Annotated in this window: 38 protein-coding genes and 2 pseudogenes; 23 read left to right on the top strand and 17 right to left on the bottom strand. The window is 33.4% G+C overall.

Features of this window, described 5'->3' with window-relative positions; genetic code table 11:
* Window positions 1-378: 378 nt before the first annotated feature.
* Entirely contained in the window at window positions 379-1,296 is a 918-nt protein-coding gene (locus LQ686_RS09445) for a nucleoside hydrolase (protein ID WP_107590989.1), read from the bottom strand.
* 265 nt (window positions 1,297-1,561) lie between these two features.
* Between LQ686_RS09445 and LQ686_RS09440 the strand changes: the two genes are divergently transcribed.
* Both LQ686_RS09440 and LQ686_RS09435 read left to right on the top strand, forming a co-directional pair.
* Complete coding sequence (locus tag LQ686_RS09440; RefSeq protein WP_119475279.1) at window positions 1,562-1,924, top strand: helix-turn-helix domain-containing protein; 363 nt, start codon at window positions 1,562-1,564, stop codon at window positions 1,922-1,924.
* An 18-nt stretch (window positions 1,925-1,942) separates the two neighbouring features.
* Window positions 1,943-2,503: an RBBP9/YdeN family alpha/beta hydrolase gene (locus LQ686_RS09435; protein WP_158258742.1), complete on the top strand. Its 561-nt coding sequence runs from the start codon at window positions 1,943-1,945 to the stop codon at window positions 2,501-2,503.
* An 82-nt stretch (window positions 2,504-2,585) separates the two neighbouring features.
* Here the strand turns inward: LQ686_RS09435 and LQ686_RS09430 are convergent, their stop codons facing one another.
* Complete coding sequence (locus tag LQ686_RS09430; protein ID WP_119494881.1) at window positions 2,586-3,332, bottom strand: transglycosylase family protein; 747 nt, start codon at window positions 3,330-3,332, stop codon at window positions 2,586-2,588.
* Between the two features lie 616 nt (window positions 3,333-3,948).
* Here LQ686_RS09430 and isaB point away from each other — a divergent pair.
* Both isaB and abc-f read left to right on the top strand, forming a co-directional pair.
* The gene (isaB, locus tag LQ686_RS09425) at window positions 3,949-4,461 is read left to right on the top strand and encodes an immunodominant staphylococcal antigen IsaB family protein (RefSeq protein WP_107590934.1); all 513 of its coding nucleotides are present in this window, start codon (window positions 3,949-3,951) and stop codon (window positions 4,459-4,461) included.
* Between the two features lie 233 nt (window positions 4,462-4,694).
* A complete protein-coding gene (gene abc-f, locus LQ686_RS09420) occupies window positions 4,695-6,308 on the top strand; it encodes a ribosomal protection-like ABC-F family protein (RefSeq protein WP_107573173.1) in 1,614 nt (537 codons plus the stop codon).
* A 287-nt stretch (window positions 6,309-6,595) separates the two neighbouring features.
* Here abc-f and LQ686_RS09415 read toward each other — a convergent pair whose 3' ends face one another.
* Both LQ686_RS09415 and LQ686_RS09410 read right to left on the bottom strand, forming a co-directional pair.
* Window positions 6,596-7,801: a S41 family peptidase gene (locus tag LQ686_RS09415; protein ID WP_158011174.1), complete on the bottom strand. Its 1,206-nt coding sequence runs from the start codon at window positions 7,799-7,801 to the stop codon at window positions 6,596-6,598.
* Window positions 7,802-7,869: 68 nt separating this feature from the next.
* Entirely contained in the window at window positions 7,870-8,472 is a 603-nt protein-coding gene (locus LQ686_RS09410) for a GntR family transcriptional regulator (protein ID WP_025906924.1), read from the bottom strand.
* A gap of 114 nt (window positions 8,473-8,586) precedes the next feature.
* Here LQ686_RS09410 and LQ686_RS09405 point away from each other — a divergent pair, with 114 nt between their 5' ends.
* The 5 genes from LQ686_RS09405 to kynA all read left to right on the top strand — a co-directional run bounded on the left by LQ686_RS09405 (window position 8,587) and on the right by kynA (window position 13,817).
* A complete protein-coding gene (locus tag LQ686_RS09405; protein WP_107590936.1) occupies window positions 8,587-9,462 on the top strand; it encodes an NAD(P)-binding domain-containing protein in 876 nt (291 codons plus the stop codon).
* A gap of 9 nt (window positions 9,463-9,471) precedes the next feature.
* The gene (locus tag LQ686_RS09400; protein WP_239733290.1) at window positions 9,472-10,839 is read left to right on the top strand and encodes a four-carbon acid sugar kinase family protein; all 1,368 of its coding nucleotides are present in this window, start codon (window positions 9,472-9,474) and stop codon (window positions 10,837-10,839) included.
* A 24-nt stretch (window positions 10,840-10,863) separates the two neighbouring features.
* Complete coding sequence (locus LQ686_RS09395) at window positions 10,864-12,225, top strand: gluconate:H+ symporter (protein ID WP_107590938.1); 1,362 nt, start codon at window positions 10,864-10,866, stop codon at window positions 12,223-12,225.
* Window positions 12,226-12,351: 126 nt separating this feature from the next.
* Window positions 12,352-12,972, top strand: coding sequence for a cyclase family protein (locus LQ686_RS09390; protein ID WP_107633906.1), 621 nt, complete (start codon window positions 12,352-12,354; stop codon window positions 12,970-12,972).
* A 2-nt stretch (window positions 12,973-12,974) separates the two neighbouring features.
* Window positions 12,975-13,817, top strand: coding sequence for a tryptophan 2,3-dioxygenase (gene kynA / locus LQ686_RS09385; RefSeq protein WP_025906919.1), 843 nt, complete (start codon window positions 12,975-12,977; stop codon window positions 13,815-13,817).
* A 244-nt stretch (window positions 13,818-14,061) separates the two neighbouring features.
* Here kynA and LQ686_RS09380 read toward each other — a convergent pair whose 3' ends face one another.
* On the bottom strand, window positions 14,062-14,844 hold the full coding sequence (locus LQ686_RS09380; protein WP_239733289.1) for a putative hydro-lyase: 783 nt from the start codon (window positions 14,842-14,844) through the stop codon (window positions 14,062-14,064).
* A gap of 132 nt (window positions 14,845-14,976) precedes the next feature.
* Between LQ686_RS09380 and LQ686_RS09375 the strand changes: the two genes are divergently transcribed.
* The 4 genes from LQ686_RS09375 to lrgB all read left to right on the top strand — a co-directional run bounded on the left by LQ686_RS09375 (window position 14,977) and on the right by lrgB (window position 18,688).
* Window positions 14,977-16,731 (top strand): sensor histidine kinase, encoded by a 1,755-nt coding sequence (locus tag LQ686_RS09375; RefSeq protein WP_107633907.1) that lies wholly within the window; start codon window positions 14,977-14,979, stop codon window positions 16,729-16,731.
* Complete coding sequence (locus LQ686_RS09370; RefSeq protein WP_025906916.1) at window positions 16,731-17,453, top strand: response regulator transcription factor LytR; 723 nt, start codon at window positions 16,731-16,733, stop codon at window positions 17,451-17,453. The genes LQ686_RS09375 and LQ686_RS09370 overlap by 1 nt, the downstream gene beginning before the upstream one ends.
* A gap of 120 nt (window positions 17,454-17,573) precedes the next feature.
* A complete protein-coding gene (gene lrgA / locus LQ686_RS09365; protein WP_103360944.1) occupies window positions 17,574-17,990 on the top strand; it encodes an antiholin-like murein hydrolase modulator LrgA in 417 nt (138 codons plus the stop codon).
* Entirely contained in the window at window positions 17,987-18,688 is a 702-nt protein-coding gene (gene lrgB / locus LQ686_RS09360; RefSeq protein WP_025906914.1) for an antiholin-like protein LrgB, read from the top strand. The genes lrgA and lrgB overlap by 4 nt, the downstream gene beginning before the upstream one ends.
* Window positions 18,689-18,738: 50 nt before the next feature.
* Here the strand turns inward: lrgB and LQ686_RS09355 are convergent, their stop codons facing one another.
* The 10 genes from LQ686_RS09355 to LQ686_RS09310 all read right to left on the bottom strand — a co-directional run bounded on the left by LQ686_RS09355 (window position 18,739) and on the right by LQ686_RS09310 (window position 29,280).
* Window positions 18,739-19,116 (bottom strand): GtrA family protein, encoded by a 378-nt coding sequence (locus tag LQ686_RS09355; protein WP_103360800.1) that lies wholly within the window; start codon window positions 19,114-19,116, stop codon window positions 18,739-18,741.
* 27 nt (window positions 19,117-19,143) lie between these two features.
* Window positions 19,144-20,427 (bottom strand): kynureninase, encoded by a 1,284-nt coding sequence (gene kynU, locus LQ686_RS09350; protein ID WP_107565565.1) that lies wholly within the window; start codon window positions 20,425-20,427, stop codon window positions 19,144-19,146.
* Between the two features lie 275 nt (window positions 20,428-20,702).
* Window positions 20,703-21,833, bottom strand: a complete 1,131-nt coding sequence (locus LQ686_RS09345; protein WP_103360802.1) for a zinc-dependent alcohol dehydrogenase family protein — start codon at window positions 21,831-21,833, stop codon at window positions 20,703-20,705.
* A 26-nt stretch (window positions 21,834-21,859) separates the two neighbouring features.
* A complete protein-coding gene (gene ahlS, locus LQ686_RS09340) occupies window positions 21,860-22,708 on the bottom strand; it encodes an AhlS family quorum-quenching N-acyl homoserine lactonase (RefSeq protein WP_107572915.1) in 849 nt (282 codons plus the stop codon).
* Between the two features lie 378 nt (window positions 22,709-23,086).
* Complete coding sequence (phnE, locus tag LQ686_RS09335) at window positions 23,087-23,896, bottom strand: phosphonate ABC transporter, permease protein PhnE (RefSeq protein ID WP_025906909.1); 810 nt, start codon at window positions 23,894-23,896, stop codon at window positions 23,087-23,089.
* Window positions 23,893-24,690 carry a phosphonate ABC transporter, permease protein PhnE gene (gene phnE, locus LQ686_RS09330; RefSeq protein WP_025906908.1) on the bottom strand — a complete coding sequence of 266 codons (798 nt, stop codon included), beginning with the start codon at window positions 24,688-24,690 and terminating at the stop codon, window positions 23,893-23,895. Before phnE (LQ686_RS09330) ends, phnE (LQ686_RS09335) begins: the two co-directional genes overlap by 4 nt.
* Complete coding sequence (phnC, locus tag LQ686_RS09325; RefSeq protein WP_025906907.1) at window positions 24,691-25,464, bottom strand: phosphonate ABC transporter ATP-binding protein; 774 nt, start codon at window positions 25,462-25,464, stop codon at window positions 24,691-24,693.
* Between the two features lie 69 nt (window positions 25,465-25,533).
* Window positions 25,534-26,490 (bottom strand): phosphate/phosphite/phosphonate ABC transporter substrate-binding protein, encoded by a 957-nt coding sequence (locus LQ686_RS09320; protein WP_025906906.1) that lies wholly within the window; start codon window positions 26,488-26,490, stop codon window positions 25,534-25,536.
* Between the two features lie 266 nt (window positions 26,491-26,756).
* Window positions 26,757-28,295, bottom strand: coding sequence for a bifunctional metallophosphatase/5'-nucleotidase (locus LQ686_RS09315; protein ID WP_103360805.1), 1,539 nt, complete (start codon window positions 28,293-28,295; stop codon window positions 26,757-26,759).
* A 349-nt stretch (window positions 28,296-28,644) separates the two neighbouring features.
* Complete coding sequence (locus LQ686_RS09310; RefSeq protein WP_107565569.1) at window positions 28,645-29,280, bottom strand: FMN-dependent NADH-azoreductase; 636 nt, start codon at window positions 29,278-29,280, stop codon at window positions 28,645-28,647.
* Between the two features lie 171 nt (window positions 29,281-29,451).
* Here LQ686_RS09310 and LQ686_RS09305 point away from each other — a divergent pair, with 171 nt between their 5' ends.
* Window positions 29,452-30,042: a histidine phosphatase family protein gene (locus LQ686_RS09305; RefSeq protein WP_198052304.1), complete on the top strand. Its 591-nt coding sequence runs from the start codon at window positions 29,452-29,454 to the stop codon at window positions 30,040-30,042.
* Between the two features lie 41 nt (window positions 30,043-30,083).
* Here LQ686_RS09305 and LQ686_RS09300 read toward each other — a convergent pair whose 3' ends face one another.
* A complete protein-coding gene (locus LQ686_RS09300) occupies window positions 30,084-30,785 on the bottom strand; it encodes a GntR family transcriptional regulator (RefSeq protein ID WP_025906902.1) in 702 nt (233 codons plus the stop codon).
* 143 nt (window positions 30,786-30,928) lie between these two features.
* Between LQ686_RS09300 and LQ686_RS09295 the strand changes: the two genes are divergently transcribed.
* The 8 genes and pseudogenes from LQ686_RS09295 (at window position 30,929) to LQ686_RS09260 (ending at window position 41,588) form a co-directional block, all read left to right on the top strand.
* Window positions 30,929-32,371, top strand: coding sequence for a 6-phospho-beta-glucosidase (locus tag LQ686_RS09295; RefSeq protein ID WP_103360806.1), 1,443 nt, complete (start codon window positions 30,929-30,931; stop codon window positions 32,369-32,371).
* 191 nt (window positions 32,372-32,562) lie between these two features.
* A pseudogene (locus tag LQ686_RS14365) lies at window positions 32,563-33,522 on the top strand (E domain-containing protein); the annotation flags it as partial.
* 133 nt (window positions 33,523-33,655) lie between these two features.
* Window positions 33,656-34,051, top strand: coding sequence for an acyl-CoA thioesterase (locus LQ686_RS09285; RefSeq protein ID WP_025906898.1), 396 nt, complete (start codon window positions 33,656-33,658; stop codon window positions 34,049-34,051).
* Between the two features lie 15 nt (window positions 34,052-34,066).
* Window positions 34,067-34,873, top strand: a complete 807-nt coding sequence (locus LQ686_RS09280) for a glutamate racemase (RefSeq protein ID WP_107572917.1) — start codon at window positions 34,067-34,069, stop codon at window positions 34,871-34,873.
* A 68-nt stretch (window positions 34,874-34,941) separates the two neighbouring features.
* Window positions 34,942-35,568 carry a LysE family translocator gene (locus LQ686_RS09275; RefSeq protein WP_107572918.1) on the top strand — a complete coding sequence of 209 codons (627 nt, stop codon included), beginning with the start codon at window positions 34,942-34,944 and terminating at the stop codon, window positions 35,566-35,568.
* Window positions 35,569-35,955: 387 nt separating this feature from the next.
* The gene (locus LQ686_RS09270; protein WP_103361677.1) at window positions 35,956-37,746 is read left to right on the top strand and encodes an ABC transporter transmembrane domain-containing protein; all 1,791 of its coding nucleotides are present in this window, start codon (window positions 35,956-35,958) and stop codon (window positions 37,744-37,746) included.
* Entirely contained in the window at window positions 37,730-39,493 is a 1,764-nt protein-coding gene (locus LQ686_RS09265) for an ABC transporter ATP-binding protein (protein WP_107565574.1), read from the top strand. Before LQ686_RS09270 ends, LQ686_RS09265 begins: the two co-directional genes overlap by 17 nt.
* Before the next feature lie 94 nt (window positions 39,494-39,587).
* Window positions 39,588-41,588 carry a CocE/NonD family hydrolase gene (locus LQ686_RS09260; protein ID WP_107572919.1) on the top strand — a complete coding sequence of 667 codons (2,001 nt, stop codon included), beginning with the start codon at window positions 39,588-39,590 and terminating at the stop codon, window positions 41,586-41,588.
* A gap of 58 nt (window positions 41,589-41,646) precedes the next feature.
* Here LQ686_RS09260 and LQ686_RS09255 read toward each other — a convergent pair whose 3' ends face one another.
* Complete coding sequence (locus LQ686_RS09255; protein ID WP_107572920.1) at window positions 41,647-43,602, bottom strand: fructose-1,6-bisphosphatase; 1,956 nt, start codon at window positions 43,600-43,602, stop codon at window positions 41,647-41,649.
* Window positions 43,603-43,751: 149 nt separating this feature from the next.
* On the opposite strand from LQ686_RS09255, the pseudogene LQ686_RS09250 reads away from it, so the two are divergent.
* A pseudogene (locus LQ686_RS09250) lies at window positions 43,752-44,101 on the top strand (DUF488 domain-containing protein).
* Window positions 44,102-44,277 lie beyond the last annotated feature (176 nt).

The raw sequence follows: 44,277 nt of genomic DNA, 5'->3' as shown, positions 1-44,277 counted from the left end.
TTAACACCTTATTCAAAAAAATTAAAATGGACGGTTTATTTGAATATGTTTTCTTAAATACAATCTGGCTTGACTAATCGTAGGAAATAGGCGCCTCGTATTTATCAAGACTACCTAAACAAGCAACATAGAACGCCTGTATGTTGCAAGACTGCCCAAACAAGCAACATAGAAACTCCGTATGTTGCAAGACTACCTAAACAAGCAACATAGAACGCCTGTATATTGCAAGACTGCCTAAACAAGCAACATAGAACGCCCGTATTTATCAAGACTGCCTAAACAAGCAACATAGAGCTCATCTCCCTCAAATTTCCCATATGAAAGAGACTGGAATGCAATATTCCAGTCTCATTATTTTATATGAATAATGTTTGTTTATTGATTTTGATGTATTGCTTTAATAAAGTCTACAAATTTTTCTCGGAATTGTTCGTTTTGTGCATGCATACATACTTCTACTTTACCTTCATCACTAAATTCTGTGTATGTACATCCTGCTGCTTGTCCTTCTGTTATGACAGATACATCGGCACGCTGTGTTGTAAACATTTCTGGATATAATAAGTAGAAGATTGTACATAAGTCATGAATGATATGTTCATGTTCTTCGCCGGCATTTACATCGTTGTATGAAGATAACATATCTATAATGATGTTTCCAAAGTCTCCTTGTGTTTGAATAATATTTAAATCATCTTTATTGATCATAGTTTCTCTCGTTACATCAAGTCCACACATTACGATTGGGACATCTTGATCGAAAACAATTTTTGCTGCATGTGGGTCTACAAAAATATTAAATTCTGCAACGGGCGTAGCGTTTCCTCCAACTGCTGCGCCGCCCATTAACACGATTTGTTTAATGTTCTTTTTAGTTTCAGGGAATAGTGAGAATAACAGCCCTATATTTGTTAGTGGCCCAATTGGTACGAGTGTAATAGGTTCTTCAGAATTCAAGATAGTATCTCTCATTGCGATAACAGCATGTTCTTCTAGAATATCATTATGTAAAGTGGTATTGATTTGAGCATTTCCTATACCATTTTGACCATGTACATGTTCTGCTGTTTCAAGTGTATTAATCAGTGGTTTATCTACACCTTTAGCAACTGGCGTATTTGAATGAAAGTAACTTACAATATCTAATGCATTTTGAGTTGTGTGTTCAATGCCTACATTACCACCAATAGTTGTGATTAATTTTACATCTAATTCTTTACTATGTAGTGCTGCAGAAATCGCTATAATATCATCAATTCCAGGGTCCGTGTCAATAATAATCGGGATTGTCATGTTGTTCGCTCCTTTATCGATATGATATATATAGTATAACAAAGTACAATTATAATTACGGAATGTACGATTAATAGCATTTTTTGAAAATAAGACGGAAGGTAGAGTAACCTCTTAAAATAAATGACGTATTGTAAAAAAAGTATATAATGGTGTTAAAGGTTATGATCATGCGTTTGCAACTTCAAGTTGATATGGGTGCAAAGTATAGTATCGGGATATTTTAAAGTAGTCGTTATATAGTAAACATAAGGAGTTGGTTGATATGAATATTGGAGCTAGAATTAAAGAAGAGAGAGAAATTAATGGATGGTCTCAAGAAGAACTCGCTAACAAATTACATGTCACAAGACAAAGTGTTTCTAAATGGGAACTCGGTAAAGTATATCCAGGTATAGATATACTCGTGCAAATGAGCGATATCTTTGATGTTTCTTTAGATGAGTTAATCAAAGGGGATAAAAATTTAAAAAACACGATTATTGAGACTTATCGAAATGACCCTAACCATAATCAAAATAATTATAATCGCCCGATGAATGGTTGGGAGTTCTTATCAAGATATTGGTGGGTCGTAATTCCATTCGGAGGTATTATAATAGGTATCATTAATGCGCTCTTACAATAAATAGAATAGGTGATGAATATGGATAAACATTTATATATAGCACATGGCTATACTGCAAACAGTAAAAAGCATTGGTTTAAATGGTTAACAGAACAAGTTGACGATATAGATAGTAAAATATTGGACTTTCCTAATTCATCAAATCCAGTGTTAGAAGATTGGAATAAGACTTTATTAGATGAAATAGATATAACGAGTGGTAATAATGTAATCGTTGCACATAGTTTAGGTGTTGTGACGGTATTAGATTATCTATCTAGATTTGAAGGAGAATGGAATGTTAAAGGACTTGTTCTTGTGGCAGGCTTTTATGAAAAGATTCCTAACTTGAATAAAATTGATACTTACATGGATCAAACACATGTAGATTTTGAGAAGATTATTAAACAAGTACCCAACATTGTGAGTGTCATAGCGTCTAATGACCGTTTAGTCCCGCGAAATTTAAGTGAAAGATTGGCAGAAAAGCTTCAATCTGAAGAGGTTATTGTTGAACATGAAGGACATTTCTGTGATTCAGATGGTTATACTGAGTTTCCAGAAGTTGCACAAATCGTAAATGATATGTTTAATAAATAAAATATATACAAAAAAACGCCCCTGGCTATTGCCGGGGGCGTTGGATTAATGTGTTGAATAAAATTTTAATACTGCTTATATATTATGCAGTTACCCATTGTGAAGCGCCTGCAGTGTTGTATAATTTAACAGCTGCTGCATCTTGTACTGATTCTGGAGCTTCTGTTGGAGATTTACCTACCCATTCAGATGGTGCTACTGAATCCCAAGTGCTTTGTAAGAATTGGTATTTACCTGCTGCACCTGAAGTTGGGTTAACAGCTTTTAAGTCTCCGCCAGATTCACGTTGAGCAATAAGTTTTAAGTGATCATTAACATTTACACTTGAACCTTCAGAAGCTGAAGATGAAGGTGTAGATGTTTGAGTTGTTTGTGTAGTAGTTTCTTGTGTTTGTTGAGTTTGTTGTGTTTCTTGTTTTGGTGCTTCTACTTGTTGAGGTGCTTCTTGAGTTGCTTGTTCATTAGCTGTGTTGTTTGCTGCTGGAGCTGGAGTTTGTTCAGCTACGTTTTCTTCAGCTACTGGTTGTTGTTGCTCAGCTACAGGAGCTTGAGTGCTTTCAGAGTCAGCTGCATTAGTTGCATGGTATTCCCAAGTAAAGTTATGACCATCTGATTGGAAGTTATACTCGAAACCATCTAATGTGAAGTTAATGTTATATGCGCCTTCTTGAATTGCATGTTCATTAAGTTCTGGTGAATTAGATTGAGCTAATTGAGCTAATTGCTCTTTATTTACGTCCTGTTCAGCTGCGTCTGCTACTTGTGTAGATGCAACACCTGTTGCTCCGATTGCTACTGCTAATGATGAAGTTAAAAATGCTTTTTTCATAATTTTAAAACCCTCCGAATAATTTTTTTATTTATAGTATCTTTTTTAAGATGATAATTTCTTTGTTAGTTAAAAATTCTTCCCTTAAATTTGGGACAAGACAACAATAACATATATAGAGGCTTTGTAAATTACAGTCAAATAACAAAAGATTACAATGTAGAAGAAATAATGTAATAATGAATTACGTTCGTTATATTTTGTAATATTACACCTAAGTTTACCGATTGTATACAATTGGATGATAAAATAGTCGGATTTTATATAATGAAATAGAATCCTTTCATGACAGTTTTGAAAGTAGATATATAAAATTTTAAATTCGATTTCATTACTAAGAAATAAGATCATAGAATAAAAATGTAAAATTTTAGATGTGTAAAATGAATCAATCATATTTTGTTTATGAAAAGTTCATTGCAAGAATTTAATGTTTCTTATAATGCTTCTATAGTAAGTGCGCGTATGTTTCAGCATGATTATGACAATAATAGACTGAATTATCAGTAATATTACTAGTGCTATACCTACAATCCTCTTGTGTAATATTTTTGATATCATTGTAATATTGTTGTAACATTAAGGTATACAATTATACTAAAAGGGAGTGATGATAATGAATAAAATAACTAAATTAACAATTGCAACAGGAATTTCTTTCGGAACAATTTTTGGTATTGTAGATTTTCCTGGTCAAGACGGTCATGAAGTTGAAGCAGCCACAACACCTTACTACACTTATAAAGGTTACACCGGTCATGACGGTAGTTTTATTTTAGATTCAGCTTTCATCAATGCTTTAGTGTATAAGAACGTTACAATGAATAATTATAGAATTGTTCAACCACAATCTTATGAAGGAAATATTTATACGCATAGAACTTCATACGATCAAACATTCTATTTCGGAGGAAAATATGAAGAAGAATATGCTGCAAGTGCTAAATTCCCAGTGAAAAAGCATCACATTTCAAAAGCACAAATTCTTAAAGCTTACGGAAATGATTATACTATAGAAGAAACTAGTAACGGAGATGAATATAGATTCCTAGTAGGCGGCAATCTTATCATATTTACAATAGATGATAATTACGTCACAACAGTTAATATTGGTGAGAATTTAAAATAGCATAAAGACATTGAATTATTATTTTTACAACTATATAATGAAACTAACTTAAACGAACGGAGGTGTTTTAGATGTTTCTTTTAGCTCATAGTTGCAGATTTTTCGTAATCGTACGCAACAAATTTGCGGATGTTCTTCCAAAATTGGCGGAGTATGTCTTTTTTGAAGAAAAATATAGCTATAAGGAATGTCTAACACCAGCTTCCTTATAGACCGATTTTGGAGGAAGCAAAATGAATATTATTAATATGTCTAAACTATCGAAGTCTTATACAGGTGATCTCATCTTTGAGGATATTAAATATGACTTAAATGAAGGAGATTGCGTAGGACTAGTTGGAAGAAATGGTGAAGGTAAGAGTACATTATTGAAATTGATGGCTGGTATCGAAGTGCCGACAGAGGGGCAAATAAGCTGGCAAAAGAACATTTCAATTGGATATTTAAACCAGTTACCACAGTATGAAGCAGATAAAGAAATTTATGAGTGTTTATCAGAAGTATTTAAAGAAATCAATCACGTCTCTCAAAAAATGAAATTTTTAGAAGATGAAATGGCAAATAATGCAGATGATTTAGAACGTTTATTAAAGCAATATGGCGCATTGCAAGAAACATTTGAAGAAATAGGCGGATATGAAAGAGATGCACTTATAAGAAGAGTTAGTCATGGTTTGAAAATTGATCAATTATTAAATCAAACGTGGGGGAACCTCTCTGGAGGAGAACGTACTAAAGTAGGACTCGCTCAAATATTATTGCAACAGCCTAAACTACTATTATTAGATGAACCAACCAATCATTTAGATATTTCTTCTATTGATTGGTTAGCAGATTTTATTAAACAATATAATGGTGCAGTTATGATTGTATCGCACGATCGATACTTTTTAGATGAAACAGTCAATCAAATATTAGAAATCGATCAAGGACATCTGCACATTTATCACGGTAATTATAGTTATTTTGTGAAAGAAAAAGAAGCACGCATTATACGTGAATTTGAAGCATATCAGACACAACAGAAGAAAATTAAAAAAATGGAAGACTCCATTAAACAATTAAGATTGTGGGCGAGTCAAGCAAAGCCACCAAATGCTGCAATGTATAAACGTGCGAAAAGTATGGAAAAAGCATTAAATAGAATTAAAAGATTAGATAAACCAGTACTAGAAAATAAAAAAATGAATGTAAACTTAACAGAAGGACAGCGTGTCTCAAATGATGTGATTGAATTCAAAAAAGTTTCTAAAATGTATGAAGATATACTATTCGAAGATATCGATTTACTTATTAGAAGAAAAGAACACGTATCCATTATCGGTAACAACGGTACAGGGAAAAGCACATTATTAAAAATGATGATGCATCAAGTAGAACCAGACGATGGAGAAGTCCATTGTGCTTCAAACTTAAGAATAGGTTACTTATCTCAACATACGTTTGAAAATATAGAAAATCAAACAGTCATAGAAACATTTAGAGATGTCGTGCATGTAACAGAAGGGCAAGCAAGACACATACTTGCACAATTTATGTTCTATGGAGAAGATGTATTTAACAAAGTGGAAAGTTTAAGTGGTGGAGAAAAAATGAGATTAAGATGGGCACAAATCGTTAACCAAGACTTTAACGTGCTCATACTTGATGAACCAACAAACCATTTAGATATAGATTCAAAAGAAACAATAGAAGAAGCCCTGTTAGAATACGAAGGTACCGTAATAGCCGTATCACATGACAGATATTTCTTAAATAAACTGTTTGATATAACGTATTTACTACAAGATAAACAACTCACAAAATATGAAGGAAATTATGATTACGTAAAAGAGAAGTTATCATGATAAAAATAAAGCGACGCCCGAAAAAGGCGTCGCTTTTCATATTATATATAGGTTTTGTAACGGTTTTGTATAGGATTTTGGACTGGCTAACGCTCAAGAGTGGAAAACAAGATCGTTAGAAATTCTAACGCTCAAGAAACCGAAACAAGATCGTTAGCGCATGAGAACTAGCGCAAAAAATGAAAAAAAGTCGCTCTAACGCTCAAGAGTGGGAAACAAGATCGTTAGAAATTCTAACGCTCAAGAAATCAAAACAAGATCGTTAGCGCAACATTTTTCATTTAACTTTAAAGTGAAGTAAATCTATTTATAGCTGTTTCTAAGATGATATCTTTTTCTAGTTCTTTTGGTGTCCATGGAATATAGTGGTCTACTGGTATACCTGTTTTTCCCATACTTTTACCTAAATCTACATTTCCGTCTTTAGAGTGTGGGACGCTTAATTTATATTTACCGTTAATATCGACAAACATAACATTACTATAATCGTTCATACCTTTAGTAGGTCTACCTATAATTTCAATATTTTTAAATTCATGTGCAAATTTTACAAAGTTATCTCCTGAACTTCCGCATTCAAAGTCCGCTAGTACCTTTACATCTGGACATTTTTCTTGAATGCCTTCAATCGTATCAGGTTCTGGATTGTCATTGATATTAACAAGTCCTTTATCATAGTTATCTTTATATAGATTTAAAATTGATTTATATTCATCGAGATCATCTGAATCTGGCATCTGTTTTATGAGTTCAGAAATTATATGTATTCTTTCATCGCAATATGCTTTTGTAAATCTATGATAATATGGCGTATCATCAGTTATTGTAATACTTTCACTTGTTAAATAAGGTAATAACTTTAAATAAGCTAAATCTGAACCACCGCGATTACCTCGCACATCAATAATAATTTGTTTCGCATTTAAAAGTAAGTTTTTATGCTTATCTATTAAGTTAGAGATTTTTAAATGATCAATAAAGTCGGTAAATTTTAAATAAATATAGGTATGTTTATTTTCGATAATGTATGATTGTTCAAAGAAATCCGGTTTATCCTTTTGTAAAATAGATATTTCTTTAGAATCGGATACGATATATTTATATTTTTTAAGTACGTCTGACCATTCCATTCTTTCTGGGTTACTGGATTTTAATAAATCATGATCATTTTCAAGTATATATTTGATTGAGTAAGAACCTAAATTATGAATAACAGAACCCGTTGGAATTTGTGGATTCCTGGAGTCTATCACATATAATTGATCATTATGTAATTGAACTCTAATATTTGGATAAAGTCCGTTAAGTTCAATTAATTTAAGATGTGAATCGTGAAATTTATTCAAATATTTAGTCATGTAAAAATAAAATTCTTCTTCACTAATATTAGAAATTTTAGATGGAAATTGTGTTATAAGTTCTTTCTTATCAAAGTAACCTGCATATTCATTAATGAGTTGATTTTCAATGATGTTAAATTCTTTTAATGTCATATGATGCACTCCATTCATTTTAATATAGTTGAATATTATTTTTTCCCTTCTCCCCACACTACATCTTCCTATGATTTCAAATAGTATAGACTGAATTCTAAGTCGTTTAATAAGTGTTCTTTCATGAGTTCTATTGCTGCTTCGGTTTGTCTTTTTTCTAGCATTTCTGCTATTTTTTGATGTTCTTCTATAAGACCTGGGCGCTTTTTATTGATAACTGTTTTGCTGAATAGGTATATATAACTTTTTAATTTACTATACGTATCTATTATAAAACTATTTTTTGTGGCGCTCATGATTTTTTGATGGAATTGATCGTTGATTTGTATAATTTCTTCTTCTGTTTTGTCGTCTCCGATTGTTGCATAACTTTTTAATTCTTCGATATCGTCTTGTGTGAATACGATACTCGCTTTTTTGATTGCGTGTGTTTCTATTAAAATACGCATCTCAAAGATATTTCGATATTCTTCTACTGTTGGTACATAAATATAACCGTCTCTTATGAAGTATTCTAATTCTAGCTGTTTTATAGCTTCTCTTATCGGTGTTCTACTAACATTATATCTTTGTGCAAGTTTGCTTTCTGTTATTTTTTCATTTTGTGTTAAGTCACCATTTATAATGTCATTTCTTATTTTTTGATATATAGATAATTCCTTATTTGCCATCGTTTTCACCTCGTTAACTTCATCTTACTATAAAAAAATTTGAAATAAAATGTATACATTTACTAAATTTTAGTATACAATACCTGTAAACGTTTACAGAAAAGGAGCATAAAAATGAAAATTGGATTTGTTGGATTAGGTATTATGGGTAAGCCAATGGTGAAAAACTTAATCAAAGCTAATAAAGATGTATTAGTGAATGATTTAAATAAAGAAGCTGAAAAAGAGGTTGAAGCATTAGGTGCGAAAGTTGTATCTATTGAAGAAATGGCTAGAGATGCTGAAGTGATGATTACGATGTTGCCTAATGGTGCTATTGTTAAATCAGTTTTATACAGTGGTGAAACGGCCGTATTAAACCAAAGTGAAATTAATGTCAAAATGGTTATTGATATGAGTTCTTTAACACCTAATGAATCTTTAGAAATTAGTAAAGTACTTGAAGAAAAAGATATTCAGTATGTAGATGCACCAGTTAGTGGAGGAGAACCACTTGCGATTACAGGAGAATTAGCCGTAATGGTAGGTTGTGATGAAGATTTATTAGAAGATATTAAAGAAGTACTTCGTCCAGTTTCTGGATCTGTTGTGAGAGTTGGTCATGTTGGTTCTGGCAGTGTTGTTAAATTGGCGAATCAAATTATCGTTAATACAAATATTGCAGCATTGTCCGAAGCGGTTGTACTCGCTAAGAAATTTGATATAGATTTGACAGAAATGCATGAAGCAATCAAAAATGGTTTAGCAGGTTCAGCAGTTATGGAAGCCAAATTCCCTAAAATGATTGAACAAGATTATAAACCAGGTGGCACTTTAAACATTAATTTAAAAGACTTGAAAAATGTATCATCAACAGCAGATACAGCAGGTTTAACGTTACCAGTAGTTAATCAAATTAAAGAAATTTATAAATCAGAAGTTGCACAAGGTAATGGTTTAAATGACCATTCAGGTATCATTCAATACTTCGAAAAAATAAATAATATGTAGGTGGAAATGATGTTAACAAAAGATTTAATAAATGAATTTAAGCATGATGATATAAACAAACATTTAGCAGATTTAAAATATAAAATTATTGTACTAGATGATGATCCTACAGGCACTCAAACAGTTAAAGATTTACCTGTATATACGAAGTGGACTGAGGAATGGATTGAAGATGGTTTTCTTCAATCCCATAATATGTTTTACATTTTGACGAATTCTAGAGCGTTAAATGAAGAAGAGACGATTTCTTTACACCAAGAGGTAAGCGCTAACATACAAAAAGTAGCTAATAAGTTGGATATACCTTATTTAATTATTAGTAGAGGAGATTCAACATTAAGAGGTCATTTTTATTTAGAACCTAAAGTGTTAAGTGAATCTAGTGACCAAGCTTTTGATGCTGTATTCTATATTCCAGCTTTCTTTGAAGGCAATAGATATACATATGAAGGCATTCATTACCTTAAAGAAGGCGAGCAATATATCCCAGTATCTGAAAGTGAATTTGCACAAGATACAACATTTGGATTTAAGTCTAAACATATGAATGACTTTATTAGCGAAAAAAGTAATGGCGAAGTTCAATCTGACGAAGTTTATCATATTACATTAGAAAACTTACGACAAAGAGATAAAGAAACGATTTTTAATGTATTTTCAAATTTAAATGACTTTGATCAAGTCGTAGTAGATGCTGTAAATGATGAGGATATGAATTTCTTTGTAGCTTGTTTGACTGAATTTTTAGCACAACATGATAAACACTTTATCTTTAGAACAGCAGCATCTTTTGTTAAAGCAATTTGTGAAACACCTGGAGAAATTATCAATTTAAATTCTTATAAAGAAAATGATAATGGTGGCATCATTGTTGTTGGTTCACATGTTAAAAAGTCATCAGATCAACTGAAATACTTATTAGACCATTCATTTATTAGTGAAATAGAATTTGACGTTACGCAAATAGCGTCAACCAATTTACAAGCTTATGTTGATGACATTACACAACTCGTTGAAAGATACATTGATAACGGTGAAGATGTTGTCATTTATACGTCAAGAGATGTTATTAGAACTGAGAACTTGCAACATAATTTAAGTATTTCTACTGCAATTTCAAATAGTTTAGTATCAATCGTTTCAAATTTAGATGTACAACCGAAGTTTATTATCGCTAAAGGTGGTATAACTTCAAGCGATGTTGCGACAAAAGGATTAAAAATTGAAAAAGCAAAAGTCATCGGTCAAATTACACAAGGGGTTCCAGTATGGCTAACAGGTCCTGAAGCGAAATATCAAAATATACCTTATGTTATATTCCCAGGAAATGTCGGAGATGAAGAAACTTTAAGCAGTGTATATGAATTAAATCGTTAAATATATAAAGAGAGAGGGATTTAAATGTTGGGAGAATACTGGCCACTGATTAGTGTTGTAATTGGTGTATTAATTTTATTAGCGCTGATTATGTACTTTAAATTAAATACGTTTGTTGCTTTAATTATCACTTCAATGTTAACAGGTATTATTCTAGGTATGCCACTTGATAAAATTGTGGAAACCATTGAAAAAGGTATGGGCGATACACTAGGTCATATTGCGATTATTTTTGGATTAGGTTCGATTTTAGGTAAGTTATTATCTGACGGTGGTGGTGCAACAAGAATTGCAGATACACTGATCAATACGTTTGGTAAAAAATATGTAACTTTGGCAATGATTATTGCATCATTTATTATCGGGATATCTTTATTTTTAGAAGTTGCATTTGTGTTATTAATTCCTTTAGTGTTTACGTTGGCTAAAAGAATGAAAATATCTAATTTACAAGTTGGTATTCCAATGGCGACTTCAATTGCCGTTACGCACGGATTCTTACCACCACACCCAGGTCCAGTAGCGATATCAGAAGCGGTTAATGCCAATATTGGCGAAGTACTGATGTATGGTCTTATCATTGGTGTACCTTTAGCAATCGTAGTCGGCGGGATCTTCCCTAAATTTGCATATGCTATTGCACCTGTAGCATTTGAAAAGAAAGGGAACACAACAAGTATAGGTAAAATTAATGATTTTAGTAATGAAAAATTACCGAACTTTGGTATTAGTTTATTAACAGCATTATTCCCAGTTATTTTAATGTTATTTGCTACGGTAGTTCAACTTATAACTGGTCATGATCAAGAACCAACAAACTGGTTTGAATCCATCGTGTACTTACTTGGTTCATCTGTTACAGCAATGCTATTAGCTGTATTATTGGCGATATATTCAATGGGTATTAAACAATCTAAGAATATGACAACGATTATGAAATCATTTGAAGAAGCTATAGGACCAATAGCAATGTTACTTTTAATTATCGGTGGGGGCGGTACATTTAAACAAATCCTCATTGATGGTGGTGTTGGTGACACAATTTCAGAAATATTCCACGGTACAGAAATGTCACCAATTTTTCTTGCATGGTTAGCTGCTGCTTTATTAAGAGTAGCACTTGGTTCAACAACAGTAGCAGCAATTTCTTCAGTAGGTATTGTATTACCATTATTACAAGCTTCAGATGTGAATATTTCACTTGTCGTACTTGCGATTGGTGCAGGTAGTATATTCTGCTCACATGTGAACGATGCTGGATTCTGGATGTTCAAAGAATACTTTGGTTTAACAATTAAAGAAACATTCTTAACATGGACACTTCTAGAATCTGTACTTTCTGTATTAGGATTGATATTAATATTAATCGTCAATTTAATTGTATAATTTTGAAACAGTCTGGGATATATGTATATGTCTCGGCTTTTACTTTTTTCATTATTACAAATTAATGTACAAAACTTGTATTAAAAGGTAATATGGTAGCGATTACATTAATAAAGGAGCATGATTATGTGGATTGATATTACACAACAATTGACGAACAATATTGCACACTGGCCAGGTGATGAGCCATTTCATTTTAAACTTTCAGCGACTAAAGAAGAAACGGGTTCTGTAAATATTGGTAGTATTTCAACAAGCACACATATAGGCACACATATGGATGCGCCATATCACTTTGATGAAGAAGGTATCAAGATTCATGAAATTGACGTCAATCGTTTAATTGGCGATGCAACATTGATAGAAATTATGGATGAAACTTTAATCACCCAGGAAATACTCAAGAAATATGATATTAAAGGGACGATTATAATGATTAAGACTAAATCAGAAGCACATTCTGAAGTGTTTCCAGAGTCAGTACCTGTCTTAACAGAAGATGCCATTCAATATTTATCTTCAATAGAGATTAAAGTATTTGGTATTGATGTGCCATCAGTAGATGATATTGACTCTAAAACGTTAGACAATCATCATGCATTTAATCAATACGACATCATTAATATTGAAAATCTATTATTAGAAAATGTATCAGAAGGTTATTATAACTTCATTGGATTACCTTTAAATATAGTAGGTGCAGACGGATCGCCAATAAGAGCGGTCATTGCTAAAAAGGGGGAGTAGTTGTGAGCGAATTTCAAGATGAATCACTTAAAGGGGAAAGTGTGAAGACAGATTTTTCGAAGGACATGACGTATAGTGAATATTTAGGTTTAGATAAAGTATTATCAGCACAACATACATTAACAGATGCGCACGATGAGAAATTATTCATTATTGTCCATCAAGTATCAGAACTGTGGATGAACTTAATTATTCATGAATTAAATTCTGCAAGTGATGATATTAAATCTGATCAATATAAACAAGCATTTAAAAAATTAGCTCGTGTAGGTAATATACAAAAACAACTCATTCAAGTATGGGAAGTATTATCAACCATGACACCAAGTGATTACTTGAAATTTAGAGATGACTTAGGGAATTCTTCAGGATTTCAATCTTTTCAAAATAGAATGATTGAATATAGTTTAGGATATAAAACAACACACGCTTTAAAAATCTATGAAAAAGACCCAAATATATATCAGCAGTTGAAAACACAACTAGAACGACCAAGTATTTATGATGAAACAATTAAAGCAGTACATAGAGCAGGATTTAACATAGACTCCGAAGTGTTAAATAGGGAAGTTACACAAAATTATATGCGGAATGATTCAGTCAAAGAAGCTTTTAAAGCAATATATTTACAATCAGACGCATACTTTGAATTGTATGAACTTCTAGAGAAATTAACAGATGTAGAAGATAGATACAGTCAGTGGCGATTTAGACATATGAAGACCGTACAAAGAATAATAGGATTCAAAACAGGAACAGGTGGAAGTTCAGGTGTAAACTATTTAAAACGGGTTATTGACCAGAACTTCTTCCCAGAATTGTGGGAATTGCGCACAGAGTTATAAGTTGAGAATGGAAGTATAGGTATTTCCAGGCCGATAAAAATAAAATAGCGACCCGGAAATGAGATTTTCAGGCCGATAAATAAAAATAGCGACCCGAAAATGAGATTTTCAGGCCGATAAAAATAAATACCGGTCCAGAAATAGAAAATATGGACCGATAAAAAAATTTACCGATCCAGAAACAAAAATGAAGCTGAGGCAATGACCGTTGCCTCAGCTTTCTGCTTTCAAAGTCCTTCTAATTCTAGCTCATTTCGCTATCTTTAACATCTGTTATAAACATATGTCCTGGTGCGTGCGTAATCATGATGTCTGGTTTGGCATCTAATGCGACAGATTGTGGTGTTACACCGCATCCCCAGAATACAGGAACTTCTCCGTCTTTAATTGTTACAGCTTCACCGAAATCAGGTTGGTCAATGTTTCCGATACCGATTTCACTTGGATTTCCAATATGTATTGGTGTACCGTGTACTTCTTTGAAATGTGTTGTGATTTCAGTAGCTTTAATTGCTTCTGACATCGTCATAGGTCGCATGCTTACTGTAATGTTTCCTTTAAAAGTACCACTTGGTTCAGCTGGTATATTTGTGATGTACATCGGTACGTTATGATTTTCTTCTATATGACGTACTGGAATGCCCGCTTCAAGCAAAGCATGTTCAAATGTAAAGCTGCATCCAATCAAGAAGCTGACCATATCATCTGTATACAACGCTTTAATATCCTCGTATTCTTGAACAAATTTGCCATCTTTATAAAGTCTGTACAATCCAACATCTGTTCTAATATCCGCTTCTTTTCCATATTTACTAAATGACTGCGATCCTACTTCGGATACATCAAGTAATGGACATGTCTTCGGATTTTTAAAGCAAAATTTCAAAAAATCATAAGCATATTTAGAAGGCAAGATGACGACATTTGCTTGGACATACCTTTTAGCCATCCCACTAGTTGGTCGTGTTAATGCGCCTTGTCTAATACTTGCTCTAATTTCCTCTGGTGATGCAGTTTGTAAATTCATGATATTATCCCCTTTCTGCATGGTTCTCCTTATTATATCATTTAAACATTATTCCGAGCTTTCTAACAATCATATGGTAAAATATTTGTTGGTATGAACGTATAGAAAAGTAAAGAAACGATAGGTGTTTATATGTTAAATTTATTTGTCTTATTATTAGAACGTGTTGGTTTAATTATACTTGTTGCCTACATATTAATGAATACCACGTATTTTAAAAATATGATGGGTGAACGTGAAAAATGGTATGTAAAATGGCGATTGATCATTGTATTTTCATCATTTGCATTGTTATCTAATTTTACAGGTGTCGCGATACATAATGGTGAAATTGTATCGAGTATGATTTATTTACATCTCGGACCAGAAGTGTCACTTGCGAATACACGTGTGTTAACAATAGGCGTTTCAGGGTTAATAGGTGGACCATTTGTAGGTTTATTCGTAGGTGTGCTATCAGGTATATTTAGAGTTTATATTGGCGGTGCTGATGCATATACATATTTAATATCATCTATCGTCATTGGACTTGTCGCAGGTTACTTTGGGGCACAAGCAATGAAGTCAAAAAGTTATTTATCCGTGAAACAAAGTGCATTAGTTGGTGCATCAACGGAAGTTATTCAAATGATTTGTATATTGATATTCTCATCTCAAAAAGCAGATGCATGGGAACTTGTTCAACTTATTGCATTGCCGATGATTATCATTAATGGATTAGGTACTGCGATATTTATGTCTATTATTATTTCGACAGTTAAACAAGAAGAACAAATGAGAGCGATTCAAACGCATGATGTATTAAAGCTCGTCAATCAGACATTGCCTTATTTTAAAGAAGGATTAACAGAATCATCTGCACATCAATCAGCAAAAATTATCAAAGATCTTATGAAAGTTTCTGCTGTTGCTATTACAAATAAGACGCATATATTGGCGCATGTTGGTGTAGCTAGTGATCATCACACACCTGATAAGACCATCATTACTGATTTATCTAAAGCAGTTATTGAAACAGGTCAACAAAAAGAAGTCTATTCTAGTAAAGATATAGGGTGTCAACATCCGAACTGTCCTCTTGAAGCGGCGATCGTTATTCCGTTATATGTACATGATGATATTGTAGGAACATTGAAGTTATATTTTACAGATCATCATGATTTAACATTTGTAGAGAAACAACTAGCTGAAGGTTTAGCTAAAATATTCTCTAGTCAGTTAGAACTCGGTGCTGTTGAAACACAACGAAAATTACTACAAGATGCTGAAATTAAGTCGTTACAAGCTCAAGTTAATCCGCATTTCTTCTTTAATGCGATTAATACAATTTCAGCATTAGTTCGAATAGATCATGAGAAAGCACGTCAATTATTATTACAATTGAGTCATTTCTTCCGTTCGAATTTACAAGGTGCGAGAAACAATACGATTACAATTGTAAAAGAATTAGAACAAGTACGCGCTTATATTGCTTTAGAACAAGCGAGATATCCCGATCACTTTAAAATTGAATTTGATATACCTGAAGAACATTATTCTGCACTTGTACCACCTTTTGTTATACAAATATTAGTAGAGAATGCGATTAAACATGCGTTTACAAGTAGAAAAGATGACAATCGCATTTGGGTCAAAGTGAGTCGTAACCATCAATCGATTCAATTATGTGTAAGAGATAACGGACAAGGTATACATGAAGATAAAATTGCTATTTTAGGTAAGACAACGGTTGCCTCTCAGTCTGGAACTGGAAGTGCGTTAGAGAATTTAAATAGAAGATTAACAGGATTATTTGGAAATCATGCAGAATTACAATTCGATTCAAGTGATAAAGGAACGAAAGTATGTACGATTATTCCACACAAATATCGAGAGGAGGAAATGTAATGCATGCGTTAATTGTTGATGATGAGCCATTAGCACGTAATGAACTGAAATATTTATTGAATCAAATTGGTTCATTTAGTCAAATTGAAGAAGCAGAAAATGTTGAAGAAACATTGGAACAACTACTGTCACACGAATTTGATGTTATATTTTTAGATATTAATTTGATGGAAGAAAGTGGATTAGATTTAGCGAAGAAAATCAATAAAATGAAACATGTTCCGCATATTATCTTTGCGACTGCTCATGACACATATGCTGTACAAGCATTTGAATTAGAAGCAACAGACTATATCTTGAAACCTTTTGAGAAAGCAAGAATTGAACAAGCGATTAATAAAATTACGAATATCGAGACACAACAATCAGTGGAGCCGAAACCTGTCAATCACGATGAAGTCTTGCCTATTGAAATTGATGATCGTATTTATGTATTGAATGTAGATGATATTATTGCGATATCTGTCAACCAAGGTATTACGACGATTAATACGACTGACAATGAATATACGACAAACGAACCACTTAGTTTCTATGAGAAAAAGCTCAGTCACGCTAAATTTATTCGTATTCATCGCGCAAGTATTATCAATAAATGGCATATACAATCGGTTGAACATTGGTTTAATTCGACGTATCAAGTGACGTTGACGGGGAATATCAAATTACAAGTTAGTCGATCATATATGAAGTCATTTAAATCAGAAATAGGGTTAGTATAATTTTCAGAGCATAGATTTTGTAACTTAGAGGTCAATTATTGCATTTCACATTGAAAACGCTTTAAAAAATGATTTTCATATTAAGATAACCTTAAGAGATTACTTCGGGAGGTTGTCAAAATGAAAAAAGTCAATAACTTCTTTCATCAAGTATTAACAATATCAATTGTATTATTAATTTCACATGTCATAGAAAGCTTTATGCCTATACCAATGCCAGCATCTGTTATCGGATTAGTGCTAATGTTTATCGCTTTAACGACAGGTATTATCAAGTTAGAACAAGTAGAAGCGGTTGGTACTGCATTGACGAATAATATCGGATTCTTATTCGTTCCAGCGGGTATTTCAGTAATCAACTCATTAGGCATTTTAAGTACGAGTCCAATACTTATCATATTACTGATTATTATTTCTACAATTTTATTACTTGTTTGTACGGGTATCTTTTCACAAATGATCATTAAACCAAGTGAAAAAGCAGCTAAACGTACGAAAGAAATTAACAATAAACGCGTGGCAGGTGATTATGCATGATGGAACATTTAGGCCTTAATACACCATATTTCGGTATCGGATTATCTGTAATATTATTCTTAGTCGGTACATATTTATTTAAAAAAACAAATGGATTCTTCTTGTTTGCGCCATTATTTTTCAGTATGGTTGGTGGTATTGTATTTTTAAAAGCGACAGGCATTCCATATGAAAATTACAAAATAGGTGGAGATATTATTAATTTCTTCCTAGAACCAGCAACAATTTGTTTCGCAATTCCTTTATACAAAAAACGTGAAGTGCTTAAAAAACATTGGCATCATATCATGGGTGGTATAGCAATTGGAACAGTAGCAGCACTTGTTATTATTTATATTGTAGCGAAAGCATTCCAATTTGGTGATGATATTATCGCGTCAATGTTACCACAAGCAGCAACAACTGCAATTGCATTACCAGTTTCAGAAGGTATTTCAGGTATTAAAGAACTCACATCATTAGCCGTGATTTTAAACGCCGTTATTATAATGGCATTAGGTAATAAATTATTGAAACTCTTTAATATTACAAATCCGATTGCGAGAGGATTAGCTTTAGGTACAAGTGGACACACACTCGGTGTCGCAGCAGCAAAAGAATTAGGTGAAGTAGAAGAATCAATGGCCAGTATTTCACTCGTTCTTGTTGGTATCGTAGTCGTAGCAGTCGTTCCATTCTTTGTTATGTTCTTATTATAGAAAAAATGACAAGCGCCTGTAACATGTTTATGTTACAGGCGCTTGTCATTTTATTTATCTACTAAAATCCATCTAGATAATATAAATGTTATTGGAATTGTAAAAATTAATCCGATAAATGGTGCAAAAGTTTCGTTTACATGAAGTAACTGTACAAACACAAATAATAATAATGTTTGTAATCCCATATTTACAACTTGTGTAATAGGAAATTGAATGAATTTTTTTACGGTAGGTTCAACTCGGTAAACAAAATAACAATTCAAATAAAATGAAATGATAAAGCTTATTATGAAACTCAATATATGACTTACTAAATATTGAATGTCGAACACTTTTAATAATAATAAATATATCCAGTAATAATTAACTGTATTGATGCCACCTACAAGTATAAATCGAATGATTTCTCCGTGTTTCTTGAACATATAGCTACTCCTTAAGTACGCAATTTATTATACGACCAGGCCACGTTTAGTACTATATTGTTCGTATAAATGATCTTGTGCAATTTCTTCTAAAATCTCAACGACTTTATAGACTTCTTCATAAGATGTATATAAAGCAATAGGTGCTAATCGAATCACATTCGGCTCTCTAAAATCAGGAATCACACCTTTATCTTTCAACGCTAAACTGATTCTATATGCTTCATCATGCACTAAACAAACATGTCCACCTCGTTTAAAATCATCACGTAAGTTCCCAACTGAATAACCATAGTCAGTTAACTTTTCATCAATTAAATACATTAAGTATGACGTAATATGAAGTGATTTCGTTCTAATTGCATGCATACCAACTTCGTTAAAAATGTTAAGCACACCTTCTAATGGTGCCATAGAGAGAATATTTGGCGTTCCAACTTGCCAACCTGAAGCATCTCGTTGATGTTCAAATGTATGATTAAGTTGGAATTGTGTTTCGTCTTTATTCCCAAACCACCCGGCCGTACCAGGACTGCGATTAAAGTGTTTCTTATTGATATATAAGCCAGCAGTTGAACCAGGTCCACCTGATAAATATTTATATGTACACCATACAGCAAAGTCTGCATCAATTTGGGTTAAGTCCATTTCAATCGCACCGATTGCATGACATAAGTCCCATCCAATGATGATTTGACGTTCCTTCGCAGCCATTGTTATTTTTGCCATGTCTAATACTTGAGCACTTCGGTAGAGAACAGTAGGTAATAGAATAAGTGCAACATCATCCGTCATTGCTTCAATAATGGCATCTTCATCAATGAATACACCATCTGAACTTTTAACAATTTTAACTGCATCGTTTGGATCTAATCCTTTTAGACGCACTTGACTATCTACTGCATAACGGTCAGTAGGGAAGTTTAAGTCATCAACTAATATTTTGTATTTATCTTTAGTCGGTTCGTAAAAAGTACTGATAGCTTGATGTATATTGGATGTCGTACTACCAACTACAACAACTTCTTCAGGACTCACACCAATTAATGGAGCCATGTTTGAAGCAATGTGCTTAGAATAATGATAATATTTGCTGTCTTCAATATTCCAAATTTTGATACCTTCTTTTTTCCAATCTTCTAATGCATTGAGCAATGATGCCTCAGCATCTTTAGAAGCAAGACCTAAAGAATTCCCATCCATGTAAATTTCGTTAGGTTGTATATAAAATCGATCACGAACATGATGTAACACATCCGCTTTATCCAAAGCTTCGGCAAATTCTTTTGTTGTATTAAATGAAGTATCCATTTGTTCATCCCCTTATAAATAATGAATCATTCTTTAAATATAATTGTATACTTTCCATGTAAAAGTCACAAAGATAATGATATTTGTAATGTGCGGATGTAGGTATGTGGGTGTGGGCAGGAAGTGAGAAGGTAGGATTGGGATTTTCAGGCCGATAAAATAAAATAGCGACCCGAAAATAGGATTTCCAGGCCGATAAAATAAAATAGCGACCCGAAAATGGAGTTTCTGGACCGATAAAAAAATTTATCGGTCCATATTTTGCATCTCAGTTATCAATTATTCATTTTGACTACTAGTCTTGCGGCGTCTCCTTTTGCTAGTCGGTCGAATCCTTCATTAATTTCATCTAGAGGCAGCGTGTCTGTTAGTAATGAATCAATATCTAAGCGACCTTGTTTATAAAGTGCGATAAATCTTGGGATATCTCTCATTGGTACACAGCTACCAACATATGAACCTTTAATGGTTCTTTCTTCTGCTGCTAAAGTAACTTGTGGAAATGAAAATTGATGTTTAGGGTCTGGTAATCCGGTTGTAACTGTTGAACCTCCACGTTTAGTGATTTTGTATGCAACTTCCATTGCTGGCACGACACCGGCAGTTTCAAATGCATACTCAACGCCACCTTTTACATAATCTTTAACTTGTTCAACAACATCATCGTCTCCTGAATTAAAAGTTGCAGTTGCACCGAGTTTTTTAGCTAATTCAAATTTGTCTGGATTAATATCTAATGCAATGATTTCTCCTGCTCCAGCTAATTTAGCGCCTAAAATTGCATTCAAACCAATACCGCCTAATCCAACAACTGCGACTGAACTGCCTGGTTTTACTTGTGCTGTATTAATAACTGCGCCTATACCTGTAATAACAGCACATCCAAATATGGCTACTTTTTCAAAAGGAATGTCTTTATCAACTTTAACGATAGAGTGCTGTGAAACAACTGCATAATCTGCAAAGCCAGAAACCCCTAGGTGATGATGCATATTATCTTCGTCATTATGTAGTCTTATGCCACCATCAAGAAGTTCTCCTTGCTCATTAGAAGCAGCGCCATTTTCACATAGTGCAGGTCTACCTTCACTACATGGTAAACAATGACCACAGTTTGGAATAAATGTACAGACAACATGATCACCAACTTCAAAGTTTGTTACGTTGTCTCCAATTTCAATAATTTCTCCTGCCGCTTCATGCCCAAGTGCCATAGGAGTAGGGCGTGGTCTACTTCCATTAATAACAGATAAATCTGAATGACATAAACCTACCGCTCCAATTTTGATGAGCACTTCATTTTGATTCGGTTTATTTAATTCAAGTGTTTCAATTTTTAACGGTTTACTTTCTGAATATGGACTAGGTAAACCCATTTCGTGCAATACTGCTGCTCGTGTCTTCATTAGCTTTCACTCCTATATGATTAACATTATTCGTAATATCCATCTGTTGATTTTCTAAAGCCTTCAAATTGATTGCCATCATGGCCGAACCAAATTTGTGCGTCTTTCTCTTTAGCGAGTCTTTTAATTTTTTCAACAGATCTTGCCCAACCAATTGAATCGTATAAAATACCAGGTGGCTTTAAAATGTCTCCCATACTTTCAGCTGTGTAAATAGCATCTGAAGCCAATATCAGTGTACCGAGTTCCTGAGTTTCTACTTCTAGTCCAATCATGCCCCATGCATGACCACTACCAAAATTCAGTACTTTAACACCTTTAACAATTTCTAAATTATCTTCATAAGGTTTAATCGTTTTCCATGTTAAATCATTTTTAATCCAAGCATCAATATCCGCCCAAATATAAGCACCAGCTTTTTGGTTACGCGCATAAGTCTGCATCGTTCCATTAAGTTCATCATCATGCACAATTATAGTTGCGTTTGTAAAATATTCAAGACAACCCGCATGATCTAAATGAAGGTGAGAAGCTACGACATAATCAACTTCGCTTGGATCGACATTAATTTGTTCAAGTCTATTAGGTAAGTAGCAAGATTCATCAGCAGTATACGGGAATGCTTTTTGAGTTTGGTTAATCCATCTACCGTTTTCCCCCATAGAGTTAGGGTTACAAGCCGTGTCGAATAAAATCTTTGCTTCAGGATGATCAATAAATACGGTGTAAATAGGGAATTCAAACATTTCATTAGGTGCATTAGGATTATCCAAAGTAGCTTGATTAGACCCAGCAATCATTAGATTCTTGTCCATTCTCATACGACCATTGTCGAGCACATAAAGCTTTATTCCTTGGTTATTTACATTTACCATAAATCATCACCTCAATCTTTAGTGTATAATTACATTATAGTTGTAATCGTTTTCAAGAACAAACAAAAAGACAAATGTAATATAGATTGAATAGGGTGATGAGGTTGGAATATGGACCGATAAAAATAATTACCGGTCCAGAAAAGAGAAATATGGACCGATAAATAAAATTAGCGACCCGAAAACGGGATTACCAGGCCGATAAAAATAAATAGCGACCCGAAAACGGGATTACCAGGCCGATAAAAATAAATAGCGACCCGAAAACGGGATTACCAGGCCGATAAATAAAAATAGCGACCCGAAAATGGAGTTTTCAGGCCGATAAAATAAAATAGCGACCCGGAAATCGAAATTTCCGTGGTCGCTTCATCTTTGTTAAACGAGTTTCTTCCTAATACTACCTGATATAAAATCAACTACTGCTACCATTATGACTAAACCTATTAATATTATGCCTACTCGATCCCAAGTTCGAGTTTGCAAAGCAAATATTAATGGTGTACCGATACCGCCAGCTCCGATTAAACCGAGTATTGAAGCGGATCTTAAGTTTAACTCAAAACGATATAATACTAATGATATGTATGAAGGGAGTATTTGTGGTACTACTGCAAACATAAGTGTCTTAATCGAATTGGCGCCACTTGCTACGAGTGATTCTGTTGGACTTAAATCTAGATTTTCTAGATCTTCAGCGAACAATTTACCCATCATACCTATAGAATGAATACCTAGTGCAAGTACACCTGAAAATGAACCTGGACCTACAGCTTTAATGAAGATAATAGCCATAACAATTTCAGGAAACACTCTTATAACACTCAAAATAAATTTACTAATACTAGAAACAGGTTTAAATTTAACCATGTTTTTAGCAGCAATAAATGCAAGTGGTATAAATAAAATGGCTGATAAAAATGTACTAATAACAGCAATTGCAAATGTTTCTAATAAACCTCTAAGAAGGTCTTCACCTTCAGGAATATATACATAATTCCAATCAGGATGAAATAATCCATCTACAATAGATTTCATAATTGTTCCTGACTGTGATTTGATTTCGAAAGCGGGTAATCCTACAAAAGCCCAAATTAATAATACGACAACAATGATACTTGTAATCCATCGAGAAATAATGGATTTGCGTTGTCTTTCTGGCTTTAACTGATAATGAGTTTGTGTCATATTAATTTTTCCCTCACTTTCGTACTTACTAAGTCAATGATTACAACAATAACAAGTGTTACAAGTATGATTGTTAATGTCTTAGGATATTGGAAAAGCCCTAACGTTTGATCATAATACAGACCAATACCACCAGCACCTACTAAACCTAATACTGCTGCCGCTCTTATGTTAATTTCGAATGCGTATAATACATAAGACATATATGGTGCAATAGCTTGTGGGATTATCGCATATGTAATCCATTTTAATTTATTTGCACCAACTGCAGTCATAGCTTCTAATGGGCCATCATCAATACTTTCTAATGATTCATACATCAATTTACATATGATACTAATAGATAAAATGATGATTGCGAGTACCCCTGGAATTTGACCGATACCAAAAATTGCAACGAATACTGCTGCAAGTAATAAGTCAGGGATTGTTCTTACAATATTCAAGATAAATCTACAAGGATAAGTAATCCAACTTGAACGAATGACATTGCGGGCACACAGGATTGAAATAGGAATTGAAAGTAGACCACCTATAAATGTCCCTACAACTGCCATTCGAATGGTATCTAGCATTGGTTTAGTGATACTAGAAATATAACTTAAATCTGGTGGAACCATACTTTTGAACAGTTCGACCATTTGTGGAATACCGTACATTAAATCACCAATACTAAAGTTTGTAAACATGAAACTCCAAACGACTAATATAGCGACGATAATGATTGATAAAACAACTTTTAAAGAAGTCTTACGACGTAAGTAAGGTTCAAAGCGTTCTTGGTTAGAGTCCATTTACTGCACCCCTAACTTCTCGTCATTTTTAATATGGCGTCCATAAATTTCGGCAAATGTTTCATCCGTTGCTTCTGATGCAGGACCATCATAAACTAATTCACCAGCACGTAGCCCGATAATTCTAGTACCGTATTCTTTTGCTAAATCTACGAAATGCAGGTTGATGATAATCGTAATACCTAATTCCTCGTTAATACGCTTTAAGTCATCCATAACTTGTTTCGTTGTAAGTGGGTCTAATGACGCAACAGGTTCGTCTGCAAGGATGATAGACGATTCTTGACATAAAGCACGTGCAATAGAAATACGTTGTTGTTGACCACCAGATAATTCATCAGAACGGTTATACGCTTTTTCTAGTATATTTACTCTATCTAATGATTCTAATGCTTTTATTTTATCTTCTTTCGGAAATAAACCGAGTACCATTTTCCAAGTAGGGTGGTATCCGACTCTACCACTCAACACGTTTCTTATTACAGATGATCGTTTGACTAAATTGAAATGTTGGAAAATCATACCTATATTGCGGCGCATCATCAGTAATTCTTTACCTGATGCTTTAGAGATGGATTTACCATCAATTAAAATATCGCCTTCAGTAATATCATGTAAACGATTGATAGAACGTAGTAGGGTAGATTTACCAGCACCTGATAAACCTACAATTACTGCAAAGTCGCCTTTTTCAATATTTAAATTGATATCTTTCAGGCCTTGGTGACCATTTTTATATATTTTGCTCACGTTTTTAAATTCTATTTGACTCATATGTATCCCCCTTAAAAAATAAAAGCTCTGCTCATAATAGGAGCTGAGCTTTTATATTAAATCTCATCATTATTTTTCATTATCGTTTACTTTTTTACCGTATTCACGTACGATATCGAATTCAGAGTCTTTACTATCAACATAGCCTTCATGACTATAAACTTCACTTACAATTTTGTGACCTTCTTTAGTTTTTGCGATATCTTTAAAAGCTTTTTTAAGTTTATCTCTAAATTTGTCATCCATATCGCTTCTTACTGAAATTGTATCGTTTGGAATATCTTCAGTTAATTCTACGATTTCAGTATCTTTGAAGACGTTTGGTTGGTCTTTCTTAACAATGTTACGAGCATCTTGGAATGTTACAGCTACATCAACGTCACCATTTAATAATGCAATAATAGCTTGGTCATGTCCTTTAACATTTGTAATTTTCATGTCGTTAATTGGATTGATGCCTTCTTTTAATAATTCAGCTACTGGATAAGTGTATCCTGCAGTTGATGTAACATCTTGTAAGGCAATTTTTTTACCTTTCATATCTTTTAAAGATTTAATTCCAGAATCTTTTTTAACAACAAATTGTGATTTATAACTTTTAACGAGTTTGTCATTATTAGATCCGTCTTTGTTAACGCCATAACGTTGTGCTTGTAGTAATACATCAGCAGCTTTTTGATCATGTGCTAATGTGTAAGCAGTAGGTGGTAAGAAACCAACGTCTACTTTTTTAGATTTCATTGCTTCAACGATTGTGTTGTAATTTGTAGAAACTGAAACTTTTACTGGAATATCTAATTCTTTTGATAATAATTTTTCTAACGGTTTTGCTTTTGCTTCTAATGTGTCAGCATTTTGAGATGGAACGAATTGAATAGTAAGTTCTTTAGGTTTATAGCTGTCCCCTTTGCTATCCCCATCACTTGACGATTTTGAATCAATACTTGATTTCCCGTTGCCACATGCAGCTAGTAAAATCATTGCCCCCAACAAAAGTATGGTTACAAAACTAAAACTTTTTTTCATGTCCATTAATTAAACCTCCAAATATGTATTATCACTACAAATAAATAAAATCTCGATACAAATTTAATTATACGCTTCGATTATGTAAAATTACAATATGAATATGCATATATTTTCTATTTAATGCCATAATTTGTATGGACTCCATTTACATAAAAATATTACCACAAAATCTTATGTTTTTTTTACATAAAAATAGAAAATTTTGTTAAATGATTGTAAGGATATTAAAGGTTTGTCTGATGCAACATATTTCTCGGGTTTAGTTAATATTTCACTTCAAAATTCATTACTTCTGGCACATCTTCTATACTGTGTTGCTCTAAGAAGTTAATCAGCATTTCTGCGCCTTCTACTTGAATATCTTTGATAATTTTATCAGCACTATACATGTTAAAGTCACCGCCACCAACTGCTCTATAATTATTAAGAACGATAGAATAATGTGCGTCTAATTCGATAGTCTTGCCTTTAAATAAAACATTTTCTACACGATTGCCAATAGGCTTATGAATATTGAATGTATATGAAATACCCGCGTACATATCATAGTTATAATGTTGTGGTTTAGGTTCAATGAAAGCCTTATTCACAACGAGTTCACCTTGCTCAATATCGAAGTATGAAGCGGTTCTTTCTAAGGCTAGTAATAAATCTTTACCAGTAATATCTAGTACATAGAATGTATTAGGGAATGGGTAATTGTTAATAACGTCACGCATCGTAATAGTTTGTCCAAACCCAACACCACTATCAAATAATGCTGAAGCGGAAATATCAGCACCACTAAGCTTCATTTGAGCATAATTAATAAAGTTAATCAGTGGGTGTGGCTCTATTCTTGCTTTAAAATGATCGTCGACATACATCGTTTGAGATTGTTGCGAGATTTCAGTATCTAACCAGTCATTAATTTCTTTTTCTAAGTTTGTAAGACTTTGTGGAATTGAAATTTGAGGTTGATAGTCTTTAACAAATAGTAATTCTGAATCTGCTGATAACACTTTATTTGTTTCTTCATCAATTTTCAATGTGATTTTACCGAGACAATCTCCTTTACCACCGGGTTGAATGACTGCTGTTTGATTAATGACTTCTGCAATTTCTCTATGTTGATGACCTGTTATCAATACATCAACATCTTCTAATTCTGTTAGTAAAGCGGATCCTTCATTCTCACCAGTAAGTAATTCAGTTTCTTCACCTGTATGTAAATCACGCTCAAAGCCTCCGTGATAGCACACGACAACAATATCCGCGTTACGTCTCACTTCTGGTATCAGTTCTTTCGCAGTTTCAACAGCAGATTGGAAACTTAATTCGGCTATTGTATCGGGTTTCTCCCAATGCGGTATATATTGAGTCGTTAAACCGATAATACCGAAAGTTGTTTTCTCTTTTTCTAAATAAATGACATCATTACCAGTGAAAGGTTGATGATCTTTAAAAATATTTGCCGATAACACGGGGTAGTTTAAAGATTTAATCGCATCATAAAGATAAGGTAAGCCATAGTTAAATTCATGATTTCCAATAACACCAAAGTCAAAACCAATTTGGTTGTATAGATCTGTTAAAGGCTTGCTTGATTTTGTTTCCGAAGCCAAATATGAACATAGTGGTGAACCTTGTAGAAAATCACCATTGTCCATTACGATGACATGTTCATGAGTTTTCTTGATATCTTGAATCATTTGATTAATTTTAAGTAAGCCCTTAGGTAAGTCTTGATGAGCCTCTTGATAATCAGTAGGGAAGATATAGCCATGAATATCACTCACCGTTAAAATTATAATCTCTTTCATTATGAAAAAGCCTCCAATCATAAAATAATTCCTTGATAAATATAGTATAAACGAAACTTTTGAATAAAATGTAATATATTTTAGGATTAGAAGGAAATTTGGGGGAGGATATGGGAGTTTCTGGACCGATAAAATAAATTACCGGTCCAGAAATTGGAAATACGGACCGATACGAAAAATTATCGGTCCAGAAACGAGAAATATGGACCGATAAAAAAATTTATCGACCCGAAAATGAGATTATCAGGCCGATAAAAATAAATATCGACCCGAAAACAGGATTTACAGGCCGATAAATGAAAACCTGAGTCATCGCGTGATGACTCAGGTTCAATTTTTCAATATTAAATTAGAATGTTTGTCCTAATGCTTTTGCACGCTCGATTGCGTCTGCTTTGATTTCTTCTGCTTTTTCTGGGTTAGCATTGTGGCCTTCAACAATTAAACCGTCAAAGTCTGTAATTCCGTAGAAGTTCATCATTTGTCCGATGTAACGGTGACCCATTTCTAAGTCAGCTGCTGGACCTTCACTATAGTATCCACCACGTGCTTGAATGTGTAATGCTTTTTTATTTGGTAATAAACCAACTGGACCTTCAGCTGTATATTTGAATGTTTTGCCAGCTACTGATACTGAATCTAAGTATGCTTTCATAACTGGTGGGAATGAGAAGTTCCAGAATGGTGTAACAAATACATATTTGTCTGCATTAACAAATTGATCACTTAATTCGTTTAAGCGACGTACTTTACCTTGTTCGCCTTCTGAAAGTTCTTCAAATCCTTGTCCTGATTGTAATTTACCCCAACCAGCAAATACATCTGCATCAATTTGTGGAATGTATGAATTGTATAAATCGATATGAACGACTTCATCATTTGGGTTTGAAGCTTTATAACTTTCGATAAATGATTTAGCTGTTGCCATTGAAAAAGAAACAGTTTCATCATGTGGATGAGCTGTAATAAATAATACTTGTGACATAATAATATTTCTCCTCTGTGATAAAAATTAAACTAACTATAAATATTATACTTAAAATTTTTACTAAAGCAATAGGAACGCTCATGAAAATAAATGTTATTTTACACTTAAGTTTTAATAATGGTAGGATAAATGTAATGAATGATAATTTGATAAGAGGGATGATGGATTTTGAGTAAGAAATTATACTTAATGAGACACGGACAAACATTATTTAATGAGAAGAAAAAAATTCAAGGTGCATCTGATTCACCATTAACACAATTAGGTATTGAACAAGCGCGTATGGCAAAAAAGTATTTCGATGAATCGAATATAACATTTGAGTCGTTATACGCATCTACACAAGAACGCGCGAGTGATACGCTTGAAATTATATGTCCAGAAAGGCCGTATGTAAGATTAAAAGGATTAAAAGAATGGAACTTTGGGCTTTATGAAGCTGAAAGTGAAACATTAAATCCGCCACATAAGCCAGGTGAAACTTCTTATGGAGACTTCTTTGTTGATTATGGCGGTGAGTCTAGTGAAGAACTGCAAAATAGAATGAACGAAACTTTAACAAATATCATGAATACAGATGAAGCCGATACAATTTTAGCTGTAAGCCATGGTGGAGCATTATATATGTTTTTACAACTATGGTTACCATTTGAAAAAGTTAAAGAAGTGAAATTCTCCAATTGTTGCATACTCGAATTTGAATTTGAAGCCAATACATTTAAATTTATACAAGCCATTAATCCAACAGAAATGGCATAAAAAACGGGACAGCCATCGCTCATGATGACTGTCCCGATCTATTATTTAATTGAAGGTATATAGAATCTAGAATTTTCATAATGGAATATGATTTTAGAGTAGTCGAAAGGAATACCTGTACTCGTGTAGAATATTTGTTCATATTCTAAAGATGGATCACCTTCATTTAATTCCAAGTGTGTCGCATCTTCTTTATTTAATTTACCAATATTGAAATATATATCAGTGAATCCTACTTTGACTTTTAAGTTATTTTCAATGTAATGAAAGATTGAACCATTGGCAATTTCTTCATTCATGTATAAGACAACATTCTTACTAAAATAAGAAGTTTCAATACAGAATACCTCTCCATCAAGATATCTAACGCGATCTACAAGATATACAGTATCGTTATCTTTTAACTTTAATTGTTGTTTTACTTCATCTTCAGGTTGAATCTCTGCGACTTTTAAGATTTTACTCGTTACATCGTGCCCTTTAAATTCATCTGAAAATCCATCAGCAGTAAATAAGTTAACAAATCCATCTCTTTTCGGATTTCTTACATAAATCCCACTGCCTCTAGCTTGATAGATTAAACCTGTTTTTTCTAGATTTTTGAGAGCATTGATAATCGTACTCTTGCTCACGTTAAATTCACTTCTTAAAACTTCAACACTCGGTAATTTATCCCCAGCTTCATAATGCCCATTATTGATAAGCGACTCAATACGTTCGGCAATAAGCTCGTACTTAAGCATATTAATCCCCACTTTATGATAGATATTACTCATATTATAGCACTTGTTAAATTAATAACACTAACTAAATATATACCTATCTTTACAAATTGTATCGGTATAATTATAATGTAAGTGTATACAAAATATCCGGAGGTAATCAAATGGCTAAATTAAACAAAGACTTTTTATGGGGTGGCGCTTTAGCTGCTAATCAATTCGAAGGTGGATATGATCAAGGTGGTAAAGGGTTAAGTGTTCATGATGTGATGACTGCTGGTGAGCATGGTAAAGCACGTGAAATTACTGAAAAGATTGAAGCGGACAAATATTATCCTAACCATGAAGGTATTGATTTCTACAATAGATATAAAGAAGATATTGGCCTGTTCAATGAAATGGGATTAAAGTGTTTAAGAACATCTATCGCATGGACGCGTATTTTTCCAAATGGTGATGAAACTGAGCCAAATGAAGAAGGGCTAAAGTTCTATGATAATGTGATTGATGAGCTTTTAAAATATAACATTGAACCTGTATTAACGTTATCTCATTTTGAAATGCCGTTACATTTAGCACGAGAATATGGTGGTTTTAGAAATCGTAAAGTTGTAGACTTTTTCGTTCGTTTTGCTGAAACTGTCTTCAATCGTTATAAAGATAAAGTGAAATATTGGATGACATTTAACGAGATTAATAACCAAATGGATACGAGTAATCCTATATTCTTATGGACGAATTCTGGTGTCACTTTAACAGAAGAAGATGATGCTGAAGAAGTATTATATCAAGTTGCGCATAACGAATTAATCGCAAGTGCACTTGCTGTATCAAAAGGTAAAGAAATTAATCCAAACTTTGTAATTGGAAACATGATTTCTCACGTACCTATTTATCCATATTCATGTAATCCTAAAGATATTTTAGAAGCGGAAATTGCCAGTCGTTTGAGATATTTCTTCCCAGATGTTCAAGTAAGAGGATATTACCCAGGTTATGCATTAAAAATGTTCGAGAAAAAAGGTTACGATATTAAGTGGCAAGAAGGCGACGATGAAATCTTGAAAAATGGTACGGTAGACTATATCGGCTTCAGTTATTATATGTCTACAGTCGTTAAACATGATGCAGAACAAAGTGTTGATGGTAATGTTGTGAATGGTGGATTACCAAATTCAGTAGAGAATCCATACATTAAAGTCAGTCAATGGGGTTGGGCAATAGATCCAATTGGTTTACGATATACTTTAAATGCGCTGTACAATCGCTATCAGTTACCATTATTTATCGTTGAAAATGGCTTCGGTACAACAGATGAATTTAAAGAAGACGGTACGATAGATGACCAAGAAAGAATCGATTACTTGAGAGAACACATTCAAGCGTCTATAGAAGCGGTTGATGAAGACGGTGTTGAACTAATGGGTTACACACCATGGGGCATAATTGATATTGTATCATTTACAACAGGTGAAATGAAAAAACGATATGGTTTAATTCACGTAGATCGTGATAATGCAGGAAAAGGAACATTAAAACGTACTAAGAAGAACTCATTCTATTGGTATAAAAATGTTATCGATACAAACGGTGAAGAACTTAAATAATAAAATATATTAACGAATTAATCTCTTGTCATATTAAATGACAAGAGATTTTTTTATGTTGTAATCAACCATTTGCTGTTTGAATTCATTACTGTATTCTCTACGCTCTCTTCTCATAAAAAGACCACCTACTTTCTTAATTTTAACAATACTTCTCTTTAAAGAAGTTGTCCAATTAAGTGTAGACGGTCCAGTATTCTATTAGAAAATTTACAGTAGGAACTGCTTCTATTTTAGTCGGAGCTACTTTACTTTTCGGGATAGGTGAAGAAGCAAAAGCGGATGAACAACAAAATAATTCTGTACAATCACAGTCAAATAATTTAAATGATGATGGTCAATCTGAAGAGGCTATAGAAAAACAAACATCAACAGAAAAACAAATTGTAGATCAAGAGAGCACAGAAGAAATTGCAACTAATGAACAAGATGTCGCTAAAGAAGAACAAACAGAAGAAGCACCAAAAGCTGAAGAAGCAGAAAAAGCAACAACAGAAGAAGCGTCAACAGCTGAAGAAACAGACAAAGTAGAAACAGAAGAAGCGCCAAAAACTGAAGAAACAAACAAAGCAGCAACAATTAATCCATTAACAGCAGAAAAAGTAGGCGAAGGCGATCCAACAACGGAAGTAACGAAAGAACCAACAGACGAAATTGTTAACTATGCACCTGAAATTATTCCTCATGGTACTCATGAAGAAATTGATCCAAACTTACCAGAAGGTGAAACTAAAGTTATCCCAGGTAAAGATGGATTGAAAGATCCTGAAACTGGTGAAATCATTGAAGAACCACAAGATGAAGTAATCATCCATGGTGCTAAAGAGGACACTGGAAGCGACTCAGATAGCAACTCAGACTCAGACAGCGATTCAAACTCTGATAGTGAATCAGATTCAGAAAGCAACTCAGATTCAGACTCAGACTCAGATATGGGAATGGGTTCAACTGATTCAAACAACAATGATGGAAACGGCATTGCAAAAGCTGCAACTACAGATGATCATGATAAATCAAATAATGATAAGAAATTACCAGACACTGGTGAACAACCAATTAATAACGGTGCTTTATTCGGCGGTTTATTTGCTGGAGTTGGATCATTATTATTGCTTGGTCGTCGCAAAAAAGATAACAAAGAGAATAACTAATAACTAGATTATTCTTAAGTGATTTAAAAATTCCTAGTATTGCTAAAGGTTGATTTAATGAATGACTTTAAGTGATAATATGTATAAAGTTATTTTGAAATAATAAAAAATGATGTACGAAGGAGTCTTTTTAATGCAAGAGAGAAAATTAGTCGCTGAAAAAGAAATCGAAGTTAATGTTTATGATATTGATGCTATGGGCATTGTGAGTAATATTGTGTATGTAAGATGGTTTGAAGATTTAAGAACTGCTTTTATCAACCAATATATGACTTACTCAGAAATGATGAAATTTAATATATCACCAATATTGATGAGAACTGAGTCAGACTATAAAGTACCATTGACGATTCATGATAAACCAGTTGGTAGGTGTTGGTTAGTTAAAGTGAGTAGAATGAAGTGGGAACTTGAATTCGAAATTGCTACAGAAGATAAAGTGCATTGTATGGGATATCAAAAAGGTGGATTTTATAACGTGGTAGATGAGAAAATAGCACAAACACCGAAAGTATTTTTAGAAATTTAAGTTAGGATGGCATATATGACAAATAATCAAGACACGTTATTGCAACCTATTGCTGTTTTTGATGCGGGAATTGGCAGCTATTCAATTGTAGAATTGTTAAAAAAGACATACCCAAATCAAGACATAATATATTTGGCAGATCGCAATCAGTTTCCTTATGGTCAAAAATATATCCATGAATTAGAAACTGTAATCACACAAACCATTCATTATTTAGAAAAGTGGAATCCTCGTTTGATTATCGTGGCATCTAATGTACCAACGATTACTATTTTAAATAACATGAAAGATAATTTTGATACTGAAATCATAGGTGTATTTCCACCGGTGAAAGAAGCGTTAGAGAAATCTTCTAGTAAACAAATAGGTATTTTAGGTGTTCAATCTTTAATTGAAAGTGATGCATTAAATGAATTTATAAACAATGAAGTTTCTTCAGGCCATGTATATCAATTTAATGCTTCTTCATTAGTAGAATTAGTTGAAGACGGTTCATTTATATCCGATAAATATCGTACTTTAATGACTGTGAAGAATTTTATGGATGATATTATAGACCAACATGAAGAAATCGATATATTTACATTATCTTCTACACATTTACCGTGGTTGTATAGTTATTTTAAAGAATTATATCCACATATCATGTTTATTGATCCTGCTCAAACTGTTATTGAACAAGCAGCATCCTACATTTCCAACGGTCATGGCAGGATTAAGACATTAGTAACTGAAAATGAGAACTATACTATAGAAGGTTTTGAATCAATACTTGAAAAGTTAAATATAGACTTAGAAATTGAAAAGGTCGAGATAAATTAAAATTTTCATTTTACAACTTTAGATTATATGTTAGTATATCTTAACGATTAATTTAAAGGGGGTAAATGATGTTTGATATCGTATCTTTTCAACTGTTTTTAATCACAGTGCTTATCATCTGTATCACACCTGGTATTGATATGATGTTTATATTAAATAGAAGTATTTCACAAGGTAGAGATGCAGGTATATATTCAGCATTAGGTGTATCGGTTGGTGCAGTTGTTCATACTGTACTGTCAGGATTAGGGTTGTCCGTTATTTTACAAACTTCCGTTGTCTTATTCACGATTATTAAAATTGTCGGAGCAGTTTATTTAATTTATTTAGGTATACAAATGTTTATAAGTAAACAATCTTCAATCTCAATAAAGAAGACCGTGTATCAGTCTCGTAGAAAATTATTTGTACAAGGCGTGATCACGAACGTTACGAATCCTAAGGTAGCGCTATTCTTTATTTCCTTTATTCCACAGTTTATTTCAGTGGATAATCAGTACGGTCCAATACCATTTTTAATATTGGGTAGTATTTTCGCAGTAATGGGTGCGATCACATCATTTATCATTGCAATCTTTTCAAGTAGTTTAACAACAAAATTAAGAGAAAATATCGTAGTAGAAAAAATTATCAATAAAATAAGTGGTGCAGTATTTGTCATATTAGGAATAAGTCTATTCGGTACAAAATCATAAAGAAGTGAAAATGGCGCGGAACATTGAATAATGTCCCGGCCATTTTTTTATTGGGGAATAGTGGGATGAAGTGTTCTGAATGTTGCAAGTGGAGCGTGACTAGCAACATTGGAGGTCTGAATATTGCAAGAGAAGGGTGACTAGCAATATTGGAGCCGTGTATATTGCAAGACTGCCTAAACAAGCCACATAGCACGCCCGTATATTGCAAGACTGCCTAAACAAGCAACACCCACACCTCCCAATCTCCCTCATCTACAAAATTCCCGTATACGCCATTCGGATGATTTTTATATAAATGTATGAAAATTATGAACTTTCAATTTTCAGATGATTGTTTTGTGCTAAAATTTTAAATGTGTAGATATAAGGGGAGTGTGGACGATTATGAAGGTATTTGCAAAATTGGGCTGGTTTATTAAACAAGAAAGGAAAAATTATATTTTTGGCATTCTCATTTTATTACTCGTTGCGCTGATTGATTTGTTGCCACCACAAATTATTGGTCGAGTGATTGATGGTATTAGCTTTAATACTTTAACGGAAAAGACGCTTCTTATTTATCTCATCATTTTATTTCTTGCTGCTGTATTAACATATGTATTTCGGTACTACTGGCGCATTATGATTTTCGGGGCGAGTATGAGGTTAGGGAAGATATTAAGAGAGCGACTGTATCACAAATATACGTCAATGAGTCCTTCCTTTTTCCAAGAAAGACGTACTGGAGATTTAATGGCACATGCTACTAATGATATTAGAGCTGTTCAGAACACTGCAGGTGGCGGCGTTCTGACAATTGCTGATTCATTGATGTCAGGTGGGGCTGTTCTGATTACTATGGCAATTACTGTTGATTGGCGTTTAACTTTAATTGTGATGATTCCACTTCCTATTATGATTATATTAACGAGTTATTATGGTAAATTGCTTAACCGCGGTTTTAAAAAGGCACAAGCTGCGTTTAGTCAGTTGAATGATAAGACTCAAGAGAGTATTGCTGGGATAAAAGTTACAAAGACTTTTGGTTATGAAAAAGACGATCAAGCAGATTTTAAGCAACTAAGTGATGATGTCGTATACAAAAATTTAAAAGTTTCTAAAATTGATGCATTGTTTGATCCAACGATTATGTCAGTAATTGGTGTGAGTTACTTTTTAGCGATATTCTTTGGCGCAAGAATGGTGATTCAAGATGATATTACAATTGGACAACTTGTTACATTTACAACTTATTTAGGGATGATGGTTTGGCCACTGCTTGCACTTGGATTATTCTTTAACATTGTTCAAAGAGGTCATGCTTCATATGAAAGAATTAATGAAATTACCAATGTTCCAAACGATGTCGATACAGAAGTTAAGACGGATACGATTCCTGAAGGGGATATTCATGTCGACATTAAATCCTTTAAATTCCCAAACGATGATAATGTGGCATTACATGACATTCATTTCACGATTGAAAAAGGTACAACATTAGGTATTGTTGGTCGAACAGGGTCAGGTAAAAGTGCAATCATTCGTCTGTTATTACGCGAATTTGATACGAAAGAAGCGGATGAAATTATATATGGACATCATCCATTAAGTTATTTTGATATTCGTCATTTAAGAGCGCAATTTGGTTATGTACCTCAAGATCACTTTTTATTCTCGACTTCAATAAGAAATAATATTGCCTTTAGCGATCCTACTATCGATGATGATATTATTCATAACGCGAGTAATATTAGTTATATTCACCAAGATATATTAAGCTTTCCTGAAGGCTACAATACAGTTGTCGGTGAGAGAGGTGTTTCATTATCAGGCGGTCAGAAACAAAGGATTTCTATCGCAAGGGCATTAATTATGAATCCACCTGTACTGATATTAGATGATTCATTATCAGCAGTAGATGCAGAGACTGAAGAACATATACTTGAAAATATGCAGAACGTCAGACAAGGTAAGACGAATATTATAACAGCTCATAGAATGAGTGCTGTCAGTCATGCGGATATGATTATCGTGATGGATGAAGGCACAATCATTGAACGCGGTACACATCAAGAGTTGATGAATCTTAAAGGTTGGTATTATGACACGTATCAATCACAAGCCTTACATGAAAAACTTGCGAGTAGTCTAGATGAATTGGCAAAGGGGGATGACAACGATGGCACAAAATCATAATTTAACTGCCAAAGATCAGTTTGATGTACTCAAAAGATTAATTAAATATACGTTCCCCTTTAAAGGTATCATTGCACTTGCTTTCTTGATGCTGACGATTTCGACAGTTGCAAGTGTCGCAACACCTTATTTAGTAAAAGTATTTATCGATGACTATTTAACACCACGTGTATTTCCAGAATCAGATATGACATTACTGATTGTCATATTCTTTGTCGTTCAAATCATCGGTGCTGTAACAACATATTGGAATGTATACTTATTTCAATATTTAGCTTTTAAAGTGATTCAACAATTAAGAATTGATGCTTTTGATAAAATTGGCCAATTAGGCATGCGCTATTTTGATAAAGAGCCAGGTGGCAGTATAGTATCAAGGTTAACGAATGATACTGAAGCCATTGTAGAAATGTTTATCGGTGTATTTTCATCATTTTTAATGGCATTATTTATGGTTATTTCAAGTTATGTCATGATGTTTATTTTAGATTTTAAATTAGCTTTAATGGCACTTGTATTTGTACCTATTATAGTTGTCATATTAGCACTTTATAGAAAATATTCTGCGATATACTTTTCTCAAGCGAGACAGCTTTTATCAGATTTAAATGCGAAGTTAGCTGAATCTATCGAAGGTATGAGAATTATTCAAGTATTTAATCAAGAAAAGAGACTTCAAAAAGAATTTAATGACATTAACGATGAGCACTATGAGTTTAATATGAAGACAGTCAAAATTGATGGCTTATTACTCAGACCGGCAATCAGTATGATTTCAGTATTTGCTGTCATTATGATATTAAGCTACTTCGGTATATTGAGCTTTTCAGGTGGCATTACAGCAGGGGTTGTATTTGCATTTGTACAATATATGGAACGCTTCTTTGAACCGATTAACCAAGTCAGTCAAAATTTAAACGTACTTCAACAAGCGCTCGTATCAGCGAGTCGTGTATTTAAACTAATCGATAATGATATGCTTGAGCCCGAGCAACAAGAGCGTCAAGATTTTCATATTACTGACGGCAAAATTGAATTTAAAGATGTAACATTTAGTTACGATGGCAAAACAGATGTATTAAAAAATATATCATTTATCGCAAATCCAGGTGAAACAGTTGCACTTGTTGGGCATACAGGTTCTGGGAAAAGTTCAATCATTAACTTGTTTATGAGATTTTATGAATTTGAACAAGGTGAAATTTTAATAGATCAACAATCGATTAAGCAAATACCGAAAAAAGAACTCAAATCTAATATTGGGCTTGTGCTTCAAGATGCATTTATTTTCTACGGAACGATTACATCGAATATAAAATTGTATCACCCGACAATGACTTTTGAAAAAGTGAAAGAAGCGGCTGAATTTGTAAATGCAGATCAATTTATCAATAAATTACCTGGGAAATATGATCATAAAGTAATCGAAAAAGGTAGTGCATTTTCAAGTGGAGAAAGACAATTGTTAGCATTTGCAAGAACGATCGCAAGTGATCCAAAAATATTAATACTGGATGAAGCGACTGCTAATATCGATTCAGAAACAGAAGCGCAAATTCAAGCATCTTTAGAAAAAATGAGAAAAGGCAGAACAACATTAGCGATTGCACATAGACTTTCAACTATTCAAGATGCTGATCAAATACTCGTATTGAATAAAGGCGAAATTGTTGAAAGAGGCACACATGACGAATTGATTAAACAAGACGGCATTTATCACAAAATGTATTTACTTCAAAATGGATAATAGTACGAACTGATCAGACGAAAGTGTCTGGTCAGTTTTTATATATGTAATTATGTATAATAAGCAGTAATAGATAAATAGAGGAGGATTTTACATGGGTGTTTTTGATGTAGACTATAATAAAATAACTGAGCGAACACAATTTCCATATGAAATCGAAGTGATTCATCATACTTGGATAACGATGCAAGATGGTACGAAATTATCAGCTAAAATCTGGCAACCTAAGACCGACACTAAGACTAAAGGTGCGGTATTAGAATATTTACCATATAGAAAAGATGAATTTACAGCTTTACGGGATGAAATTAGACATAAGTATTTTGCAGGGTTTGGGTATACTGCTATTCGAGTTGATATAAGGGGAACTGGGGATTCTGAAGGTATTATCGAAGACGAATATCCATTACAAGAACAAGACGATGCATTGGACATTATAGAATGGATAACAAACCAAGAGTGGTCAAATGGTTCAGTAGCAATGATCGGTAAATCGTGGGGAGGATTTAACGGATTACAAGTTGCTGCGAGACAACCAGAAGCGTTGAAGACCATTATCTCATTATGTTCAACGGATGATCGATACGCGGATGATGTTCATTATAAAGGCGGAACGCTTATGGCTTCTGATATGCTTTGGTGGGCTTCTACGATGTTTGCATATAATGCACGACCAGCATTTCCGAAATATTTCGGTGATAAATGGTATGAGAATTGGCTTGAACGTTTAGAACATACACCACCGTTTGTGGAAGAATGGGTTAGTCATCAAACAAGAGATGATTATTGGAAGCACGGTTCTATCAATGAAGATTATTCAAACATTACCATTCCGGTATTAACGATGAGTGGTTGGGCTGACGGCTACACAAATGCTGTGTTTCGTTTAATGCGTCATTTGAATGTTCCGAAGAAAGGTATTATAGGACCTTGGGCACATGAATTTCCAGACGTTGCAATTCCTGGACCTCAATTTGGATATTTACAAGAAGTTGTCGCATGGTTAGATAAATGGATGGAACCGAATGACCATATTAACCATAAAGACGAATTTCTTGTTTATGTTCAAGATAGTGTAGAGCCACAAACTTCATACGACTATCGAGAAGGCAAATGGCTAGATTTATTAAAAGAAGACATCAAGTCGAAAGATATTTTCAGTAGTATTACGCAAGAAATCACGTTGAAAAATAATCAACAACATGGTCTTTATTCAGGCGTGTTCTGTCCTTTTGGCCAAGAAGGGGACTTACCAGGTGACCAAACAATCGATAATGCTTTAGCATGCTCATTTATGGTTGAGACGTATGGTGAAACATTGAATATCATTGGACAACCTATCGCAAAGCTCCGTGTTAAATCTGATTGTGAATATGGCAATATCCATGTGCGTATTTCTGACGTGCATCCAAATGGCAAGAAGACATTGATTACGAAAGGTCAGTTGAATCTAAATCACTACAAGAGTCATGAAACGCCAGAGAAACTACCAATTAACGAGTATATCAATGCAGAAGTACCTCTAGATGTTATAGGCTATCAAATACCAGCAGGACATAAAATAGAAGTGTCTATCTCTCCTACATATTGGCCACAAATTTGGCCGAGCAAAGAGATAGCAAATATAAAAGTGGATTTAGAGTATTCACAATTGATATTACCTTTAGTTGATCATTTTGAAGAAATTCAATTAGACTATCCTTTATCAGAAACTGCACAGCCTCTAAAAAAAATCATTCATAGAGAAGGGTCTCGAACGAGGGATATCACGAAGCGGTTAACGACCAATGAATGGGAATTAAGAGATTATTCAGATGAAGGATTAAGAACATTAAAAGATAGTCATATCACATATGGAACAGAGAACTTAAATGTCTACACAATTAAAGAAGACGATCCGTTATCAGCCAAAGTTCAATGTGATTGGAAAGTGATTGTTAAAGATGATGATATAGATACTGAAGTAGAGACATTTAGTACAATGACATGTGATGAAGACTATTATTATTTATATAATAAAGTCGTAGCTTATAACGAAGGCGAACAATGCTTCTCAAAAACATGGAAAAAGAAAATAAAACGAGACTTTACTTGAAGATGAATATAGTAAAAACCGCGAAAACTAACAGCTCACGTTAGTTTTCGCGGTTCTTTTAATCTATATAACGATATGACATTAATTCTTGTAACATTTGAATTTCTTCTTGCAGTTTGGCACCGATGTTTGTATCTCGAACTTTCTTTCTTTCGAGTTCTTCATCTACAACACGTCTAACGGATAGTTCATCAGCCCCGTTGAGTAGTACATTTTCTTTTGTACCGAAGTGTTTGTGGGCAACGAGCTGCATACCAAATGAGTTATACAGCAATGTATAGCCGGCGATACCTGTTGTAGATTGATAAGCTTTTGAAAATCCACCGTCTATAACAATCATCTTACCATTTGCTTTAATTGGATTTTCACCATCAATTTCTTTAACAGGTGTGTGACCGTTGATAATACGACCTTGTTCAGGATCTAAATCAAACTCTTCTAACATTTTGCGACACATATCGCTGTCTTCTCTTAAGTAATAATAAGGATTTTTTTCTTCTTTATGTGACGCTTTATCTTTTATAAAATATCTTTCGAATGTTGTCATGGCACGTTTACCGAATAATGAAGAATATTTACCTGTCCATAAATACCAAATTAAATCTGTAGATAAATCATCTGTTTCATGTTTACGACTAAATGAATTTCTAATATGATATTCGAATTGGTCTAATAACTCACGTCCATTAAAGACTTTACCGTCAATTTCCATTTCTTCCATATTACCTTGTTCATCTACAGGTATACATCCGTGGATAAGCAAATTACCATTATATTTTAAATATAAGTTACCTTTTTTCATTAAAAAGTTCATATGACGTTTCAGTTTTTCGGATTCTTGTACAGAAAGTAGAAGTTTATTAATGACTTCCTCTTCTTCTTCGTTTAGTTGTGCTGGATTTTCTGGATCAACGGTTTCGAAGCATGTATTTTCTAATTGATACGTTTGACCATAAATAGTAATTTCATTTTTATCGTAATTTACTTTTTCGAGTACGAGTCTTTCTTCCATATCAAATGACGGACGACGTTTAATAATTGGACTTTCTAGTTTAAATTGAATGATGGCGATTGCTTGATGAATCTTAGTGATTTGAAGTTTTTCTTCTTCTGATAGTTCTTTGTCGGCATGTTTTTTTGGATGAAATGCAGTATTATCGCCGTAATATTTTTCAGCTAAATTAACTAAAGGTCGCAAATTAATGCCATATGCATCTTCAATGATATCTAAATTATCATAACGTGCGCATATTCTTAATATATTAGCTAAACATACTTTTGAACCAGCATAAGCACCAATCCATAATACGTCATGGTTACCCCATTGGATATCAACAGAATGATAATTGATTAACGTCTCCATAATTTTATCGGGTTCAGGACCACGGTCATAAATATCTCCTACAACATGTAAATGGTCAACGACTAATCTTTGAATCGTGTATGCTAAACCAATAATCAGTTTATCTGATTGACCTAGTGAAATGATTTTTTGAACAATCGTTTCGTAGTAAGTCGTTTTATTGTTATAGACATTGCTTTTGTATAATAACTCTTCGATTATGTATACGAATTGTTTTGGTAAAGCTTTACGTAACTTAGAACGTGTATACTTACTTGAAGCGTATGAAATAAGATGTATCATCTGTTGAATTGTTTCAATATACCATTCATTTAATTCCGATTTTGATGCAAATTGATTTTTAACAAGTTTCAATTTTTCTTCTGGATAATAAACGAGTGCAGCAAGGTCGCTAATATGTTCTTCAGAATGTGTATCTTTAAAAATATCATTAATTTTAGCTCTCACATTACCAGAACCATTTCTTAAAACATGTTGGAATGCATGATATTCGCCATGTAAGTCACTTACGAAATGTTCTGTTCCTTTAGGTAAGTCTAAAATAGATTGTAAATTAATAATTTCAGTTGCTACTTTTTCTTCTTCATCAAACTTTTCTGCTAATAAATTTAAGTATTTTTCTTTTAAATTCTGGCTGTCGTATTGAGTCATAAAAAAATTCACTCCGTTCATCATTTCGAGATTTTTTATTTAGAAATTAAACCTACCATTTGAGATATAGTATAACACATTAAGCGTTTTCTTTTATGGTTTAAGATTCACTTCTATAGGCTAAATATATATAAAGGAGTCGATCATTCATGGTATGTAAAATAGATAGAATTTATAATAATCTTGATGAAAAAGGTGTAAGAGTATTAGTGGACCGAGTATGGCCGAGAGGGATATCTAAAGACAAAGCAAATTTAGATCATTGGTTAAAAGACATCGCGCCCTCTAGTGAATTAAGAAAATGGTTCAATCACGAACCAAGTAAATTTGAAGCATTCAAAGAAAAATATAAAAAAGAACTCGAATCAGGCGATCAACAAGAAGCTTTAAATAAGCTAAAAGAAATATATAAAGAAAACAAACACTCATCATATTGTATGGCGCCAAAGACGAAAAACACAATCAAGCAATCGTGTTAAAAGAAATATTGGATGGGTGAGTCATGGCTTAAGTACTGAATAAAGCCAAGAGAAGGGGCGAATCATGGCTTAAGTACCGAATAAAGCCAAGAGATAGTCCAAGTCATGGCTTAATGAAACAGAAAGCAAGCATAAGTGGATGCAAATATTTGATGAAATTAAGGCTCGTGGTGTCGAAGACATTTTCTTTTTATCT

It is taken from the genome of Mammaliicoccus sp. J-M41 (assembly GCF_022385935.1).
Taxonomy (GTDB): Bacteria; Bacillota; Bacilli; order Staphylococcales; family Staphylococcaceae; genus Mammaliicoccus; species Mammaliicoccus sciuri_A.
This window is presented reverse-complemented; position numbering and strand designations above follow the sequence as displayed.

What these genes read in the sequence shown, in the direction of transcription:
- phnE (WP_025906909.1), bottom strand. Translation starts at nt 23,896, where the DNA reads ATGACACAAACTCATTATCAGTTAAAGCCAGAAAGACAACGCAAATCC.
- LQ686_RS09430 (WP_119494881.1), bottom strand. Translation starts at nt 3,332, where the DNA reads ATGAAAAAAGCATTTTTAACTTCATCATTAGCAGTAGCAATCGGAGCA.
- LQ686_RS09395 (WP_107590938.1), top strand. Translation starts at nt 10,864, where the DNA reads ATGTTGGGAGAATACTGGCCACTGATTAGTGTTGTAATTGGTGTATTA.
- LQ686_RS09355 (WP_103360800.1), bottom strand. Translation starts at nt 19,116, where the DNA reads ATGTTCAAGAAACACGGAGAAATCATTCGATTTATACTTGTAGGTGGC.
- LQ686_RS09435 (WP_158258742.1), top strand. Translation starts at nt 1,943, where the DNA reads ATGGATAAACATTTATATATAGCACATGGCTATACTGCAAACAGTAAA.
- LQ686_RS09315 (WP_103360805.1), bottom strand. Translation starts at nt 28,295, where the DNA reads ATGAAAGAGATTATAATTTTAACGGTGAGTGATATTCATGGCTATATC.
- lrgB (WP_025906914.1), top strand. Translation starts at nt 17,987, where the DNA reads ATGATGGAACATTTAGGCCTTAATACACCATATTTCGGTATCGGATTA.
- LQ686_RS09345 (WP_103360802.1), bottom strand. Translation starts at nt 21,833, where the DNA reads ATGAAGACACGAGCAGCAGTATTGCACGAAATGGGTTTACCTAGTCCA.
- LQ686_RS09300 (WP_025906902.1), bottom strand. Translation starts at nt 30,785, where the DNA reads ATGCTTAAGTACGAGCTTATTGCCGAACGTATTGAGTCGCTTATCAAT.
- LQ686_RS09415 (WP_158011174.1), bottom strand. Translation starts at nt 7,801, where the DNA reads ATGACATTAAAAGAATTTAACATCATTGAAAATCAACTCATTAATGAA.
- LQ686_RS09255 (WP_107572920.1), bottom strand. Translation starts at nt 43,602, where the DNA reads ATGACTCAATACGACAGCCAGAATTTAAAAGAAAAATACTTAAATTTA.
- LQ686_RS09320 (WP_025906906.1), bottom strand. Translation starts at nt 26,490, where the DNA reads ATGAAAAAAAGTTTTAGTTTTGTAACCATACTTTTGTTGGGGGCAATG.
- LQ686_RS09390 (WP_107633906.1), top strand. Translation starts at nt 12,352, where the DNA reads ATGTGGATTGATATTACACAACAATTGACGAACAATATTGCACACTGG.
- LQ686_RS09260 (WP_107572919.1), top strand. Translation starts at nt 39,588, where the DNA reads ATGGGTGTTTTTGATGTAGACTATAATAAAATAACTGAGCGAACACAA.
- LQ686_RS09265 (WP_107565574.1), top strand. Translation starts at nt 37,730, where the DNA reads ATGGCACAAAATCATAATTTAACTGCCAAAGATCAGTTTGATGTACTC.
- kynU (WP_107565565.1), bottom strand. Translation starts at nt 20,427, where the DNA reads ATGGATACTTCATTTAATACAACAAAAGAATTTGCCGAAGCTTTGGAT.
- ahlS (WP_107572915.1), bottom strand. Translation starts at nt 22,708, where the DNA reads ATGGTAAATGTAAATAACCAAGGAATAAAGCTTTATGTGCTCGACAAT.
- LQ686_RS09370 (WP_025906916.1), top strand. Translation starts at nt 16,731, where the DNA reads ATGCATGCGTTAATTGTTGATGATGAGCCATTAGCACGTAATGAACTG.
- LQ686_RS09310 (WP_107565569.1), bottom strand. Translation starts at nt 29,280, where the DNA reads ATGTCACAAGTATTATTTATTACAGCTCATCCACATGATGAAACTGTT.
- LQ686_RS09280 (WP_107572917.1), top strand. Translation starts at nt 34,067, where the DNA reads ATGACAAATAATCAAGACACGTTATTGCAACCTATTGCTGTTTTTGAT.
- LQ686_RS09445 (WP_107590989.1), bottom strand. Translation starts at nt 1,296, where the DNA reads ATGACAATCCCGATTATTATTGACACGGACCCTGGAATTGATGATATT.
- LQ686_RS09410 (WP_025906924.1), bottom strand. Translation starts at nt 8,472, where the DNA reads ATGGCAAATAAGGAATTATCTATATATCAAAAAATAAGAAATGACATT.
- isaB (WP_107590934.1), top strand. Translation starts at nt 3,949, where the DNA reads ATGAATAAAATAACTAAATTAACAATTGCAACAGGAATTTCTTTCGGA.
- phnE (WP_025906908.1), bottom strand. Translation starts at nt 24,690, where the DNA reads ATGGACTCTAACCAAGAACGCTTTGAACCTTACTTACGTCGTAAGACT.
- LQ686_RS09270 (WP_103361677.1), top strand. Translation starts at nt 35,956, where the DNA reads ATGAAGGTATTTGCAAAATTGGGCTGGTTTATTAAACAAGAAAGGAAA.
- LQ686_RS09405 (WP_107590936.1), top strand. Translation starts at nt 8,587, where the DNA reads ATGAAAATTGGATTTGTTGGATTAGGTATTATGGGTAAGCCAATGGTG.
- phnC (WP_025906907.1), bottom strand. Translation starts at nt 25,464, where the DNA reads ATGAGTCAAATAGAATTTAAAAACGTGAGCAAAATATATAAAAATGGT.
- LQ686_RS09295 (WP_103360806.1), top strand. Translation starts at nt 30,929, where the DNA reads ATGGCTAAATTAAACAAAGACTTTTTATGGGGTGGCGCTTTAGCTGCT.
- LQ686_RS09285 (WP_025906898.1), top strand. Translation starts at nt 33,656, where the DNA reads ATGCAAGAGAGAAAATTAGTCGCTGAAAAAGAAATCGAAGTTAATGTT.
- LQ686_RS09275 (WP_107572918.1), top strand. Translation starts at nt 34,942, where the DNA reads ATGTTTGATATCGTATCTTTTCAACTGTTTTTAATCACAGTGCTTATC.
- LQ686_RS09400 (WP_239733290.1), top strand. Translation starts at nt 9,472, where the DNA reads ATGTTAACAAAAGATTTAATAAATGAATTTAAGCATGATGATATAAAC.
- LQ686_RS09440 (WP_119475279.1), top strand. Translation starts at nt 1,562, where the DNA reads ATGAATATTGGAGCTAGAATTAAAGAAGAGAGAGAAATTAATGGATGG.
- lrgA (WP_103360944.1), top strand. Translation starts at nt 17,574, where the DNA reads ATGAAAAAAGTCAATAACTTCTTTCATCAAGTATTAACAATATCAATT.
- abc-f (WP_107573173.1), top strand. Translation starts at nt 4,695, where the DNA reads ATGAATATTATTAATATGTCTAAACTATCGAAGTCTTATACAGGTGAT.
- LQ686_RS09375 (WP_107633907.1), top strand. Translation starts at nt 14,977, where the DNA reads ATGTTAAATTTATTTGTCTTATTATTAGAACGTGTTGGTTTAATTATA.
- LQ686_RS09380 (WP_239733289.1), bottom strand. Translation starts at nt 14,844, where the DNA reads ATGAATTTACAAACTGCATCACCAGAGGAAATTAGAGCAAGTATTAGA.